Annotated in this window: 42 protein-coding genes and 2 tRNA genes (2 of these 44 only partly in view); 10 read left to right on the forward strand and 34 right to left on the reverse strand. The window is 36.8% G+C overall.

The annotated features are described in order from the left end of the window. The 5 genes in view from sucA to sdhC are tightly spaced (at most 43 nt apart) and all read right to left on the reverse strand, a layout consistent with a single transcriptional unit that may run on beyond the window. Window positions 1-2,669 carry the 5' portion of a 2-oxoglutarate dehydrogenase E1 component gene (sucA, locus tag E2R68_RS06245; protein WP_134276632.1) on the reverse strand. It extends 142 nt beyond the left edge of the window, so the window shows 2,669 of its 2,811 coding nt (coding positions 1-2,669); it begins with the start codon at window positions 2,667-2,669; its stop codon lies beyond the left edge, outside the window. A 43-nt stretch (window positions 2,670-2,712) separates the two neighbouring features. Beyond that, window positions 2,713-3,426 carry a succinate dehydrogenase iron-sulfur subunit gene (locus tag E2R68_RS06250; RefSeq protein WP_134276633.1) on the reverse strand — a complete coding sequence of 238 codons (714 nt, stop codon included), beginning with the start codon at window positions 3,424-3,426 and terminating at the stop codon, window positions 2,713-2,715. 14 nt (window positions 3,427-3,440) lie between these two features. Further along, on the reverse strand, window positions 3,441-5,207 hold the full coding sequence (gene sdhA, locus E2R68_RS06255; protein WP_134276634.1) for a succinate dehydrogenase flavoprotein subunit: 1,767 nt from the start codon (window positions 5,205-5,207) through the stop codon (window positions 3,441-3,443). 1 nt (window position 5,208) lies between these two features. After that, entirely contained in the window at window positions 5,209-5,553 is a 345-nt protein-coding gene (gene sdhD, locus E2R68_RS06260) for a succinate dehydrogenase, hydrophobic membrane anchor protein (RefSeq protein ID WP_134276635.1), read from the reverse strand. Next, complete coding sequence (gene sdhC, locus E2R68_RS06265) at window positions 5,547-5,921, reverse strand: succinate dehydrogenase, cytochrome b556 subunit (protein WP_134276636.1); 375 nt, start codon at window positions 5,919-5,921, stop codon at window positions 5,547-5,549. Before sdhC ends, sdhD begins: the two co-directional genes overlap by 7 nt. Before the next feature lie 349 nt (window positions 5,922-6,270). Between sdhC and E2R68_RS06270 the strand changes: the two genes are divergently transcribed. Next, a complete protein-coding gene (locus E2R68_RS06270; RefSeq protein WP_134276637.1) occupies window positions 6,271-7,566 on the forward strand; it encodes a citrate synthase in 1,296 nt (431 codons plus the stop codon). A 138-nt stretch (window positions 7,567-7,704) separates the two neighbouring features. Continuing rightward, the gene (gene aat / locus E2R68_RS06275; protein WP_243834618.1) at window positions 7,705-8,433 is read left to right on the forward strand and encodes a leucyl/phenylalanyl-tRNA--protein transferase; all 729 of its coding nucleotides are present in this window, start codon (window positions 7,705-7,707) and stop codon (window positions 8,431-8,433) included. An 87-nt stretch (window positions 8,434-8,520) separates the two neighbouring features. On the opposite strand, the gene E2R68_RS06280 is transcribed toward aat, so the two are convergent. Beyond that, window positions 8,521-8,925 carry a CBS domain-containing protein gene (locus E2R68_RS06280; protein WP_166738817.1) on the reverse strand — a complete coding sequence of 135 codons (405 nt, stop codon included), beginning with the start codon at window positions 8,923-8,925 and terminating at the stop codon, window positions 8,521-8,523. Window positions 8,926-9,056: 131 nt separating this feature from the next. Between E2R68_RS06280 and E2R68_RS06285 the strand changes: the two genes are divergently transcribed. Next, complete coding sequence (locus tag E2R68_RS06285; RefSeq protein WP_134276638.1) at window positions 9,057-9,602, forward strand: DUF2058 domain-containing protein; 546 nt, start codon at window positions 9,057-9,059, stop codon at window positions 9,600-9,602. A 54-nt stretch (window positions 9,603-9,656) separates the two neighbouring features. Here the strand turns inward: E2R68_RS06285 and serB are convergent, their stop codons facing one another. Continuing rightward, the gene (gene serB, locus E2R68_RS06290; protein WP_243834619.1) at window positions 9,657-10,685 is read right to left on the reverse strand and encodes a phosphoserine phosphatase SerB; all 1,029 of its coding nucleotides are present in this window, start codon (window positions 10,683-10,685) and stop codon (window positions 9,657-9,659) included. A gap of 119 nt (window positions 10,686-10,804) precedes the next feature. Here serB and E2R68_RS06295 point away from each other — a divergent pair, with 119 nt between their 5' ends. Continuing rightward, entirely contained in the window at window positions 10,805-11,452 is a 648-nt protein-coding gene (locus tag E2R68_RS06295) for an AhpA/YtjB family protein (protein WP_134276639.1), read from the forward strand. Between the two features lie 115 nt (window positions 11,453-11,567). Further along, window positions 11,568-11,643: transfer RNA gene (locus E2R68_RS06300), tRNA-Val, on the forward strand. Between the two features lie 281 nt (window positions 11,644-11,924). Here the strand turns inward: E2R68_RS06300 and E2R68_RS06305 are convergent. Both E2R68_RS06305 and E2R68_RS06310 read right to left on the reverse strand, forming a co-directional pair. Continuing rightward, complete coding sequence (locus E2R68_RS06305; protein WP_134276640.1) at window positions 11,925-14,117, reverse strand: hypothetical protein; 2,193 nt, start codon at window positions 14,115-14,117, stop codon at window positions 11,925-11,927. A gap of 563 nt (window positions 14,118-14,680) precedes the next feature. Beyond that, complete coding sequence (locus E2R68_RS06310) at window positions 14,681-15,025, reverse strand: hypothetical protein (protein WP_134276641.1); 345 nt, start codon at window positions 15,023-15,025, stop codon at window positions 14,681-14,683. Window positions 15,026-15,583: 558 nt separating this feature from the next. Between E2R68_RS06310 and E2R68_RS06315 the strand changes: the two genes are divergently transcribed. Continuing rightward, a complete protein-coding gene (locus E2R68_RS06315) occupies window positions 15,584-17,053 on the forward strand; it encodes a peptide MFS transporter (RefSeq protein WP_134276642.1) in 1,470 nt (489 codons plus the stop codon). Window positions 17,054-17,192: 139 nt separating this feature from the next. On the opposite strand, the gene E2R68_RS06320 is transcribed toward E2R68_RS06315, so the two are convergent. From E2R68_RS06320 to E2R68_RS06345, 6 genes are all read right to left on the reverse strand, one after another. Next, window positions 17,193-18,320, reverse strand: coding sequence for a zinc-binding dehydrogenase (locus E2R68_RS06320; protein ID WP_134276643.1), 1,128 nt, complete (start codon window positions 18,318-18,320; stop codon window positions 17,193-17,195). A 102-nt stretch (window positions 18,321-18,422) separates the two neighbouring features. Then, on the reverse strand, window positions 18,423-19,100 hold the full coding sequence (locus E2R68_RS06325) for a glutathione S-transferase family protein (protein ID WP_134276644.1): 678 nt from the start codon (window positions 19,098-19,100) through the stop codon (window positions 18,423-18,425). Between the two features lie 255 nt (window positions 19,101-19,355). Further along, window positions 19,356-20,708, reverse strand: a complete 1,353-nt coding sequence (gene gdhA, locus E2R68_RS06330) for an NADP-specific glutamate dehydrogenase (RefSeq protein WP_134276645.1) — start codon at window positions 20,706-20,708, stop codon at window positions 19,356-19,358. A gap of 247 nt (window positions 20,709-20,955) precedes the next feature. Next, window positions 20,956-23,379, reverse strand: coding sequence for a penicillin-binding protein 1C (pbpC, locus tag E2R68_RS06335; RefSeq protein WP_134276646.1), 2,424 nt, complete (start codon window positions 23,377-23,379; stop codon window positions 20,956-20,958). A gap of 79 nt (window positions 23,380-23,458) precedes the next feature. After that, window positions 23,459-28,432 carry an alpha-2-macroglobulin family protein gene (locus tag E2R68_RS06340; RefSeq protein WP_134276647.1) on the reverse strand — a complete coding sequence of 1,658 codons (4,974 nt, stop codon included), beginning with the start codon at window positions 28,430-28,432 and terminating at the stop codon, window positions 23,459-23,461. A 287-nt stretch (window positions 28,433-28,719) separates the two neighbouring features. Next, a tRNA-Ser gene (locus E2R68_RS06345) sits at window positions 28,720-28,810 on the reverse strand. 248 nt (window positions 28,811-29,058) lie between these two features. Between E2R68_RS06345 and E2R68_RS06350 the strand changes: the two genes are divergently transcribed. Both E2R68_RS06350 and E2R68_RS06355 read left to right on the forward strand, forming a co-directional pair. Continuing rightward, window positions 29,059-31,020, forward strand: a complete 1,962-nt coding sequence (locus tag E2R68_RS06350) for an exoribonuclease II (protein ID WP_134276648.1) — start codon at window positions 29,059-29,061, stop codon at window positions 31,018-31,020. A 139-nt stretch (window positions 31,021-31,159) separates the two neighbouring features. Then, a complete protein-coding gene (locus E2R68_RS06355; protein WP_134276649.1) occupies window positions 31,160-33,493 on the forward strand; it encodes a YgiQ family radical SAM protein in 2,334 nt (777 codons plus the stop codon). A 91-nt stretch (window positions 33,494-33,584) separates the two neighbouring features. On the opposite strand, the gene recR is transcribed toward E2R68_RS06355, so the two are convergent. From recR to apbC, 3 genes are read right to left on the reverse strand one after another with little or no spacing between them, the layout of a single operon-like run. After that, window positions 33,585-34,187 carry a recombination mediator RecR gene (gene recR, locus E2R68_RS06360; RefSeq protein WP_134276650.1) on the reverse strand — a complete coding sequence of 201 codons (603 nt, stop codon included), beginning with the start codon at window positions 34,185-34,187 and terminating at the stop codon, window positions 33,585-33,587. Window positions 34,188-34,235: 48 nt separating this feature from the next. Further along, complete coding sequence (locus E2R68_RS06365; protein WP_134276651.1) at window positions 34,236-34,487, reverse strand: DUF2164 domain-containing protein; 252 nt, start codon at window positions 34,485-34,487, stop codon at window positions 34,236-34,238. A 28-nt stretch (window positions 34,488-34,515) separates the two neighbouring features. After that, a complete protein-coding gene (gene apbC, locus E2R68_RS06370) occupies window positions 34,516-35,601 on the reverse strand; it encodes an iron-sulfur cluster carrier protein ApbC (protein WP_134276652.1) in 1,086 nt (361 codons plus the stop codon). Window positions 35,602-35,773: 172 nt separating this feature from the next. Between apbC and metG the strand changes: the two genes are divergently transcribed. Continuing rightward, window positions 35,774-37,834, forward strand: coding sequence for a methionine--tRNA ligase (metG, locus tag E2R68_RS06375; RefSeq protein WP_134276653.1), 2,061 nt, complete (start codon window positions 35,774-35,776; stop codon window positions 37,832-37,834). 678 nt (window positions 37,835-38,512) lie between these two features. Here the strand turns inward: metG and E2R68_RS06380 are convergent. The 10 genes from E2R68_RS06380 to nrdR form a co-directional block, all read right to left on the reverse strand. After that, window positions 38,513-40,384 (reverse strand): chondroitinase-B domain-containing protein, encoded by a 1,872-nt coding sequence (locus E2R68_RS06380; RefSeq protein WP_134276654.1) that lies wholly within the window; start codon window positions 40,382-40,384, stop codon window positions 38,513-38,515. Window positions 40,385-40,670: 286 nt separating this feature from the next. Continuing rightward, complete coding sequence (locus E2R68_RS06385) at window positions 40,671-43,331, reverse strand: polysaccharide lyase 6 family protein (RefSeq protein WP_134276655.1); 2,661 nt, start codon at window positions 43,329-43,331, stop codon at window positions 40,671-40,673. A 350-nt stretch (window positions 43,332-43,681) separates the two neighbouring features. Next, the gene (locus E2R68_RS06390; RefSeq protein WP_243834620.1) at window positions 43,682-44,581 is read right to left on the reverse strand and encodes a DMT family transporter; all 900 of its coding nucleotides are present in this window, start codon (window positions 44,579-44,581) and stop codon (window positions 43,682-43,684) included. A gap of 80 nt (window positions 44,582-44,661) precedes the next feature. Beyond that, the gene (locus tag E2R68_RS06395; RefSeq protein ID WP_134276657.1) at window positions 44,662-45,378 is read right to left on the reverse strand and encodes a DUF445 domain-containing protein; all 717 of its coding nucleotides are present in this window, start codon (window positions 45,376-45,378) and stop codon (window positions 44,662-44,664) included. Window positions 45,379-45,481: 103 nt separating this feature from the next. Beyond that, complete coding sequence (nusB, locus tag E2R68_RS06400; protein WP_134276689.1) at window positions 45,482-45,910, reverse strand: transcription antitermination factor NusB; 429 nt, start codon at window positions 45,908-45,910, stop codon at window positions 45,482-45,484. Between the two features lie 5 nt (window positions 45,911-45,915). Then, the gene (gene ribH, locus E2R68_RS06405; protein WP_134276658.1) at window positions 45,916-46,383 is read right to left on the reverse strand and encodes a 6,7-dimethyl-8-ribityllumazine synthase; all 468 of its coding nucleotides are present in this window, start codon (window positions 46,381-46,383) and stop codon (window positions 45,916-45,918) included. A 64-nt stretch (window positions 46,384-46,447) separates the two neighbouring features. After that, window positions 46,448-47,554, reverse strand: coding sequence for a bifunctional 3,4-dihydroxy-2-butanone-4-phosphate synthase/GTP cyclohydrolase II (gene ribBA / locus E2R68_RS06410; protein WP_134276659.1), 1,107 nt, complete (start codon window positions 47,552-47,554; stop codon window positions 46,448-46,450). A 20-nt stretch (window positions 47,555-47,574) separates the two neighbouring features. Continuing rightward, window positions 47,575-48,237, reverse strand: coding sequence for a riboflavin synthase (locus tag E2R68_RS06415; protein ID WP_134276660.1), 663 nt, complete (start codon window positions 48,235-48,237; stop codon window positions 47,575-47,577). A 1-nt stretch (window position 48,238) separates the two neighbouring features. Next, window positions 48,239-49,378 (reverse strand): bifunctional diaminohydroxyphosphoribosylaminopyrimidine deaminase/5-amino-6-(5-phosphoribosylamino)uracil reductase RibD, encoded by a 1,140-nt coding sequence (ribD, locus tag E2R68_RS06420; protein ID WP_134276661.1) that lies wholly within the window; start codon window positions 49,376-49,378, stop codon window positions 48,239-48,241. Window positions 49,379-49,413: 35 nt separating this feature from the next. Next, window positions 49,414-49,863: a transcriptional regulator NrdR gene (gene nrdR / locus E2R68_RS06425; RefSeq protein ID WP_134276662.1), complete on the reverse strand. Its 450-nt coding sequence runs from the start codon at window positions 49,861-49,863 to the stop codon at window positions 49,414-49,416. A gap of 190 nt (window positions 49,864-50,053) precedes the next feature. Between nrdR and msrA the strand changes: the two genes are divergently transcribed. Next, on the forward strand, window positions 50,054-50,587 hold the full coding sequence (gene msrA, locus E2R68_RS06430; protein ID WP_134276663.1) for a peptide-methionine (S)-S-oxide reductase MsrA: 534 nt from the start codon (window positions 50,054-50,056) through the stop codon (window positions 50,585-50,587). Window positions 50,588-50,601: 14 nt separating this feature from the next. Here msrA and E2R68_RS06435 read toward each other — a convergent pair whose 3' ends face one another. The 6 genes from E2R68_RS06435 to E2R68_RS06460 all read right to left on the reverse strand — a co-directional run. Continuing rightward, window positions 50,602-52,542 (reverse strand): bifunctional diguanylate cyclase/phosphodiesterase, encoded by a 1,941-nt coding sequence (locus E2R68_RS06435; protein ID WP_134276664.1) that lies wholly within the window; start codon window positions 52,540-52,542, stop codon window positions 50,602-50,604. A gap of 6 nt (window positions 52,543-52,548) precedes the next feature. Further along, on the reverse strand, window positions 52,549-53,190 hold the full coding sequence (locus E2R68_RS06440; protein WP_243834621.1) for a transglutaminase-like cysteine peptidase: 642 nt from the start codon (window positions 53,188-53,190) through the stop codon (window positions 52,549-52,551). 65 nt (window positions 53,191-53,255) lie between these two features. Next, window positions 53,256-53,861: an OmpA family protein gene (locus E2R68_RS06445; protein WP_134276665.1), complete on the reverse strand. Its 606-nt coding sequence runs from the start codon at window positions 53,859-53,861 to the stop codon at window positions 53,256-53,258. Beyond that, window positions 53,848-55,257 (reverse strand): TolC family outer membrane protein, encoded by a 1,410-nt coding sequence (locus tag E2R68_RS06450; RefSeq protein ID WP_134276666.1) that lies wholly within the window; start codon window positions 55,255-55,257, stop codon window positions 53,848-53,850. The genes E2R68_RS06445 and E2R68_RS06450 overlap by 14 nt, the downstream gene beginning before the upstream one ends. Window positions 55,258-55,309: 52 nt before the next feature. Continuing rightward, window positions 55,310-56,683: an HlyD family type I secretion periplasmic adaptor subunit gene (locus tag E2R68_RS06455; RefSeq protein ID WP_134276667.1), complete on the reverse strand. Its 1,374-nt coding sequence runs from the start codon at window positions 56,681-56,683 to the stop codon at window positions 55,310-55,312. Continuing rightward, window positions 56,680-57,671: the end of a type I secretion system permease/ATPase gene (locus tag E2R68_RS06460; protein WP_134276668.1), read on the reverse strand. It continues 1,180 nt past the right edge of the window; 992 of the gene's 2,172 nt are visible here — the last part of the coding sequence; its start codon lies off the right edge, out of view; its stop codon occupies window positions 56,680-56,682. Before E2R68_RS06460 ends, E2R68_RS06455 begins: the two co-directional genes overlap by 4 nt.

Genomic DNA, 57,671 nt, shown 5'->3' on the forward strand with positions numbered 1-57,671 from the left:
AAGTGATGTTGACTACAATACCAAGCGCCTTGATTCTGAGGCTCTTCTTGACACCATACAAATTCAGTCACATGGGCATATTGTTCAAGTAACGCATTCACTTCTTCAGTTGGGAATGGGTATAGTTGTTCAATACGAATAATGGCAACATTATTAAGTTCTTCAGCACGACGTTTTTCTAATAGTTCGTAATAAACCTTACCACTACATAAAACGATACGGTCTACCGCTTTAGGATCTAACTCATCAATTTCACCAATGGCATTTAAGAAAGTGCCAGAAGATAATTCATCTAAGCTTGATACTGCTAAAGGATGACGTAATAAAGACTTAGGTGACATTACGATTAATGGACGACGCATTGAGCGAACAACTTGACGGCGTAACATATGGTAAACCTGTGCTGGTGTTGAAGGTACACAGACTTGCATATTATGCTCAGCACATAATTGTAAATAACGCTCTAAACGAGCTGATGAATGCTCAGGACCTTGACCTTCATAACCATGCGGTAATAAAACAGTCAGACCACACATACGGCCCCACTTTTGCTCACCCGATGATAAAAATTGGTCAAATACAACTTGAGCACCATTTGCGAAGTCACCAAACTGTGCCTCCCAAATACATAAACCTTTTGGCGCAGCTGTGGAATAACCATATTCGAATGCTAAAACCGCTTCTTCTGATAACACAGAATCGTATACGTCAAAATGCCCTTGATCTTCCGAAACATTTTTTAATGGTACGTATGTTTTTGATTCAGTTTGCTCATGCAAAACAGCATGACGATGGAAGAAAGTACCACGTCCAGAATCTTGACCTACTAAACGAATATTGTATTTAGAATCAAGCAATGTTGCATAAGCGAGGTTTTCAGCAAAACCCCAATCACATAATTTTTCACCACGCGCCATTGCAAGACGGTCGTTATAAATTTTGTTGATACGAGAATGTTGTTTTTGCTCTTCTGGATATTGGCTAATTGATTCGGCTAACTCAACTAAACGTTCTTTTGGAAAAGCCGCTTCATAACCAGCGTCCCAATCATGTTTTAGGTAAGGAGACCAATCAATTGAATGACCTTGTGATGCCTGCCATTCTTTAACAACACACTCACCGTTATCTAATGCATCTCGGTAATCAGACACTAATTGTTTAGCAAAAGCAGCATCAATAACCCCTTCACTTTCTAATTGCTTAGAGTAGATGTCACGAGGTGTTGGATGTTTTTTGATTTTTTGGTACATCACAGGCTGTGTTGCACTTGGCTCATCAGCTTCATTATGACCATGACGGCGGTAACAAACTAAATCGATCACTACATCACGTTTGAATGTGTTGCGGAAATCAAGAGCGATTTGAGCCGCATGCATTACTGCTTCTGGATCATCTGCATTAACATGGAAAATAGGTGCTTGGACCATTTTTGCAATATCAGTACAGTAACGAGTAGAGCGAGTATCTTCAGGGTTAGAAGTTGTGAAACCAATTTGATTGTTAATAACAATACGAACCGTACCACTTACTTTGAAAGCACGTGCTTGTGACATATTAAATGTCTCTTGCACAACACCTTGACCTGCAATTGCAGAGTCACCATGAATGGTAATAGGTAATACACTTTCACCAATACCATCTAAACGTTCTTGACGTGCTCGTACTGATCCTAAAACAACAGGATTAACGATTTCTAAATGAGATGGGTTAAATGCTAATGATAAATGCACATTACCTTTAGGTGTTTGGAAATCACTACTGAAACCTTGGTGGTATTTCACATCACTAGAACCATCGATATTAGCGTGTTTACCAGCAAACTCATTGAATAAATCTGTTGGTTTTTTACCGAGCACGTTTACTAACACATTCAAACGACCACGGTGAGCCATACCAATAACAACTTCTTGTGCGCCTTGCTCACCTGAACGGCGAATAATTTCTTTCAGCATAGGGACAAAAGAGTCACCACCTTCTAAAGAGAAACGTTTTGCACCAGGAAATTTAGAACCGATGTAACGTTCTAGACCTTCTGCTGCTGTTAACTCTTCTAAGAAGCGGTGTTTTGCTTCATCACTGAATGATGGGCTACTTTCACTTGATTCAATACGATTTTGTATCCAACGTTTCTCTTCGGTATTCGTGATGTGCATATATTCCACACCTAACGAACCACAATAAGTACGCTTAAGTGATGCTAATAAGTCTTTTAAAATCATAGTTTCATTGCCAGCAGCAAATGAACCTACATTGAAATTAGCATCTAAATCAGCCCCGCCTAACTCATGATAAAATGGGTCTAATTCTTTAATCGTTTCATGTTTAACCAAACCAAGTGGATCTAAATTAGCAACTTCATGACCACGGTTACGATATGCCCCGATCAATTGTAATACTTTCACTTGTTTTGCATCATTGTGAACAGCACCTTCAGGCGGTGTAAAACATTTTGGCGCTTTTGCTGCATGTTTCATCTGTTCACGGATAACCGAGTGACGTTCTTCTGGAGAGTCACTCACACTTGGTAATGCATCAAAGACTTCACGCCAATTAGCGTCCACTGAAAGTGGATCGTCTAAATAAGACTCATAGATGTCTTCGATGTAAGTAGAATTTGCCCCGGAAAGATGCGATGAGGCTAACCAAGTTTCCATTACATTAGTTGGCATTAAAATTCCTTATTCCTATTTATTGTTTAATTATTAAACGTAATTAAACAGCGCGTTGTAATAACATAGATTTAATTTTACCAATCGCTTTGGTTGGGTTTAATCCCTTAGGACAAACACTAACGCAGTTCATGATACCGTGACAACGAAAAACACTAAAAGCATCATCTAAATTCGATAAGCGTTCTTCAGTTGCACTATCTCGACTATCGATAAGGAAACGGTATGCAGCTAATAAACCAGCTGGACCAATGAACTTATCTGGGTTCCACCAGAACGAAGGACAAGAAGTTGAACAACATGCACATAAAATACATTCGTACAAACCATCTAGTTTTTCGCGTTCTTCAGGAGATTGTTTAAACTCCCCTGCTGGCGGTGTGTTGCCATCAGTAATTAAAAATGGTTTCACCTTTTCATACTGCGTATAAAACTGTGTCATATCAATCACTAAATCACGTACTACTGGTAGACCTGGTAATGGTCGCAACACTATCTTACCTTTAGAAAGTAAATCAGACAGTGGAGTAATACAAGCTAGTGCATTTTTACCATTAATATTTAAACCATCACTACCACAAACTCCTTCACGACATGAACGACGGAAAGAAAGTGACTTATCTTGCTCTTTTAATGCAATCAATGCATCTAGTACCATCATGTCAGAACCTTCAGGTATTTCAAGGCTCATCTCTTTCATTGATGGCTTATCATCAATATCAGGGTTGTAACGATAAACAGAAAATATAACTTTCATAATTTAAAACCTTCTTAGTAAACACGTGCTTTAGGTGGGAAAGCTTCACGTAGTACAGGCGCCATATTAACGTCACGTTTACACATACTTTCTGTTTCAGGATTGAAGATACTGTGGTGTAACCAATTTGCATCATCACGATCAGGGAAGTCAAAGCGACTATGTGCACCACGACTTTCTGTACGGAAGTTTGCTGCTAATGCAGTTGAAAATGCTGTTTCCATTAAGTTATCTAATTCTAAACATTCGATACGGTTAGTATTAAATTCACTACTTTTATCATCTAATTTTGCATTCTTCAAACGTTCGCGTAAAACTCGTAACTCAGCAAGACCTTCTGCCATTGCTTCACCATCTCTAAATACTGAGAAGTTGTTTTGCATGCATTGCTGTAAATCTTTACGAATTTGGTTAGGACATTCAGTGCCATCGCCTTTCTCCCAACGATTAAAGCGTTCTAATGCGGCTTCAATATTCGCTTCAGTTGGTGCTTTAGCAGTATTTGTCTTAGTTAATACTTGGCCAAGATGTTTACCCGCTGCACGGCCAAATACAACTAAATCTAATAATGAGTTGCCACCTAAACGGTTTGCACCATGAACAGATACACTTGCAATTTCACCTACTGCAAATAAACCTTTCACTTCTACATCTTTACCATTTTCATCAAGTTTTAATACTTGACCATTCACCGTTGTTGGTACGCCACCCATCATGTAATGACACGTAGGAATAATTGGAATTGGCTCATGAACAGGATCAACGTGTGCGAAAGTACGAGATAATTCACAGATCCCAGGTAAACGAGACTCTAAAACATCCTTTCCTAAATGGTCTAATTTCAATTTGATGTGTGTGCCCCATGGACCTTCACAGCCACGACCTTCACGAATTTCAATCATGATAGAGCGAGCAACAACGTCACGGCCAGCTAAATCTTTTGCATTTGGCGCATAACGTTCCATGAAGCGTTCGCCGTCTTTATTAAGAAGATAACCACCTTCACCACGACAACCTTCAGTCACTAATACACCTGCACCAGCAATACCGGTTGGATGGAACTGCCACATTTCCATATCCTGTACAGGAACACCTGCACGTAATGCCATACCAACACCGTCACCAGTATTAATGTGAGCATTCGTAGTAGAAGCGTAAATACGACCTGCACCACCAGTAGCTAAAACTGTTGCTTGAGCTTTAAATACACACACTTCACCACTTTCAATATCAATTGCAGTACAACCAACCACATCACCATCATCATTTTTAATTAAATCAAGTGCATACCACTCAGAGAAAATGGTTGTTTTGTTTTTAACGTTTTGTTGGTAAAGCGTATGTAACAATGCATGACCTGTACGATCAGCAGCTGCCGCAGTACGCGCAGCTTGTTCACCACCAAATTCTTTCGATTGACCACCAAATGGACGTTGATAAACTGAACCATCTTCGAAACGAGAAAATGGCAAGCCCATATTTTCAAGTTCACGAACAGCATCAGGACCTTCTTTACACATAAACTCGATAGCGTCTTGGTCACCAATAAAATCAGAACCTTTAACGGTATCGTACATGTGCCATTCCCAGTTATCTGGATGAGAGTTACCTAATGCTACGGTAATACCACCTTGAGCAGATACTGTATGAGAACGTGTTGGAAATACTTTAGTAATCAACGCACAACTTTTGCCTTCTTGCGAAATAGATAATGCCGCGCGCATACCTGCACCACCAGCACCAATAACAATCGCATCAAATTCACGAATAGGTAAACTCACCTTAAACACCCCACAAAATTACAAAACCAAAAATAACGTATATAAATGCAACTGTTGTTAACACAAACTGTAATGTGCCACGTAATAACGTACATTTAACGTAATCTGTTAATACTTGCCAAACACCAATCCATGCATGAACTAACATTGCCACTAAAGCCATTAATGTAAATACTTTAGTAAACGTTAATGAGAAAAAGCCTGTCCATACTTGATAGCTCATATCTGCAGAAACAATAAAGCCTACAAAATATAATATGTAGGCTAATAGAATAACTGCACTGGCACGAATCAAGATGTAATCATGTACACCACTGCGCCCAAATGTTCCTGCAACCTTTACCATACTAAAATCCCCGCTAATACCGATAATACAACTGTGAGAGCAAAGCCCACTTTTGCACTTAATGAAGCACTTTCTAAATCTTCCCAATGACCTAAGTCTTGAATCATATGACGAACACCAAATACAGCGTGGTATGCTAGTCCTGTTAATGATCCCCAGAAAATGAATTCAACAATGAATAAGTCAAAATAACTTTGTACACGTTGGAAGTCTTCAGCGGAGGATAATGAACAATTAAGGAGGATTAGGAATATTGCTAAAGCAATAAAAACGATGATCCCAGAAACACGATGCAAAATTGATGCAATTGCTGTAACGGGAAATTTAACCGTAGATAGGTCTAAATTTTTTGGTCTCTCTTTGCGCACAATTTATCTCTTTTTTAATGGCCAATTACAAGGGGTTGTTTCACAATTGCTATTGTTAGCACATTGTTAATACAATGTGACGCGCATAAGCTTTTTTTTGTGATATAGGCACAATATAAAATGGATTTTCTGCCTTATAAGTCACAAATTAATATTATTGCTTCTGCTCAGTAATTTCGGGGACTTACAACATATTATCAAGTATTAATCTTTTTAAAAAAACATTGATCCATCACAATTTTTATGTCACTTCTCAAAGTTTAAATGTTAAATTTGACAAGGTCATTTTAAGCCTGTAAAAATATGCGCAACAAAAAACATCTAAAAATTTTAGACAAGGGAGAAAATAATGTCGGATAAAACTGCAATACTTCATTTACCAGGACAAGAACCTGTAGAATTACCAATCTTAACAGGCTCAGCAGGTAATGATGTAATTGATATCCGTAGCTTAGGAAAAACTGGCTACTTCACTTACGACCCAGGATTTCTTGCAACTGCTTCTTGTGAATCAGCAATCACATACATTGATGGTGATAAAGGTATTCTTTTACACAGAGGTTATGCGATAGATGAATTAGCCGAAAAGTCAGATTATTTAGAAGTATGTTATCTATTATTAAACGGCCAACTACCAACTATAGAAGAATTTGCTAAATTTAAACACATTGTTCTCCACCACACTATGTTACATGAGCAATTAGTTTCTTTTTACCGTGGTTTTCGTCGTGACTCTCATCCAATGGCTATCATGTGTGGTGTTGTTGGTGCTCTATCTGCTTTCTACCATGATTCTTTAGATATCACTAACGAATCTCACCGTGAAATTGCGGCATTCCGTTTAATTTCAAAAATGCCTACACTAGCAGCAATGAGCTACAAATACTCAATGGGACAACCATTTGTATCTCCAGATAATTCACTATCTTACGCTGGTAACTTCTTAAAAATGATGTTTGCTATTCCTTGTGAACCGTATGTTGTGAATCCTGTACTAGAAAGTGCAATGGATAAAATCCTAATTCTACATGCTGATCACGAGCAAAATGCTTCTACATCGACAGTACGTTTAGCGGGTTCTTCAGGTGCTAACCCATTTGCATGTATCGCGGCTGGTATTGCTTCTCTATGGGGTCCTGCTCACGGCGGTGCTAACGAAGCTTGTCTAGAAATGTTAGAAGAAATTGGTAGTGTTGATCGTATTCCAGAGTTTATTGCACGCGCTAAAGATAAAAATGACCCATTCCGCCTAATGGGTTTTGGTCATCGTGTTTATAAAAACCATGATCCTCGTGCAACGGTAATGCGTAAAACATGTCACGAAGTATTAGATGATCTAAACATTGATGATCCACTACTAGATGTGGCAATGGAATTAGAGCGTATTGCACTTGAAGACCCATACTTCATCGAGAAAAAACTTTATCCTAATGTAGATTTCTACTCGGGTATTGTTTTACGTGCAATGGGTATTCCACGTACTATGTTTACGGTAATCTTCGCTATTTCTCGTACTATTGGTTGGATTTCACACTGGAAAGAAATGCTAGATCAACCAGGCCAAAAAATTGGTCGTCCTCGCCAGTTGTACACAGGTGAAGTTGATTTAAATTATCCTAAACGTGTTGATACTTTCCTTTTATAGTCGCACCACTTAGTGTCACAGCTAAGTGCAATGATTAAGTAAATACCTCTAAAGCCAGTATTGATACTGGCTTTTTTTATTGCTAAAAATAATACCAATTGCATTTAGTATGTGATTTGATCTATTCAAAGTAACAAAATGATTGAAGAAATTATGTCTAAACAATTATTTGCATTATCTAATACTGACACCTATTTTCCTGATCCGAATAAAGCATTAAACGATCCTGAAGGTTTACTGGCGATTGGTGGAGATTTATCTAGCAAACGTTTAATCAATGCCTATCAACAAGCTATCTTCCCGTGGTTTTCCAAGGGAGAGCCTATTTTATGGTGGAGCCCCGCTGAACGTGCAGTGATCCAACCTGAACACGTTCATATCAGTAAAAGTATGAGTAAATTCATACGTCATACCGATCTTACAATCACTGTTAATCATGATTTTTCATCTGTGATTGAAGCATGCTCTCTGCCACGTCAAAAACAAGCTGAGACATGGATAAGCCCTGCTATTAAACAAGCTTATAAAGAGTTACATCAATTAGGTTATGCTCATTCAATTGAGGTATGGAATGGTGAATTATTAGTTGCTGGATTATATGGGGTAAACGTCGGAGGCATCTTCTGTGGCGAGTCTATGTTCCAACAGCAGACGAATGCATCAAAGCTTGCTTTTATTGCATTATGTCGTCATTTTTCGGCGCATCAAGGACAACTTATTGATTGCCAAATGATGACACCTCATTTAGCAAGTATGGGGGTCGAGGCAAATACAAGAGAACAATTTTTAACACAGTTATCACTATTTAAAGAAGCCTCATTAGATGAACATTGCTGGCAACAACAAATTCTATTACTGACCCCTTAATCAAGTTAAGAATAAAGTCATGGAATAACACGCACTTTATAAACCTCTTAACTAGAAGTTAAATAAAATGCGCCTTATTGAAGATTATTATTTATTGATTAACTGGCTGTTGATTGCACCTAGAACTGCTTTTCGTGTAATTAAACCAACATACTCAGCATCTTCATTTAATACTGGATACATTTTAGGTTTTTCATGGATCATCTTCTGTGCCAAGTCCACGATACTTAACGTACCTTGTACTGCCAAAGGAGCACAAGACATCACGTCTCCTACTAATGCAGCATGTTCACTGTAGTAATTAGCTTCAATAATTTTAGCTAAGCAATCTTGCTCAGATAACCAGCCTACAACATGCCCTTCTTGATTAACAACAGGACCACCGATTAGGCTTGAAGCTAGTAGTTTATCTACTGCTGCTTCTAAATTCATATCTTCAGTAAATGAAATGCTTTTACCTGTCATAAATTGTTTTACTTGTAAATTTTCCATATCTTATATTTCCTTTATTAGATAATTCAATCTAACCCTTTTTTAAAAGAAAGTCGATATTTCAAAGGAGATAAAAGAAGATAGTATGCTAAAATATTTTCTTTATATATCAATCAACAAAGGGTCTTAATATGGCTTCATTACAAGAGCAATTAATGAATTCAGGCTTAGTAAATAAGCAAAAAGCAAAACAAGCACAAACTGAAAAACGCCGTCAAGCAAAGCAAAAAAAGAAAAAAGGATCCGTGGTGGTTTCTGATGTGCAACTTGCAGTACAAGAAAAAGCTGAATTACAAAAACAAAAAGACCTACTGAATAATCAACAAACACAAGAACAGTTAGCAATTCGTGCCGCACATGGGAAATTAATCCAAATGATCGCGCAACATTGCGAAAAAGATTATCAGGGTGAATTAGATTATCACTTTACTTATGATAATAAAGTTAAACGCATTGCGGTTACTAAAACGATCCAACAAGGTTTAATTAAAGGTGCTTTTGCTATTTGTGTTTTGAATGAAGAATTTTATTTAATCAATAAAGAAGCAGCAGGAAAATTACGTGCCATTGACGAATCAGTATTAGTTGCTCTTCATGATCAAACTGAGAATAAATCATCTGAGGTTGAAGATGATCCTTATGCTGAGTTTGCAATACCAGATGATTTGATGTGGTAACAATAAGGTGCCAGTTAAGCCATTCTTTAGCTTAGCTGGCAATCATAACAGTAGTTACGCCTGTAATCGTAAAGACGCCGTTAATAAGCACAGAGCCCCTTCTAAATCGAGATTATTTAATGCAACAGAAGCTTGCTCTTGCACAATAGGTTTAGCATGAATAGCAATACCCAAAGCAGATGCAGCCATCATCACTAAATCATTTGCGCCATCACCAATAGCAACAGTCTGTGATGCTGCTATATCATATCTGCTAGCTAATTCATGTAAAGTTCTTGCTTTAACATCCGCATTTACAATTTCACCCGTCACTTCACCAGTTAATGTATTATCGATAATTTCTAATGTGTTGGCATAAGCCGCATCAAAACCATGATCATCTTTTAAACGATTTGCAAAATAAGTAAAACCACCAGATGCAATGGCCACTTTCCAATTCGCAGCTTTTAAACCAGCAATTAACGGTATTAATCCCGGCATCAGCGGCATATTATCAGCCACCTCTTTAATTAAACTTTCTGGTGCACCTGCTAATTTCCCAACACGCGTACGTAAACTGCCATTAAAATCTAATTCACCACGCATAGCGGCAGCAGTCACCGCCGAAACTTGTTCACCCACACCGTACAAACGAGCAATTTCATCAATACATTCAATTTGAATTGTAGTTGAGTCCATATCCATTAACACCAAACCAGGTTTAGTGAAATCAGGTAAACTAGCTACTAAAGCAAAGTCACAGCCGACTTCCAGTGCAAATGCTTTAATTGCTTGTTGTAATACTTGAGGCGCTTTATTTAATGAAAAACGAATAAAACTGACTTGTTCTACACTGCCTAAGTTAGCTAACAGGACTTTTGTTACAGCTTGTTCTAGCAAGCAAGTTTTCAAAGCATTTAATACACTAGTCGATAATTCTTTGCCCATCAGAACTAATTCAGATTGGACAGAAAAGGTGCTATCAACATTTTCGTTTATCAAAAATAACGATTGCTTTGCCGCTAAATCACTGAGTAAATCAGATTTCCATTCCATAATTGAAAGAGAATTGGCAGGGACTTGAAGTGTTTTGCTTATTTCCACTGTAATATACCTATGTAGTTAATTGCTTTATAAATAAAGACTTAAAAATAATTGCAAACAAGATAACGATTGCTCATTTATAATGCAAGCGCAGATGGAATAACTAAGGAATTAAACAAATGGATAACAAACTTTTTTGGGTAGTACGTATATTACAACTACTTACCCTATGCATTTTATTCACTGTGATCAGTTATCAATTTGTTAGTTTAAAAAGCGAATCAAATGCCGTACGTTACCAACAAACAGAAGCTTTCTCATATTCCCTAACTAATTTAGCAGCCGCTCAGGCAACCCGTTACCTATCAGAGAAAAAGCATAAAGACCTACAACTACTCATGGATGAACTCAGTGAAGATCCTAATGTGAGAGATGCCACTATTTATGATCAATTAGGGCAAATTATCTATCAATCTAAAACAGCATTGCCTTTACCTGTACTATTACGATTAGGTGACAACAGCATAGAACCCGAAGGTGTGATCCCTTATATTGCAGAGCTTTATTCAGAATCAACCAAAATAGGTTATATACGTGTTACATTAGAGCAAAAACGTATTTTAAGTTTAATTTATGATTATCAAGAACGCGGTTTTTCTATTCTAATGTTATTAATCATTCTTGCTTTTACTGCGGGTATAATTCTTATGGCCGTCTTTTTTAGAAAATCAGAAACGGCTTATAAACAATTAATTACAGAAATTCCAAAAGGTATAGAACGAGCAAAAAATGATGTCGCTAAACTAACTTCCCGTAGTAATAAATAAGTAAATGCCCAAGAGTGCACAAAAAAACATCAAACAAACCATAGTTGATAAAGTTTCATTGACAGTCACCTTGAGATGCAGCAAAATCACTTCGCTTTCAACAGCTTCTATATAAGCTCGCTTAACTCAGTTGGTAGAGTGCCGCCATGACATGGCGTAGGTCACTGGTTCAAGTCCAGTAGCGAGCACCATATTTTATTTTCATATCATACATTAACCCTATAAACTCTATTACTCCCTCTATATAAAACTTACTCTATTTCTAATAATTTCAGTGATTATCTCAAGCACTGGAAAGTTGTAATAAATTGATAAAGTGAGCATATATATAAATTCACTGTATTATCCAGCTCTCCATTTTTGTTTACTTATCAAATTAATTATTAGCTCCGTATATGCCTGCTTACATCAAAATGTAAAAAGCCAGTCAAATAAATTAACTGGCTTTATCTTCCGTGTTTAAATTGTACGACTACGAATTTAAGTTAAAGACGGTAATGTTTAATTGATGTGTATGCTTATTTGCAGTGACACTGTAAATTTTATCACCAATACGCTTTAGCGAATCATGTCGATTTAACCGAACATCCTTTAATTTTTGGGCTGGTTGAACTGTATTACCATTGCTATCAATTACTTGCATAATCGTTGATTCAAAACCATTTGCATTCCATTTTTCCCACAAGACTAAAAATTGATCATTGCCGATACTGCTCATGTGAATTCGAGTGGCGCCTTCTACTTTGCTAGGCTTTACTCCTGACGCAGTATGATATTGAGTAAGCCACTTGATACCCCTTACTTGTTGATCATGTTTCCCGCCATCGAAATCATAATAAGCACCCTCTTCTGGCTGACTGCCATTCTCAGTGATCACCAAGTCATTCTCAATCACAGTATTCTTATTGGTTGTCTGATCTAGATTTTCATTAATTAACATGAAACCAACATTCATTGGATCGTGGCTACCTGTTCGAGTATTATCTAAAACCTTACCTGTAGGGCTTGGCTCTCCTGCAAACACCATGACTAACCCATTATCTGATTCTCTAACCATACCAATTTCAGAGTAAGTTGAATTATCATTTGATGAACCATAAATAGGTGTTCCATCAGGTTTTACCCCTATTTGTGGAAAAGGACCACGTCCATGGTGAGATGGCGTCGTATAATGATTTGTTTTGAATGTATAGACGACACGAGAATCACGTCCTTGATCAGTTATTCTGTGTACCAAAATTCCACGAGGGTAATTATCACCAATCTCTGTAGCAATAAAACTTTGTCCATCTTCTGCAACCGTCATCTTATTACCAAATGAGTGACCTGCTGTTTGTCCCATTGATTTGATAATAGAAAGTGTTGATGCATCAATCAAATACGCATCTGCCCCTTCGTGGTTAAGTCCATCACCAGTGACTGTATGTTTACGGGCCATAATCAATGCCAACTTATTATTTGCATACTCTAAGCTTACTTTAAAGTGAATGCCAAGATTATGCTTAGCATCAGACGGCGTATCAATACTTCCAAATTCAGTGGCGTTTAATGGGTTTTTATTGGATGCTGATGGTTGATTTAATTCTTTTTCTTGAATGATATTTCCTTGCTGATCAGACTGAACCAACACGACAGACAATACATCGTTTTTCAAAAATACAGATTTGGTTTCTATCATTAAATAAAATAGGTTCCCATTTTCATCGGAAGCCGCAGCCGCCAACATGCGCTTTGTATTGTCTTGTGGTTGTGAGAGTTCAATGGTTGAAGTTAATTGATTATCATCAAACTTAGTGAGATACACTTTATGCTGTTGACGGTCTTGCCAGATAATGCCCAACCCTCCATCATCCAGCGCTATTGGCGTTAAAAGGCTATTTACTCCCATACTTTCTGGCCCGCCATTAAAATCACTAATCCCCATCGGGGTGCGATTTGAGCCTACATCTACAATGTATTTATTAACATTAAAAGCGCCGGCGCTTGCTATTTGTGCACCTTGTAAACCTTCATCAATCTTAGAATAACTGCTCAACCGAGTGCCTTCGGGTACAACAAGCAAAGTCATCTCGTTTTTGAACCTGTTTAAGTTTATATTTGGTAGCTCAGTAAGGCCTGTCGCGGTGACTTTAATATCACTGATTGCAGTAAACTTAATTCCATCAAAAAGATAAACGCTATATTCCCCTGTTTGTTGAAAATCAAAGGCCAAGCTCACATTAGATGCGGCAAAGTGCTTAGCAGGATCCTGGCTTGGTGAAATTTTATAAGCAGTGTAGCTATCCTCTTTGCTAGTGCTTAATACACCATATTCAACGTGATAATTTCGATTATTATAATCCCCCCCTACCCAGCAACCGCGTCCATCACTTGACTGAACAATGAGTAGATTTTCTAATCTATCTTCCGACCTAGCGTGACTATAATTTTGGTCACAATCAGCTGATTTTGAATCCCCAATTAACATTTTTGTTGCTTTAGCAGTAAACTTATACTGCTTTAATAAAGGTAAATCGCTAAACGAGTTGCCTGTATTAGCAGCATTCGGCGTATTGGTTGAAACGCTCATACCCGTTGAATTAGTTGAATTATTCCCACCTGAATTACAAGCGGTTAATGCGAATAATGAGACGACAGCGATGACCAAAAAATTTCTTTTTTTCATTTTCTAACCTAAATAAAATAGTGATTTTATGTAAATGATAATGGGGATGTTTTAAAAATAGATTGAATGTAAATGTAATAACGATGAAATAGTCTTAAAAATAGTTAGATTAGATTAACGGTAAAATACTTCATAAACTGTGTCAGTTCAGGTTTGCTATTTACAATGAAAGCCTAATTATTTTTTTATTTCTAACATTCCAATTTAAATGTGGAGTTTATTGGTTATTAGGAAAATATTATTGATCCGCATCACTATAGTGACTCAAATCACATTTTTAAGGGGGGGGGAATGTAACTGTCTTATATTAGCAACTTCATCTGAAAAGATTTGAGAAGAGATTTAGGACACTGTCGTGTTATTGAGTGCGAGCCAATTAATTTATTAAAATATAAGCTAACTTAAATTATGCTCCCAATAATTGAATTCCTACCGGATAAGGTCGTTATATTCTGCTTGTATTAAATATCAATGAGTAAAATAAATGACTCAATTTAAACCATAATTTCAACGACAATATTTTTAACTACAAAACTTAATTTGATTAATTCCACAATACAATATTATTTGCTTGATATTGGACACAAATCGGTATTATTAACGGTTAAAACAGTTCCATCAGAATAATAGCAATAACGATTAAAGCCATTAATTTTTTGGTTAGTTAACGAACCAAAGCCTGCATTTCTATTTTGAATAGTGATTGTAGGTGAACCGTTGTTTTTTGATTGTGCTGAGTTATTGATTGGGCATAAATCGCTACTATTTACGGTTAATACTCCACCATCTGAATAACTACAATAACGGCTAAAGCCATTAACTTCTTGTGATTTAAGTGTCCCCCACGCAAAAACATCTAACGAGAAAACGACAAAGAAAAATAAGATAATTGTTTTACATTTAGACATATTTATTTACCTACACTCTTAATATTTTGCGTAATGCATTTAGTACTACATGAGACAATATCTACCACTTCTCCCTTTTACTAAAGAAAAAGAGTAAAAATAGTTTTAATGCTGTTTAGATTTTAAGTACTAAAAATCAATTTCAACCTCTGATGAACAGCTTACTAACAATTATTTTGTTTAAAATTCAAACAAATAATGTCAGCACCATGAAATGATGCTTAACATGTCAACTTGTTACGGGCTTGTTGTAATAGCGATTCTTATGTTGCACCTAGGTTAGCAATTTAAAAACCAATGATTTTCATTATGTAAAATTATCAGTTATTTCATACTGCATGTTGGATTTTAAAAGATGATGAAGGTATACAAGAGTAAAGGTTTAACGCAAAAAGACTAAATGATAAACATTTCAACATCATTATTCTGATCTAAACAACACTTCGTTCTTAATTTAAAGGGTATTTGTTAACTACGAAGCGATTCTGTTAATCCATTACACAAAAACTCGTAATACAAGATGTATTACAGTTAATTCAAGCTTAAGGTAAATACTTTATGAGTCAAACAAAAATACCCAATACAATATTTGGTCATCCTAAAGGATTGTTTTTATTATTTTCAACTGAGTTGTGGGAACGATTCAGTTACTATGCAATGCGTGCAATTTTAGTGCTTTACTTAGTTGATCAAGTTAGTACTAAAGGCGGACATGGTTTAGGTTGGAGTCAAGAAAATGCACTATCTTTATACGGTACTTTTACCGGTCTAATATACTTAACGCCACTCATTGGTGGTTGGTTAGCTGATAACTATTTAGGACAACGTAAAGCGATCTACATTGGTGGCGCACTAATGGCCGCTGGACAATTCATGTTAGGTACACCACATGCTTGGATTCCAGGCATGGAAACTCAAATGTTCTACCTTGGTCTAGGTGCTTTAATTCTAGGTAATGGTCTATTCAAACCCAATGTTTCAACTATGGTTGGCGACTTATACGAAAATGGTGACAATAGACGTGATGGTGCTTTTACTATCTTCTATATGGGTATCAATTTAGGCGCATTTCTATCTGGCATTGTCGTTGGTTTTGTTGTCGCTAAATTTGATGGTAGTTATCAAGCAGGCTTTATTTGTGCGGGTATTGGTATGCTCCTATCGCTACTAATTCAGTTCACCTTTGCACAGAGATTTTTAGGTGATATTGGTAAATACCCTGCAGCCAAGTTACAACAGGCTGCAAACAAAAAAAGTGGCTTAACAAGCAAAGAGCCATTAACCAAAATTGAACGTGACCGTATTAAAGTAATTATGGTGATGGGGTTATTTACGATTATTTTCTGGGCTGGTTTTGAACAGGCCGGTGGATTAATGAATTTATTCACTAATAACTTTACAGATCGCATGATTGGAACGTGGGAAGTACCTACTACTTGGTTCCAATCATTGAACGCTATGTTCATCGTTATATTCGCTCCCGTCATTGCTTCTATCTGGATAAGATTAGGTAAAAATGAGCCAAACTCTCCTCTTAAATTTGCGATTGGCTTAATTCTACTTGGGATCGGTTTCTTATTTATGATGGGTGCGGTACTGCAAATGGATGGTGATCATACTGCTAAATCAAGCATGTTATGGTTAGTTGGAGCTTATTTCTTCCATACTATGGGCGAACTATGTTTATCACCTATCGGCTTATCAATGGTGACTAAATTAGCACCGCTACGTATAGCTTCATTGATGATGGGAGCATGGTTCCTATTTGTTGCCATTGCGAATAAAGTGGCTGGTGTTATTGGCTCATTAATTGGTCATAGTACGTCAGTGGAAGATCAGCTTGCGAATGCAATGTCTATCTTCTCAGGCATCGCACTTACCGCTGCTGTTTCAGGTATTATTCTGTACTTTATGTCTGACAAACTAGTTGATTGGATGCATGGTGCTGAAAACAAACAAGAGCCAAATGAAACAGTAATAGTTGAAGATGTCTCTGTTATTAGTGAGCTTGAACCAATTAAAGCTTAAAACAAGGACATTTTATATCTTGTTATATTTGCCACATTTATCAGTACGATAGATTGGCGAATATAAATAGAGAGGGGATGTAATAGGTAAGCAAAACTAACCTTTACATCCCCTTTTCATTTTATTTATTAGCAACAAATTACTTTTGAGGAATAATTAAGTATTTCTCTCCGGTTGCTTGTTTAGAATAAGCAGCGATTGATTTTAATTGTAACGCTTCTGCTAATGACACTTCATGAGTATATTTACTGGCAAAGGTGGTTGTGATCTCATCAGCTACACGTTGACGCATTTTAATGACAGTTTCTGTTCCTAGTTTCCCTAAAGCATTAAACAATAAGAAACCACTCACCGCCCAAGCAAAACCAAAGTTACGATGTAAGGTAATTGGCCCACGGTTTAATGCACCATAAATATAAACTTGTTTAAAAGTATCAGTCCCGTAAACACTGTGCTCTTGTATATCTCGAGCAGCTGCGGCTTCCATACAATTCAAAATATCACTTGTTAATTGGCCGCCACCAATTGGATCAAATGCAATCGTGGCACCTGTTTCAATAATTGCAGCAGTTAAATCAGCAATAAACGTATCATTGCTTGAGTTGACTACATATTTTGCCCCCATGTTACGTAATAATTTTTCTTGCTCTTGTTTACGTACAATATTGATTAAGTCGATACCATCGGCAATACAAATGCGGTTTAACATTTGACCAAGGCTAGACGCTGCAGCTGCATGAATAATAGCTTTATGCCCTTCTGCTTTCATGGTTTCTACCATCGCTAATGCCGTTAATGGATTAACAAAAGACGATGCCCCTTCTTTGGCAGTTGTTCCTTCTTTTAACAGCAAACAGCTTTGTACATTTGCACATAAATATTGGCGGTAAGTTCCTCCCCCAATCACAGCCACAGTTTTACCCATTAATGCTTGTGCTGCTGGTGATGAGCCTGCTGCTACCACCGTTCCCGCACCTTCATTACCCACTTGTGTTGCTTTATTAACACGTGTTTTAAGTGATGGCATGTACTCAACTGGTACATCTGCTGTAATGATTGGCTTTTTCTCTGTGCCTGATTGAACGGCTTTAGACATATCTCCAGCACTAAACAGAACAGCTAAATCTGATGGATTTAAAGGTGCAGCTTCAATGCGAATAACAACTTCGTTTTCACTTGGTTGTGGCATATCTATTTTTTGTAATGCTAATGTGAGTTTGTTGTCTTCACTGATTGTTGATATAAGTTGAGTATTTGAATTTGTCATCTATTTTGCTCCTAAAAATAATTATCTTTTAAGCCAACCACATGAATATATTGGCAAAAGTTTGTTAGTTATCTAGTTTGTTTTATTTACTGTTAATTAATATTATTTGGCATTTTTAGTTTGAAACTGGGCGCTAATTTTTTGCATAAATTCAGACATATTAGCGAGGCGATCTAATTCCACGCGCTGAGCTATTTCAGATTGACTCATTGAATCTTGCCACTCTTGCATTCCCGGTATTTCAGACAATACATTCCAATTGAGTTGAGTAGAAGCAATTGATTTTACAATCACGTTGACGTAATACACATAGATGTCAGCCATGGTAAATTGCTCGCCCACAATCCAAGGTGAAAATTGACATAAGGCATTTAAAGCTGTCACTCCACGCTTTAATACTTGACGTACTTCTATCGCAACAGCTTCAGGAATTTCAGTGCCTGTAAATGCATAAGAAATTAATCGTCTGCTTGGTAATTCCAAATACAGCTCTGCTATTTTCATGATTTGACGTACGACAGCACGCTCTCCTAAATTTTCAGGGTATAGCGGTATCGCAGGATAGGTATCTTCAATAAAATCACAAATAACACTCGACTCTGAGATGTTAAGACCTTCAGACGTGGTAATAGCAGGCACTTTACCAACAGGACTCACTGCTAATAACTCGTCACTTCCACCGTAGATAAGGTTTTCTTGGAATGTTAATTCTTTATATAAAAGTACATGTTTCACTAGGTTGTAATAATTACTAGCGGCAAAACCGTGTAAAGTGATCATCAATTTGACTTCCATTATTAGTGTGGAGGTAAATGTTTAAGTGGGATCTATTATTACTTGTTTTAATTAGCTTATATATAAGGGATAACGTGAATCACTATTGTCTTTAAGACAACAATAAAGCATAGAAGAAATTAAACAGATCAATGGACAATACTTATTAACGCATCATTAAAGTGAATTTAAAACCTCATAATTCAATATTCAATTAGATTGTGAGGTTTATATATTGAGGGCCTTAATAAACACTGCTTACTAAACAACTCCTTGCTCAATCATTGCATCAGCGACACGCCTAAAGCCTGCGATATTTGCGCCAAGTAATAAATTTTCAGGCTCTCCAAACTCTTCAGCTGTTTCACTTGCAGTAATAAAAATTCTTTTCATGATTTGTTTTAATTTTTCATCAACTTGATCAAATGTCCAATTTTGCATGCTGGCATTTTGGGCCATCTCTAGTTGACTCGTTGCGACTCCACCAGCATTAGCTGCTTTACCAGGGCCGTAAGTAATTTTAGCTTCAACAAAACAATCGATAGCTTCTTTGGTAGAAGGCATATTCGCGCCCTCAGCAACCAATTTACACCCATTTTTTAATAATGATTTAGCATCAGCTTCAGTTAATTCATTTTGAGTCGCACAAGGGAAAGCGGCATCAGCCGGGAAGCGCCATACTGCGTGTCCGTCTTCAGGGTAATCACTCACAGGTATATATTTAGCATCAGGATGCACATCGATATAAGCGCTCAAACTATGCTTAGATTGTTCTTTTAACTGTTTTATTAATACAAGGTCGATGCCTGATTTATGATATATCGCACCACGAGAATCACTACAACTAACGGGTATTGCACCTAATTGGTATAGTTTTTCCATCGCATAAATAGCAACATTACCCGCCCCAGAAACTAAACAGTAGGAACCTTCTAAACTATCATTTTTTGCTTGTAGCATGTAATTAGCAAAGTACGCGACACCATAACCCGTTGCTTCTTTTCGAACTAATGAACCACCCCACAATAGACTCTTACCTGTTAACACTCCTTCATAACGACCCGTTAATCTTTTATATTGACCAAATAAATAGCCAATTTCTCTCGCTCCAACACCAATATCCCCTGCTGGCACGTCCGTTGTTGCTCCTATGTGTCGATAAAGTTCTGTCATAAATGATTGGCAGAATCGCATGATCTCAGCATCAGAACGTCCCTTAGGATCAAAATTGGCTCCACCTTTACCGCCGCCAATGGGTAGTCCTGTTAATGCATTTTTGAAAATTTGTTCAAAACCTAAAAATTTAATAACGCTGGCATTAACACTAGGATGAAAACGTAATCCACCTTTATAAGGACCAAGGGCAGAATTAAATTCAATACGGTAACCTTTGTTAACCTGTATTACGCCTTGATCATCAACCCAAGGGATCCTAAAAATAATTTGACGCTCAGGTTCAACTAAACGCTGAATAATGGCTTGTTGCTGATATTTTAGAGAGTTTTCAAGAATGGGTTCAAGAGATTCAAGCACTTCTTCAACTGCTTGATAAAATTCAAATTGTGCGGGACTAGATTGTTTTAGTTGTGCAATAGTGGTGGTTAAGTAGTTCATATATTTTCCTATCAGAATCATTAAAATTTAGGCTCAAATGTTGAAATAAACATGGCCAATTTGATACTGCATTTTGAGCTCTCCTTTGAGTAAGTGTTTTTCATCACTTTATCACGATATAAATATATTCAAATACATCACAGCAAGAGAATTACCAAATAGTGATCAGCAATATAAATACAATCATTAGCTTTTATATTCGTTATTTTATAACTAGGATCTCGACACGTTTTGATAGATAACAGGCTTAATTAAGGGTAAGTAAATCATCATTTATTGAGAATGTAATACGCCCGCTCACACCTTGTTCATCAACAGCAACGAGTTCTACCTCGCCATTTAATTGTGTGGGAATAAGCAATTGTAAAATACTCTTTTGTGTTGTTAACCATTGCCCATTCAAATACCAACTAACAGCCCCAACTGCTCCAGAGACATGTACAGTTTGTTGAATAGGAATTAATTTTTGACGATATATTTGCTGTTTATCTTGAATACCTTCAATGGTTAACATTTGATTTTGTTTTGGGATCACCAAACAACTCGGTGAATATGGCGGAATTCTTGATGTTCGTTTTTCCTCATTAGGTAACCATGGCTCTAACTGCTGTGGCCATAAACTAACCTTTTTATTGATTGCTGTTAATGATCCACATTCACCAGATAAACGTAAGTGTGTCTGAGCATCTAACATGATGCTCTTAGTCGCTTGATGAAAAGCGAGACCTGATTCTATTTTTAATGTTCTAGGTGTTACACCTTGTTTTGTTAAGGCAAATAAATGACGCTCACAGAATTCCGACTCAACAAGTGTGACCGAGCGGCCATCAGGCCAACAAATTTCTTTATCTTGTACCGTAAAAGGTCGCTCTGGCTGTTCACTTTCTTTTGTTTTATCACCTTGCAACATATCTAAAACAGAGAATAAAACAGGTGCAGCAGTTGTTACTCCTAATGCCCCTTTTAGTGGTTCTCCACTTGGTTTACCTACCCATACACCAATTGTATATTGCTTAGTACTACCAATTGCCCAAGTATCACGACTGCCCCAGCTTGTCCCCGTTTTCCATGCTAATTGAGGACGTACAGCTTTCGAATATCCCCAGTTAAATTGTTCAGGAGGCATAACACCGGTTAATGTTTTCCATGTGATCCAAGCAGCCGCTTCACTCATTAATTGACGGCCTTGAGGTTGATATTGCAGTTGATTTTTTTGGTTATTAATATGCTTATTACTACTGTCACTATCATCTTCAAAAATAAGCGGTTTAACCCTACCTTGATCCGCAAAACTACTGTGTAATGCAACTAAGCTTTGCAAGGAGATCCCCGCTCCTCCTAAAATGATGGATGCATTGGCTTTGTTCCCTGGAATGTCTAATGGATGTAAAACATGTGCAAGTTTATTCACAAATTTTTGCTCTCCATAAGCTTCTATTAATTGTACAAAAGGAATATTTAAGGAGCGTTGTAATGCATCACTTGCCGTGACTGGACCATCAAAACCTTTTGCAAAATTACCCGGTCTATAACGTGAATTTGCTCTTGGTACATCAGCAAGTAATGATTGAGAATGAATGAGGTTATCATCAATTGCTAAAGCAAATAATAAAGGTTTTAAAGTTGAACCTGGTGAACGAATGGCTTGAACCATATCAACATGCCCCGATCGACTATTGTCCAACATAGAAGCTGAACCAACATAGCTGATCACATGCTGATTTTTATTATCCACAACTAAAACCGCCATTGAGACCCCTTCGCCTTTTAAAGCTGCATAATCTTTAACATAGCTACTAATTTGTTCTTGTAAGGTTCTATTTATAAAGGTTTTTATTACTGCTTTATGAGGATTACCATGTTTTAACCTTCTTGCTAATAAAGGAGCAATTAAGGGTTGTTCCGGTGTCCATACCACAACCGGTTCTTGTTTTACTTTATTTGCTTTTTGTTGTGTCCAAACACCTTGTGTTACCAAACGATCAATCACTTTATTGCGCGCTTGAGTAGCCCGTTTAGGATGACGATCTGGACGGTAATGTGATGGTGCTTGTGGCAATACTGCTAATAAAGCAGCCTCAGCAGGTCGTAATTGTGATGCTGGTTTACGTAAGTATTGGTAACTTGCTGCTTGCACTCCTTCTAGTGTCCCACCAAACGGAGCATAGTTAAGATAAAGTGTAAGTATTTGTTTTTTACTAAGATGCCATTCCAGTTGCAGCGCGCGTAATATTTGCTCTGCTTTGCCTAATAATGTTCGATTGTGTGGATATAAGATCCGCGCAACTTGCATAGTGATAGTAGAACCACCAGAAATAATTCTCTGGTTATAAACATATTGCCAAATTACTCGTAAAAAACTCAGCGGGTTAATACCCGGATGTTGATAAAAATAACGATCTTCATAGGCAATTAATGCTTCGATATAAGCAGGTGAAACATCTTCTAAACTAACTTGATAACGCCATACGCCATTTTTATCTGCAAACGCACGTAATGGAGCACCTTGATCATCCAATACAACCGTTGCAAAATCTTGGTCATTATTTGGCATTGCTAATGGATAGATAACATTAGCAATCCACAAACCGCCTAACAACAAACAACTAAAAAGTAGAGTGTAAGCACATCTTCGTAACCATTTATACCGAGCTAAAATACAATCCGACATTAAGATGACACCTTTGCTCTAAAATACAAAAACATTACTGATACACTTACACATCATGACTTACCTAACAATTGACCATCTACTTACTACTAACATTGATTGTCTGAACGCTACCACCAATACCGTATAAAGCGGGTTTATACATAGACTCAGCCAATACAGCAGGGAAAACATATTCACCAGGATTTACAGCTCGAGATAATACATATAACGTTTGTATTCTTTTAGCCGGTAAATCAACAGCTGCAACATAACGATCGTCTCTAAATTCTTGGTGCTCGATATCTGCAGAGGTAGCCACATTTTTACCATCAATCATGATGTCAGATATTTTTAAACTATTGTTTAAATTCTGATTTTCTAATTCAAGTCCTGCCGGCATTAAGTTAACAATTAACGCATCAGGTATTCTTTCTTCACTTCTTACCCTAATACGCGTTAATAACAGTTCTCCAGAATTTAAATGACGGTTGTGGACTAATGGTGTCGCTGTTTTACCTTGAATTAAAAAATACTCTGCAGAAACGCGTATACCATTATTAACATCATAATCAGGTTCTTTTTTAACACCAGACCAATCAAAGGATGCATATAAAGGATGATCACCAGTATTGGTAAATTGTGCTTTCAAGCCTTTTTTGATTGCAATATTTTGATGGTATTCACCAGTAATTTTTAATTCTTGAGGCGCTTGGTTTACTAGTAAACTTCCTTGCCATGGATTATCTGAATATTGCTGTTTCATGGTCAGTGCTAATATCAAAATGGCACTTCTTTCTTGGATGCTTAACCATCTCTCTTGATGAATATCAGAAGCCAGCTCTGGCAACATAGCTAATGCTTTTTGTTTTATTTCATTGCTCACTGAAGATGAAGTTAACAAGGCATTAATTACCATAGCTTGGTCACGTATTTCACTCCCGTAATCCCCTAAATAACGATCACCACGTTTTTGTTTCAACGCTTGTAAAATCATGGCTGTACCTTCTTGCTCACTGCCCGACATTAACATTGCTAATCCTAAATGTACGCCAGGTAACTTACCAACAGCAGCAGGCATATCTTTTTCCGCTATATCGCGTAATGGACCTAGTGTGACTTTATTCTGTTTTGCAAGTACGTAAGCGGCATAAGCACGATAAGCTGCATCGTAATGTTTTGGATCACTAGACCAAGTTCTTACATGATGACGTGAGCGAGAACTTAAATAACTCTGTAAACGTTCAGTAGCGTTATTAAGCATTTGATCGGGCACATTGATGCCCTTTGCTTTTAGATCATATAAAAAATCGGTCGCGTAAGCGGTTAGCCAATGTTGCTCTCTAGACTGATTACTCCATAGACCAAAGCTTCCATCTGCACGTTGTAATTCACTGTAACGCTCAATGGCACTTTGTGCTCTATGCAGCACATCTTCAGCATTAACATCTTCAGTCTCAGTTGCTTCGCCTTGTTTACTCAACAAAGCCACAAATGGACGAGATTTACTGGTTGTTTGCTCTAGGCAAGTATATGGATATTGCTTTATATATTGCCAATTAGCATGCTCATCAAGATTAGGTGTCAGCGCAACTGAAAGTTGTAATTTGGTATTTAATTCCTTAAAAGGAGCTAATGCATTTTCAGGTAATGTAATACTTTCGCCCGGCATTAATAATGCTTTTTTAGAATGATATTCTGATGCTTGTGTTGCTCTGATAGGTAATGACCATTCACGAACAATGACTTCCTGTTTCCCCACTTTGGCACTTTTAAATGAGATACTCGCTTTGATATGTCCAATACCAATATCTTGTAGCGCTTTTAATGTAAAAGATAATGTTTGTTTTTTATGAGGTTCAAGCGTTAATACCTGCTTATTATTTTCAGCAATTAGCTTGCCATCGATAGTTAATGATAATTCGCCCTGAATAGTAGAATTAGTGACATTATTTAAATCTAATGAAACTTCACTGCTATCACCACTTGCCATAAATTTAGGCATAGCAACTTGCATTACAATAGGTGAAGCAACTTTGATCGTTTTATCAGCTTTAGCAAACGAGGCTTTATCAAAAGCAACGGCTGTTAATTGTAATTCACCATCAAAAGCAGGTAGTTGTAATGGTACTTCGGCGACACCATTATTCACTGAGACTAAACCACTAAATAAACTAACAATTTGTACTTCACTTTCAGCCTTTTCCCCTCCACGAGTTAAAGCAGCATCTCCACCCCAACGAATACTTGCATTATCAGCTAATAGAGATGTCATAATTTGATCGTATATGTCCGTGATCGCACCTTGATATGCACGTCGTCCGTAAAAGAAACTATGTGGGTCTTCTACTTTATATCCACTTACGCTTAATACTCCGGCATCAACGGCTGACAATGTTACTTTTGCATTACCCGTTAAAGGTTGACCATTTGCATCATTAACAAGGACTTTAGCTAGCACTTGTTGATTAGGCGTCCAACGTTCAGGAATATCAATACTGACTTCAAGTTGCTGTTGTTCCCGATTCAATGGAAGGTGAATAATACCAAAGCTACGTTTCGTCACCGACTCTGCATGAGAGTTAGCAGGAGCAAAAACAAAAGCTGAGATATAAGCATCATGTCTTGATAACTCTTTAGGCACGGTTAACGAGAGCGTAGACTCACCTTTGTTGACTGCTACTTGTTGTTGAAATAATACGTGATCGGTTTCAATCGTGATCAGTGCACTACCCGCTGTTGGAGAGCCAATTCGTAATGCGAGTTTTTCTCCAGGTAAGTATGATGCTTTATCTAATGCTAAGTTCACGCGGTCAGGACGAATGGTTGACTCATTACTTTCCCAATTATAATACCAATCTTCACCCGCTCTAAAGCGATAGGTAGTTTTACCTTGTGTTGATAGATCCGTCAGCTCTAATCGGTAATCTCCCCATTCTACCGTTTCACTTAACTTTAATGGCTCTTGGTTGATAAAGCTCAGTGTTCGATTATTAACAACATATTCTTTTTTAACCACATCATAATGCCAGCCTTTATCTGAATCATAAGTCCAAAAATAAAGCTTTTCTTCGCGCACTAATACTGCTTTTACATCACCTTTTGATAAACTTTTTCCATCTTTATCTAGTTTCAAAAGATTAAAATGAATTTCTGCATCACTTGCTGACTGATCATTTTTAAAACCGGGTTTCACTGCTACAAAACTTTTTTTAGGCCATAACAAACTATTATGATAACGGTTAAGCGCACGACCACCGCTTTCAAACAAGCTATAACTCAGTTGTACTTTTACTGGCACATTCCAGTCAGACCAAGTTTGCTCAACTTTAGTTGTATATTCACCAGACTCATTTAATGTTGCATCTTCTAATGAAAATTGAGTGTTACGAACCCCATTAGCATCACCGACATAATAATTTGGCCATTGTTTAAAGGGGTGTGTCCAAGCAGAAATCTTACCTTGTGCTTCAAGTGCATTACCCGCAGCAGGTGCACCATATAAATATTCACCAAGCACCTTAACTTTGAGGCCTTGTGATGGTGTAAAACTATCTAACTTACCCGCATCACCTAAGGTTAGGCGTAAACGTTCAGGTAAGAATTCCTCAACTTGGAAGTGAAAACGCGCACTGTATTTTGAGTTACCTTTAATATTCACTTTTGCTTGCCAATTACCAACAGGACCCGATGCAGGTAAATTTATTGTGTATTGATAATATCCATTTTCTTTATCATTGGCATTCAACCAAACAGACTTAAAAGTACTACCATCAGGTTTAAATATATCAACATTCAATGACTGATTTTTAACTCGCCCGTCTCCATCACGGTTTAACAAACTCAAAGTGACTGATTCACCTGGACGATAAATATCACGCTCAGAATAAACAAATACTTGGCTATCACTAAATTGCAGGCCGCCAACTTTGAAGTCTGACAGGTCAAATCGAGGATGGTTGTAAGGTAAAAGAGTCACTTGATCATCATGGTGCGCAACAATTAATGCTAAACGCTGGCTTTTATTAAATGCAACATGACCCTTTGCATCCGTTGTTAATGACGCAAAGCGTTTTGATTTACGATCTAACAAATCAATTTTTACACCCGGCAATAATTTGCCTGTTTTAATATCCTGTGTGAGGATTTCAACTTGTGTAGGAAATTGGCGTACTTGTAAGCCAATCGCTGATACTGAAAACCAAGTTGCAGCTTCAAACTCAAATCCACCGGGTTTACCTAAAGTTGCAAAATAAACCCCTGTCTCATTAGCCCAATTTTTATCTGCAATAGGAAACTTGGTTATATGACGCTGATTAGCTTTTCCACCTGTTTTAATACGAGCAGTATAAAGGTGCTCAACTACTTCTTGGCGACGAGAATTTTCATAATAATAAGAGCCACTATGAGCAATTTTATCAAAGTTACTAATGAAATCTGATAAATGATCTACTTTTACACGGTAAATATTAAGATCCGCTTCTTCGACATTCACAGAATAAATACCTAAATCATCAGAGTGTCCCGGTACTAAAATAGCACCCTCTTTTGTTTTGAAACTTACAACGGGAGGCATTGCACGTGTCTGTATCGTTTTCGTTATTTCTTGCTGTAAGGCATTACCATTAATTGCAGTTACCCCAGCAATAAGATTAAAGCTATAACTTGTTTCTGGCTGAATCCCGAAAAATTGCAGTTTTTTACCATCAGTACTTAATACTGGCGTCGCAAGATGTGGTGTTGTTTCGATAAAGCGATCAAAGTTTTGATTGGGATCGAGTGGGATATTAAATAAAAACTCGATGGCGTTACTCTCACCTACTTCTCGTTCAGAAATATCAACAACATTCAGTTTAATGCTTTTATCATTAGTTATTGATATGTCCGATGTAGTACTGGTTACTAAGGATGAGTTGTTAAAAACTAATTTCTCTTTTTCAGGAGTTATTGCTTTACTTTGAGTGGTAGTTTGCTCAACAACCTGAGGATCACTATTGTCCTGACAAGCCACCAATAACAAACAAAGCATAATTGCTGTGCCCACTTTTATACTTCGAAATTTATGTTTTAACATGTCAGTCTCCACCACTTTTAATCTTCGTAAACCACAGGGGTACGGCTCTAATTCGCTATATTACATTGTTTTTGTAATAACAAAGTGTCAATTCAATGGTCAATTGTGTCAAAAAAAAGGCAGTTGAATAGATGTATTTTTTTAACTAAAAACACATTTAAAATGAAAAGACAAACGTAGACAAGAAATAGGTCTAAATAGGAAGATGACGAAGGAGAGATTTGCACTATTGACAATCTAATAGCAAAAAGGCACTTACAGTAAACTGTAAGTGCCTTTTCTTAATGTGGCGGAGGAGGAGAGATTTGAACTCTCGGAGAGCTATTAACCCTCGCTGGTTTTCAAGACCAGTGCATTCAGCCGCTCTGCCACCCCTCCGCAGAACGAGGCGAATAATACAGAGTGAGATAAAAAAAGCCAAGCCTTTTTTGTATTTTTTTTTAATTAATTTTAATTTGTAACATTTGCGTAGTTCAACCTTTAATTCCCCTGCAATCACCTTTACTATTCGCTTATTAAATTGAGAAAACTTAACTGGTTGTGTATTCATTATTATTTAAACCACTCTTTTCTTTAAGTAACTCAATACCATACATTAATATCGCTATCCATTTAAGGTTTCAAGTATGTTTCAAGACAATCCATTATTAAACCAACTTAAACAAACTATGCAGGAAAATACTCCCAAACGTACCGGCATTGTTAAAGCATCTGAACGTGGATTTGGATTTTTAGAAACCGATAAAGGCAAACGTTTTTTTATTGCCCCCAATGATATGAAAAAAGTACTACACGGCGATCGTATTAGTGCTGCGATACAAGAGAATGGTGATAAATCAACAGCTCAACCTGTGCAATTAAAAAACACAGAAACCTCAGAATTTGTAGCTCAACTTTCAATTAGCGATAAACGTGTTTCAATTAAAGCGAATAATCCTTTGTTACATGCTTTCTTTAAAATAAAAGGCGCAATGAAGCTTGCAAATAAAGGTTACCATGATGGTGATTGGGTCAAAGTTAAATTACTTGAACATGCCTTAGAAGGTAACGGTTTTCTGACAGAAATTATTGAAAAAATAGCAGATTATAATGACCCTTTTGCTTATCGTTTAATCGCAGTTGCAACACACAACTTACCTAATAAAGCGCCTGAGTTTGATCATCCTTGGCAAGTGATTGATCCTGAGTTAGAACGTCAAGATTTAACAAAAACGCCGTTTTTCACTATTGATGGCGTGAACACGCAAGATATGGATGATGCATTATATATAGAAGAAAATGAACAAGGCTGGGCGCTAGCAGTTGCCATTTCAGATCCTTCTGCTTATGTGCCAGAAGCGACAGAAATGGATGCAGAAGCTAAAAGACGTTCATTTACTTTATATCTTCCTAATTTTAACGTACCTATGTTACCGCGTGATTTAAGTGACAGTTTATGTTCACTTAAAGAAGGTGAAAAACGCGCAACTATATGTTGCACAATGCAAATAGGAAAAGATGGTGCAATTCTTCATGAACCAACCTTTTTTGCAGCTTGGATAAAATCTCATTACCGACTTAATTATCATGATGTTTCAAATTATTTAGAAAATGATGAATTAACAGATGGACAATGGAAACCAAATAAAATATTAAGTCAATTATTGAAAGTATTAGATCAAGCAACTGAAGCTCGTCATCAATGGCGTTGTGAAAATACAGTGGTGATCAAAAGCCAGCCTGATTACACCTTAAAACTGAATAACAAAGGTGAAGTATATGAAATTCTTTGTGAACCTCGCCGTACTGCTAACCGATTAGTTGAAGAATCAATGATCGCCGCCAATGTCTGTGCCGGTGACTTTTTAGCTAAACACTGTCAAGTTGGTGTATTTAACGTACATTCAGGATTTGCCACCGATAGATTAGAAAAAGCCGCTAAGTTACTTGCTGAATATGGCATTACAGTGCAAGCGACTTCATTAGCAACCCTCGATGGTTACATCAAAATGCGTCAAGATGTTGCATTATTACACAACGCTTATTTAGATCATCGTTTACGTCGTTTATTGTCTTACGCAGATACAGCAACAACACCTGCACCTCATTTCACAATGGGCGTCAATCACTATGCAACCTGGACTTCTCCGATCCGTAAATATGGCGATTTAATTAATCATCGCTTAATTAAATCGGTATTAATAGAACAAACAAGCAATGTCATCGACACTGATATCGGTGCACATTTAAATGAAGCGCGTAAATCACAACGTATGGCTGAGCGGGATGTAAACAATCTATTATATTGTCGCTACTTAAAAGACCAAGAAAATTCAGATTGGCGCTATAAAGCAGAAATATTCGATATCGTAAAAGCAGGTTGTCGTGTACGAGTGCAAGAAAATGGCGCTACTTTCTTTGTGCCAAGTAGTTTACTCAGCAAATCTGCTACTGACGCTAAAAAAGTTGAATGTGTTCGAGAGCAAGGCGTTGTTAAAGTTGCGGAACAAATTGAGTTACAACTTGGTGATGTCATTGATGTCATGCTTACATCGGTTAAGCCTGAATCGCGTCAACTCATTGCAAAGCTTGCAGAACCACTCGGGTAAATTAACGCATTAATCAGTTGATCTTTATAGGTCAACTGACCTTTTCTTATTCCCCTATCTATTTAATGGTTAAGAATTCATCGCTTAGCTTGCCAAGGCAAGTTATAATCGCGCCTAAATTTTTAACTAGGCAGTTCCAATGAGCGTTGATTTATTACAAGCAGACCGTCCCCTTTTCTCATACGACAACTTTAAAGCACGAGCTGAAAAGCCCGCGCCATTTCTCCCTATGTCGCGTAAAGAGATGAAAAAACTAGGCTGGGACTCTTGTGACATTATCTTAGTCGTAGGTGATGCTTATGTTGATCATCCAAGTTTTGGTATGGCAGTGATCGGCCGAACATTGGAAGCACAAGGTTATCGAGTGGGCATTATTGCACAACCAGATTGGAGTAATAAAAATGACTTCATGAAACTCGGTAAACCTAATCTATTTTTTGGCGTCTCTGCAGGCAATATGGATTCTATGATCAACCGTTATACTGCCGAACGTCGTATGCGTCATGATGATGCTTATACGCCAAATAATGAAGGCGGAAAACGTCCCGATCGAGCAGTCTTGGTTTATACACAGCGCTGTAAAGAAGCCTTTAAAGGTGTACCTGTTGTGATTGGAGGCATTGAAGCAAGTTTGCGCCGTATTGCACATTATGATTATTGGTCAGATAAAGTACGCCACTCAGTTCTATTAGATTCAAAAGCAGATATTTTATTATTTGGTAATGCCGAACGTCCTTTGCTTGAAGTTGCTTATCGATTAGCACAAGGTGAAGATGTAAAAAACATGACGGAAATACGCGGTAGCGCCTTGCTAACAAAAGAGCCTTTAGTAGGTTGGGATGGTTTAGATTCAACACAAGTTGACCATATCGGTAAAATAGATCCCATTATTAATCCTTATGCCGATATTAATGTCGCCTGTGCTACACAAAAATTAGCAGATCAAGAAGCAGAAGAGGTGCAAGACGCGACTAAGCCAATCACTATCCAACCTGCTTTTGCGCGTCCTAAAAAAAGTAAACCTTGGGAAAAAACTTATATTCAATTACCAAGCTATGAAAAAGTCAGTAGTGAAAAAATGCTTTATGCGCATACTTCTCGTGTATTACACCAAGAAACAAACCCGGGTTGTGCTCGTGCATTAGCACAATATCATGGAAAACGTTTACTTTGGGTTAATCCACCAGCTTATCCGTTAACAACCGAAGAGATTGATTCAGTATTTGATTTACCTTATCAGCGTGTTCCACACCCTGCTTATGGTGATGCAAAAATTCCAGCTTATGACATGATCCGCTTTTCAATTAACATCATGCGGGGTTGTTTTGGTGGGTGTACTTTCTGCTCAATCACAGAGCATGAAGGCCGCGTTATTCAAAGTCGCTCTGAAGATTCTATTATTAGAGAAATCGAAACAATACGCGATAAAGTACCTGGTTTTACAGGTGTAATTTCAGATCTAGGTGGCCCCACGGCCAACATGTATCGCTTGAAATGTAAGAGCCCTAAGGCAGAGCAAACTTGTCGTCGTTTATCATGTGTATTCCCCGATATATGCCATCACATGGAAACCAACCATGAGCATACTATTAGCTTATATCGACGCGCACGTAAATTAACAGGTATTAAAAAGATTTTAATCGCATCAGGTGTTCGTTACGATATTGCAGTTGAAGATCCTCGTTATGTAAAAGAATTAGTTGAACATCATGTTGGCGGTTATTTAAAAATAGCACCAGAACATACTGAAAAAGGTCCGCTCGACAAAATGATGAAACCCACCATGAGTAGCTATGAAATTTTCAAAGAAATGTTTGAAAAGTATTCTAAAGCAGCGGGTAAAAAACAATACTTAATTCCTTACTTTATCTCTGCGCACCCAGGTACCACTGATAAAGACATGATCAACTTAGCATTATGGTTGAAATCTAATAAATTTAAATTAGATCAAGTACAAAACTTTTATCCATCACCGATGGCTAATGCGACGACTATGTATCACACAGAGAAAAACCCACTGCATAAAGTGAATAAAGAATCTGAAGAAGTACTCACAGCAAAAGGTGCACGCCAGCGTAAATTACATAAAGCGATTTTACGTTACCACGTACCTGAAAACTGGCCATTAATTCGAGAAGCGTTAAAGAGTTTAGGTTTAGCGCGTACTTTAATTGGCAAAGGTCCGCATCATTTAGTGCCGCCAGAAAGCCGTAATGAAAAGACTGCTATTAAAAAAGGAAATAAATGGAGCCAATCTGGTGATGTTAAAGCAGGACAAATTGCTTTAAGTAAACATACTGGCCTAGGGCAATTTAAAGCCACAAAAGATGCAGCAAAAGACGGCTTTAAAGCAGGAAAAGCTAAAACAAAAGCGAAACTAGGATCGAAAGCCAAAGTATCCATCAAGCCTAATAAAAGCAAAAACTCAGCCCCTAAAAAGTTCGTTACGAATACCAGAGTTAAAACTAAATAATTAGATTCGTTAAAACCAGCGACCTAAAAAAACGGGACTCATCAAATGAGTCCCGTTTTTTATAGGGTATTAAAAGCCTAAAAGCATTGTATTAATTGACTATCGAACGGCCAGTAAATGAATGTGAAAGTGTCGTACTATCTACAAATTCTAACTCTCCCCCTACCGGCACACCATGAGCAATACGACTAACTTGAATGCCACATTTTTTAGCCATCTCTGCAATATAATAAGCGGTTGCTTCACCTTCAACAGTAGGATTTGTTGCTAAAATTATTTCACTGGTTTTACCCGCTTGCATCTGTTTTTCTAGTAAATGTAAACCAAGTTGTTCTGGACCAATGCCATCAAGGGGTGACAAGTGCCCCATCAAAACAAAATAAGTTCCTGAAAATAAAGCGGTTTGCTCAATGGCCACCACATCAACAGGCATTTCTACAATACAAATAATCCCCGTTTCATTACGTTTGGCGTTATTACAAATAGGGCATAAATCTTCTTCAGTAAAGGTGCGACATTGTTGACAATGCCCAATTTCAGCTACTGCTCTTGCTAAGGTATCACTCAGTTTTAACGCACCATTGCGATTTTTATCTAACAAATGATATACCATTCGTTGTGCTGATTTAGGACCGACACTAGGTAAACATTGTAACGCTTGCATCAATTCATCGATTAAAGGTCTAGGTGACATTATTTCTCTTCTATTTTATTAACATGATTGTCATTAATGATTTCATCATTAACCAAATTCAGTGACTTTTTCTAATTCGTAAAATGATTCAGTAATGGTTTCTAGTTTATCATCTAATATTGCTCTCGCATCATTAAGACCTTGGTTATAATAATAACCTCCCACTTTTTCACTGAAAAAATCTAATAAAAACTCAGCATCAAACTCACCAATTTCTTGATCTAACTCTTTCTCAAAATACTTTTGGATTTGATCAACCAAGGTTATTTTTTGGTCTTTTGAAAACTCTATCGCAGCCATATTATTTCCTACTTATTATTTCGTTTTTTTATTTTATTTCAGTAATTTTTATTTGCTCAATAGTTGGCTGACAATCTTTGTATAGATTAATGGCAATATCTTCAGCTAACTGCAAATAAGGAGCAACTAAGGTTGTTTTTTCATTTTTAGCAACCGTTGGGCAACCAGAGTCAGTATCTTCTCGATATTGAATATGCAGTGGTAAAGCACCTAAAAATGATAAATTAAATTGCTCTGCTAATTTTTTACCACCACCCGTACCAAAAATAGCTTCTTCATGGCCACATTTCACACAGGAATAGACACTCATATTTTCGATAATACCTGCCACATTTACATCTACTTTATCGAACATGATCACCCCTTTCTGGGCATCAATTAACGCAATATCTTGAGGGGTGGTAACAACAACTGCACTTGTAAGAGGGACATTCTGTGACATTGTAAGCTGGATATCACCCGTACCTGGTGGCATATCTACAATTAAATAATCAAGTTCGGGCCAGTCAGTTTCGTTTAACACTTGTTGTAATGCTTTACTCGCCATTGGGCCACGCCATACCATGGCATCTTTATCTTCAATTAAAAAACCAATACTGTTACAAACAACACCATGAGCTTCAATCGGTAATAATAATTTGCCATCGGCAGAAGTTGATTTAGTGTTTTTTTCACCCAGCATAGTTGGAATAGATGGACCATAAATATCTGCATCCAATAAACCCACTTTGGCACCATTTTGTAGCAGTGCTAAAGCAAGGTTAACACTAACAGTCGATTTCCCAACGCCACCTTTGCCAGATGAAACAGCAATAATATTTTTAATATTTGGGTTTGTTTTTGCGACTTTTTTATGTTCGAAACAAGGTATTTTATGCGTAACATTCCAACTAAACTGCTGCTTGAATATTGAGGTTAATGGATCATTTGTTTGTTGCTTTAATCTAGATAACCAATTATCTGCGTAAAAAGGTAAAGAAAGATTAATTTCCGCAGTATCTGCTTTAATCACCAATAAACCTTGATCAATAAATTTTTTAAAAATTTCTGGCTCAATTGCTTGCTCAATACAGCGTAAAACTTGTTGCTCAATTGTTTTCTTTTTAAACAGCATATAACCTCCCTTAAACTCAAATTAATCGCTGAGTTTATCAAAATAATTAGATAATTCATCCTTATTAAAAATAGGCGTTAATTCCGACCTAGATAAGAGTGGGATTTGTGATGTTTTTTGGGTAGAATTACGCCCTTAAAACCTCGCTTAGACTTAAGGAATATCAAATAAAATGGCTAATCAAGATCGTAATATCCTTGTTACCTGCGCCCTTCCCTACGCAAATGGTCCAATCCATTTAGGCCATATGCTTGAACATATACAAGCTGACATTTGGGTTCGATTCCAACGCTTACGTGGTAATAATATTCACTTCGTATGTGCTGACGATGCACACGGTACGGCGATCATGTTGAAAGCTCAAGAAATGGGAATTACACCAGAGCAACTCATTGCTGACGTACAAGCGGATCACGAAAAAGACTTTGATGGCTTTAATATCAGTTTTGATAATTACCATTCAACACATTCTGAAGAGAATAAAGCATTATCTTCACAGGTTTATCTTGCTTTACGTGATAGCGGTTACATCACTAAAAAAGTCGTTTCTCAGTTATACGATCCTGAAAAAGAAATGTTTTTACCCGACCGTTTTGTAAAAGGTACTTGCCCTAAATGTAAAGCAGAAGAGCAATACGGTGATAACTGTGACGTTTGCGGTGCAACCTATAGCCCAGCTGAAATGATCAATCCAAAATCAGTGGTCTCTAATGCAACACCCGTCATGAAAGATACTGAAAATTTATTCTTTGATGCACCACAATTTCAAGAAATGTTAGTCGAGTGGACTCAATCAGGTGCACTACAAAGTGGTATCGCAAATAAATTAAGTGAATGGTTTGAAAGTGGTTTGAAAGCTTGGGATATCACACGTGATGCTCCTTACTTTGGTTTTGAAATACCAGATGCACCGGGTAAATTTTTCTATGTATGGTTAGACGCCCCAATCGGTTACATGGGAAGTTTTAAAAACTTATGCGACCGTACTGACAGTTTAAATTTTGATGATTACTGGAGTAAAGACAGCACAGCTGAGCTTTATCACTTCATCGGTAAGGACATCATTAACTTCCACGGTTTATTCTGGCCAGCAATGTTAGAAGGAGCAGGATTCCGTAAACCAACTGGCGTTAACGTACATGGTTACGTGACAGTAAATGGTGAGAAGATGTCTAAATCTAAAGGCACATTCATCAAAGCTAGCACTTATATGGAACACTTAGATCCTGAATGTTTACGTTATTATTACGCAGCTAAATTAACATCACGCGTTGATGATTTAGACTTTAACTTAGAAGATTTCTCACAACGTGTAAATTCTGATGTAGTGAATAAGTTAGTAAACCTAGCATCTCGTACTGCAGGCTTTATTGCTAAAAAATATGATGGTCAATTATCAGCTGAAGTATCAGAGCCGGAGTTATACCAACAGTTTATTGATGCCGGTGAGTCAATTGCAGAGCAATTTGAAAAACGTGAATTTGCACGTGCTATTCGTGAAATTATGACATTAGCTGATATCGCTAATAAATATATTGATGATAAAGCACCGTGGGCATTAGCAAAGGTTGAAGGTAAGGAACTGGAAGTACAAGATATCTGTTCAATGGGAATTAACTTATTCCGCGTTTTAATGACTTATTTAAAACCAATCATGCCAAAATTGACTGAGCGTAGTGAAGCATTTTTAGATGAAACCTTAACCTGGGATAGCATCAGAACACCATTAGCAGGACATAAAATCAATAAATTTAAAGCGTTATTCCAACGTATTGATCCTAAACATGTTGATGCAATGGTTGAATCATCAAAAGCAAGTGCTGCAGCAGATGCAGAAGCGAAAGCAAAATCTGCTGAAGCAACACAAGCAGCAAGCCAAAGTGAGCTTGATAAAGAGCCAATCGCCGCGGAAATCGATTTTGATACGTTTGCTAAAACAGACCTACGCGTTGCGTTAATTGCAAAAGCAGAGCATGTGCCTAAAGCAAATAAACTATTAAAATTGACGTTAGATTTAGGTGGCGAAACACGTACTGTATTTGCTGGCATTAAATCAGCTTACAACCCTGAAGATTTAGAAGGTAAATTGACAGTCATGGTGGCAAACCTTGCACCACGTCAAATGAAGTTTGGTTTATCTGAAGGCATGGTACTAGCAGCAGGCCCTGGCGGTGAAGATATTCATATCCTAAATCCAGATTCAGGTGCGAAGCCTGGTCAACGTATTATGTAAGCATTAATAGCAAATTGTTATTGATAGGAAAGTTTAGACACTTAAATCTCTCCTAAGAAAGTAAAAAAGCCGATTATATTTCTTATAATCGGCTTTTTTTTCAGAGGTTTTTCACATAATTAAAACCACACCGTGCTTGTATTGTTCGTTGATTAGGTAGCTTAAAAGCCACGCCCCAAGTTAATACATATTAGATATTGATCTCGGGGCGCAGGATTCATCCTGCCTGCTTATTAGGTGGCTTAAAAGCCACGCCCCAAGTTAATACATATTAGATATTGATCTCGGGGCACAGGATTCATCCTGCCTGCTTATTAGGTGGCTTGAAAGCCACGCCCCAAGGTTACTAAATCTGAATAAAATTCATTAATAATGTAGATAAGTCATGACACTTATTCGGGGCACAGGATTCATCCTGCCTGCTTATTAGGTGGCTTGAAAGCCACGCCCCAAGGTTACTAAATCTGAATAAAATTCATTAATAATGTAGATAAGTCATGACACTTATTCGGGGCGCAGGATTTATCCTGCCTGCTTATTAGGTGGCTTAAAAGCCACGCCCATGTTTGTTATTCAATAAGCTAGCTTTACAAATCACAATTGAAAAACTGACAAAAAAATACCGACTATATTTTTATATAATCGGTATTTTATTAGCGATAAATTAATAAGTTATTATTAATTTAAATCTGCAATAGGACCAACATCTGCGGTTGTTAAAGGTGTTGGTTTTACAAAACTAGGTTCGCTTGTTTCTTTTAATAGTTGGTCATCCGTTAATGTAATTTCTGCTCCCGCATCAGCCCCCTCTAATTCCATTGCGGAGCCAGTCGCATAAGCAACATTACCATTCCATGTATTAGATGAACCTTGCGCATAAGAGAAATATAAATCCCCTGCGTCGCCAATTACAATATTATCCGTTAAATTATTACCCGATGGCATGATGCTATATTTGCTACCGCCCACCTGAATACCGCCATTAAGATTATTCACAAGAATATTATCTTTAATAGTCGCATTAGTTGTTGTTTCATGATTATTCGCACCAGAGCTATCTGACACATCACCAGAATCCACTAGAATAGGTAATCTCCAAGTATCACCTGATAGGTTCTCCATGTAGTTTCCTGTAACGAGATGGTTTGCACCATAAATTCGCACACCACCCGTTTGATAGTTAGGATCACTTACTGTTGCACTCTCACCCGTACCATAAAAATAGTTATTAATTGCTTTATTATCATGACCTAAACGGAACGACAATGAGCCCATTGAATTTAAAAATGTATTATTTGAAAATTCATTGTTTGACGTTTTTACCGTCATAATTTCATTTTCACCATCAGTATCTTCAAATAAGTTATATTCAACTAAATGATATGTTTCAACATCTTGAGATCCGTTATCACCAAATACGATTGCTTCACGGTCTGAATCACCGGCAACTGAACCATCGGATTGAACATAGGCAATAATATTTTTGAAGTAATTATGGTGGATATGAGCACCTTTTGTCATTGTGCCAGTATCATCGTCATACTGGAACTTAATGTAACTTCCTGAATTTATTTGTCCATCGTCTTCTACAATGACATCTTTATCTATAAATTCGTTATAAGCGATCGATATATTTTCACTTGATTCAGTTAGCACTAAAGATGTTTGTCCATCGATAACACCTGCATGATCAAATTTATTACGTAATACTTTAATGTTTTTGGAATTTACAATTTTAAATAATGTGCTTGAATCATTAGGTCCAAATACAAAACCTTGTATTGCTATATTTTGAGAATTAGAAATAGCAGCTGTTTCTAAAGTAACACTTCCGACATTTTCAGCACGGATAAGTACTTGAGAATCAAAACAAGTGTCTTTAATTGATATTTGACCATCGCCAGTAACAACTATCTCATCTCCACCTTTAACAATACCGCTTTTAAGTAAAGTACTTAAATCATCAACTTCTGAAACATGAGTTGCTCCTGACACACTAGGAGTTGCATCAGATCCCGTAATTTCTAATGCCTCTGAACAAGCATAAGTATTCGCTTCCTCTTCATCATCTTCTTCTTTGTCGCCATCGTCAGGTTTTGCATCTGCAGATTTTATTGTAAAATTAATGGTCTGTTCTGTGCCATCAATTGATTCCACAGTAATACTGTCACTACGTGTTTCGTCTTTTTCTAAGTCACCAAGCTCTTCAGCTTCAGGCACTTCCAGTGTCCATAAGCCTTTTTCAGTAACAGAAAATAAACCATACATAGTAGATGAACTCGTTTGGGGAATAAAAGCAGCTTCGCCTTCATCAGGATCAACAATTGATAGTTTCCCTTCTGCAGCATCTTTATAATAGAAACTTAACGATGTATCTCCACCGATAACAGCAGCAGTGCCCCCCTCTAGATCGGGTGTTAACCCAGTTTCTGGACTTGTATCAATCTCAGGATCAGTATCTATATTTGGTGTAGTAGAGGAACTACTTGAAGAGCCACAACCTGTTAATAGAGTTGCGATTGCCGAAGCAATAATTAATTTCTTAAACATGAGCCATTCCTTGGTTATTTATGTATATTTCACAAAATACAGTGATAATGTTGTAAAATATTCAGGAAGCTCACACTTTCATTAAAGTCTAATCTTTTACTTTCCAATCTCGTGATCTATATCTAAATAGGTAATATCTTCAAGACACAACAAAGTAACTATCAAATATTTAACCCTACAATAAAAAAACCTGATTCCAATAAATATTGAAATCAGGTTTTGTTTTAAAGTTAGTGATTTAAGAATCTACTGCCATCCCTTAAATTTTCAGTAATGGCAAGATTGATTAATCAACACGCTTAACTAAACGTACTTCATCAAAATGAGCTTCCGCATCACTTGCTGGCGCACCTGTATAAGTTAATGAGAACTCATCTACACGAACCTCAAGCTCTTTATTACTTTCAACCTGCGCAAGCAGTTCTTCATTTGAATAGTTAGCGGTATCAACTGTGATATAAGCAAATATCTCCATAGTTTCATGTGAATTATTTGGAATATCAAGCGTTACTTGCTTGAAACAATCTTTCACTGAACCTTCTGGTGCATCATCTAAATCTTTAACATGTGCAGTACTTTCTGCAATAACAAGACCTTCAGTATCCTTCACTCCGTAATGAAGCGTTGTTACAGAATCTTCTTTTTTATTATCACAGTAATATAACGAGTATGTTAAATCAGTTGCTGTAGGAATATTATGTACAGTCTGTCTTAAACCAGGTGTTGCTGTAAAGTCATGATTAGTTTGCCCTTTTTTGAATCTGATTCGAACAGAACCATTTGAGTCAACATCATTGAATGCACTATCACCTGAACTACCTACATCACCTAACCCTGCATCTGAATCTTCATCAGTTTCCCAGTTACCAGTATCACCACCTCTAAAGCCACTTAAATCACCATCTACAAGCTCTGCGTTTAAAACAACTTCTTTAGCTAATGCAAGTTTGATTTCACCTGATGTTTCAGCAGATCCTGTGGTGAATTCATGAATAACATATGTGTAATCAGAAGTACTTTCCTCACCTTCAAATACATGGTCATTAACAGAAATTGAGTACACACCTTTAACAAATGCTGATACGGCATATCTAGTACTTGGTGTTAATTCAACATTTGATTGAGTTACATCGTTAGTTCCTTGAATAACTAAGCTATGTCCTGCAAAAGCACCATCAGTTGTTACCGATGCACCTGACCAACCTGTTGCATCATCTTCAAAATCAGCATTGCTAATTTCAGCTTCAACCATGATAGCTTCTGGTTTTGGATAGTCGTATGACGGACCAACATCTGCATAAGTTAATGGTTTGCTAGTAGCAACATTTGAATTATCATCATCAGCGCCAACTTGAGTCACTTCACCTCGTTCAGTACCATCCATATCCATTGTTACAGAATCAAAATCACCTTTGTCATATGAGCCTGCAATAAGCGATGAAGGACTAATTGGACGATAGATACCATTTGTAGCTGCCAACATTGGAGAAGTTTCTAACGTAGCCCCTAAATCAGAATCAGTAATAGATGATGTATCTGCTAACTCTGAACCGTATACGTGGTTACCAGTATAAACAGAGTCATTACTTACACTACGATCGGTTTGTACAAAAATAGGGCCAACAGCTTGATCTACAATATTGTTTGCAAAATAAACTTGTTTTGGTTGATCCGACTTACCACCACCATCAATGTTTACACTATTTACACTATTTACCACAGTGTTATGAGCAACATGGATATTTTCAACTTGCTGATAACCATTATTACCATCACCTGCACCATCAGATCCTAAAATAACAATACCACCATGATGCGTTGTTGCTTTATAACGTGCGCCTTCAATATAGTTATTAGTCACAATGTGGCCATCATCAACGATACGTAAACCACCTGCGAATGGATAACCATCACCAAATACAAAGTTGCCATCAATCACATTAGTATTACCATGACGGTTAGTAATTGAACCATAACTATTACGAACAGTATTATGAGAAATTACATTATTTGATGCTTTATTAGAAACAACTTCAGCTTCACCTTGAATATTTTCAAATAAATTACCTACAACGAATGAATTACCAGGGTAATGATGAGTATCACTTAAGCCTGTTCGAATTGCTTCATAATCATTATCACTGCTACCTGCGTACATTTTCCCATCAGCTGGCGGACGATTAGCAAAATAGTTATTGTAGACAACAACACCTTGCGTAAGCATTGGAAGTTTTTCTTCATCAGTCACTAAATCTCCACTCAACCAACGATCTAAAGAAACCATTGGATTCGCAGCTGTTTTTCCACTAAAGATATTATGGTCAACCCAAATATCTTTACCAAAAATTTTAGCTAAAATACCGCCGCTTCCTGTTGCTTCGGCAGTATCAACCGTGACTTCGGTAATACGACAGTTATGACAAAGATCTTCAAGATTACTGCCCAATCGTGTTTCAATTAAAGCACTGCTAAAGGTAATATCTTTAAATACTAAACCTTGTAACTGAGTATAGGTTCCGCCCATTTTAATTGAAATTTTACCGCCCTCAAAAATAGCTTTACCCGGATTTTCTGCAGCCACTTTAATGGGTTGAGCTTCCGTTCCTGCTCCACCCATTTTCAGCTGTAAATCGTCAGAATAAGTACCATCAGCAAGACAAAGCGTGGTACCTGCTTCCATCTCTTCCGATACTGCATCTTCTAATACAGAAACTGATGTAAATACTTCTGTACAGTTAACTTCAGGAACAGTTTTAACGCCTGCGGGTAAATTAGGAATATCCAGTTCAATATCTGGAACCTCTGTATCTGGAGCCCCTGTATCTGGAACTTCTGTATCTGGAACTTCTGTATCTGGAACTCCTGGAGTTGGTACACTCGAATCATTCGATCCCCCACATCCCATTAATCCGGCAATCATTGAAGCTAATATTAATTTCTTGTACATATACAATACCTTCCTTGGTTATTTAAAAACCCCGCTAATATAATCAGAAAATAAAGTAAAACAATTACAAAGCTCACACTTATTGAACGATTGCCAAAAGACTGATAAATGACGTGATCCATCTTCAATAACCACAAAAATAAAATGCCTATTTAGGGGTAGTTTATTTTCCTGGTCAATGTCGATATTCAAAAATTGAAAGCACAATAGAAATAATCACTAAGAAGATTTCATCTGTTAAATAGATAAATTAGCGCTCTCAAGGGCTAAAAATCTATAAATAAAGTTTCATCAATAATTAGGTAAGCTATTTTAGGTAGGTAAAATAATAATATTTAAGTAGAATAACTTTATGGCTTATTGTGTTTATTTAGAAACTTAATAGTTGGATTTTTAATCACTAATAAGATGCCGCTCAATATCATTAAGCTTGATATTAAAAAAGTAATCGAAACTCTTTCATCTAATAAAATAAAGCCTGCAATGGCTGCAAATACTGGCACTAATAGTTGCACCACTGCAGCCACATTATGACGTAGACCTTTTAATGCTTGATACCATAATAAATAACCGAGTGCAGAAGCAAATACCCCTGATAAAACAGCATTAATGACTCCGACAAGGCTTAGATGACTGCTTTCAATATTGATTAGCATAAGAATAAATACGAAAGGTAGCGTGCGAAGAAAGTTATAAATTGTATCAGCACTAGGATCAGTACTTTGTTTTCCTGCAAGTGTATAAAAAGCCCAGCTGATACCAGATACACACATTAAGATAAATGCAATTAACGAAGGGCTTGAGATCTGCGGGGCTAACAAGTATACAAAGCCAACAATCGCGAGCAACAATCCACTCCATTCAGCAATGCTTAAAGAGCGTCCTTTGCATAAACCGATGATTAACATGGTAACTTGTACAGTAGCAAATAAAACTAACGCACCTGTTGCCGTATCTAATTGGATATAAGCATAGGAAAAAGTCAGTGCATAAATAAACAACCAAAGCGCATTTAACCAACTCCCGTTGCGACTTGTCGCTTCTCTCTTTTTATTTTCATTTTTAGGAGTTAAATAATAATGTTTAAAAAACAATAGGCTTGCTAAAAATAGGCTACCAGAAAATAATCTGATCACAGTAAAACTGCCGGCATCAATTTGATCTCCCCCTAATGCTAAACGGCAAAAAACAGAGTTAGCGGCAAAAGCAAATAAAGCAAAAATAGTGAGAGCAAAGGTTTTATTAAACATAATAAGCCAATTCGATTCCATGAAATAACAAAGCCTGTTAATAAACAGGCTTTGTTGAATACTAGTAATAAATAATGCTACTAAATAAAGAAAGTACTAATTAAACCAATAATACCACCAAATACACCACCCCAAACAACTAACCAGCCTAGGTGTTTTTTGATCATGGCTTGAATAATTTCTTTTACTAATTGTGGTGTTAGTTCATCTAACCGTTGTTCAATTATTTTTTCTATTTTAGCTAAAATATCCTGCATCATATCAGGTTGTTCGATCTCAGCTTTTAATAATTCAATAAATTCATCATCCTGAGTTAAATCAATAATTGATGTTTTCATGTGTTTGATAAAAGGTTCTCTTAATGGAGTTAATGCTTCTTCCCCACCAAACATACCAAGCATGCCACCAAAAGATGATTCCATAATCACCTTTACCAAGCCATCATAAGTTGGATTTAAGTCCACTTTTTCAATCACTGGTTGCAGATTTAATTGAGCAGGAGAAAAGCTACCATTTGATAAAAAACGATCAACATTTTCAGTAGTAAAAAATTGTTGCATCATTAAATTTCTAATGCCTGATTTAAACTCTTCAAAGTGTGCAGGTACAACACCAGAACCATATAAGAAAGGCACTTTCTCAAACAACATAAATACAGCTAGCCAGTTAGTTAATGCACCAGACAAAGCAAATAAACCAATCATAGTTAGCATTGCTGCCAATTCTGTTTTGCCTAGCATAAGGCCAATAATTAAAATTAATCCAGAAAGTAGATTAGTGACTAAACTTTTATTCATGTTTTTCCCTTTAACTTTTGTATTTTTAGCCGAAAAAAAATCCAGTTAAAAAATAACTGGATTCTTATTATTAATGAAAACTAATCATAGATAGGCATTGTACTTATTTTGAAACTTCTTCACGTAACTTTAAGCTACGTAATGCTTTATCAAGTACGCCATTAACAAATTTATATGACTCATCTGTTGCAAAGTCTTTTGCTAATTCAATTGCTTCATTTAATACCACTTTATGTGGCACATCAGTACGGTATGTTAATTCAAACATTGCTAAACGTAATACTGCAATATCAACCATATCAACATCATCAATTTTACGAGATAAGTATGGTGAAAGTTTTTCGTCTAAAGACTCTACATTTTGCACAACACCCATTAATAATTCTTTGAAATAAGGTACATCTGCTTTAGACATATCTTGATCAACAGAAAACTGTTCAATAATTTGTGTTACACCGGTTTGAGTGATTTGCCACTGATAAATTGCTTGAACAGCAAATTGGCGAGCACGACGGCGTTCAGCAGGTTTCATTTTCATTATCCTAATTCCGCCATTACATTAATCATCTCTAACGCACCTAAAGCAGCTTCACTACCTTTGTTACCCATTTTAGTGCCAGCACGTTCAATCGCTTGATCAATTGAATCTGTTGTTAATACACCAAATGCAACTGGGATATCAAAGTCTAAAGATACTTGTGCTAAACCTTTATTACATTCATTTGCCACTAAATCAAAATGAGGAGTACCACCACGAATAACACAACCTAATGCAACAATCGCATCAAACTGTTGTGAAGCAGCAACACGTTTAGTTGCTAATGGTAATTCAACTGCACCTGGCACTCGAACTACAGTGATATTTTCATCTGCAACTTGACCAGTACGTTTAAGGGTATCAATTGCACCCGCTAATAACTGCTCATTGATAAAGCTATTGAAGCGAGAAATTACGATTGCGATTTTAGCTTGTGGTGCAACTAAGCCACCTTCAATTATTTTCATTTTCTACCCTTAATTACAAAATTTTTGTGCATTCTAACACAATTTTTTTCCATATCGATATTGTTTATTCAGTGATGTATTCAACTACTTCAAGTCCAAAACCTGATAATGCGTGATACTTTTTCTGGGAGCTAAATAAAGCCATTTTTTGCACGCCTAAATCTTGTAAAATTTGTGAACCAATACCCACACGACGGCTTGCACCTTGCGCTTTTACTGCAACACGTTCGCCGCTATCTTCTTTATTAATATATTTGATTTGCTCAATTAAAGATTCAGCGGTTTCTTGGTGGCCTAACATCACTAAAACACCACCCTCTTTTGCTAAACGCTCAAGCGCATTATTTAATGGCCAAGTACGAGCACCTAAACGATCAGAGAAAAAGTTATCAGTAAATGTATTTTGTAAATGAACACGAACGTTAGTGACTTCACCTTGTTTCACTTCACCATTCACTAATGCAAAATGCACTTGTTTATCAATCGTATCTTGATACGCCACTAAATCAAATTCACCAAATGCTGTTGGTAATTTACACTGGCTAACACGTTCAATGGTTGTTTCATTATTGTTACGGTATTCAATTAGATCAGCAACCGTTCCTAATTTTATGTCATGCTTTTTAGCAAAGACTTCAAGGTCGCTACGACGCGCCATGCTGCCATCTTCATTTAAGATTTCAACAATCACCCCTGCAGGTTCACGCCCTGCTAGACGTGCTAAATCACAACCGGCTTCAGTATGACCTGCGCGAGTTAATACACCACCTGCTTGTGCTTTTAAAGGGAAAATATGTCCGGGCATAACAATGTCAGCGGCTTTAGCGTTTCCAGCAACTGCAGCTTGTACTGTTACCGCACGGTCGGCTGCCGAAATACCTGTTGTAACCCCTTCTGCAGCTTCAATTGATACAGTAAAGTTAGTTGAAAATGCAGCAGTATTATCTTCTACCATTAATGGTAATTTTAATTGTTCACAACGTTCTGCCGTTAACGTTAAACAAACTAAACCACGGCCGTAGGTTGCCATGAAGTTAATTGCTTCAGGAGTCACTAAGTCTGCAGCCATAATTAGATCGCCTTCATTCTCACGATCTTCATCATCCATTAAGATAACCATTTTACCTAAACGGATATCTTCAATAATTTCAGCGGTTGTATTTAACTTCATTTTTATTCCTTAATCTTGTATTAACCCATGAAACCGCTTTTTGCGAGCAGCTCCATTGTTGTTTTTTGTTTTTTGTTTGGCTCAGCAGCTTGTTCACCTAAAACTAAACGTTCTAAGTAACGTGCAATAACATCAACTTCTAAGTTAACGCGTGTACCAATCGTATACTGTTGCATAATGGTTTGACTGATCGTATGTGGAATGATGGTTAATTTAAAATTAGCACCTTCAACTTCATTAGTGGTTAAGCTAATTCCATCAACAGTAATAGAGCCTTTTTTAGCAATATATTTTGCTAAATCATCTGGAGCTTTAACCCAAAATTCAACTGCATTACCTAATTCAGTAATAGAGATTATTTCGCCGACACCATCAACGTGGCCACTGACAATATGCCCACCAAATCGATCATTCATTTGCATTGCTTTTTCAAGGTTGATCATGAAACCCGGTTTGATATTTGAAAAGCCACTTAATTTAATTGTTTCATGTGATACGTCTGCATTAAAGCTATTACCATTTAACTGTGTCACTGTTAAACAAACACCGTTATTAGCAATACTATCACCCAATTTGACATCACTCATATCCAACTCACCGGAGTGAACTGTGATTGTCATATCTTTTTCATTATTTTGAATTGCAGTGATTTTGCCCACTGCTGCAATAATGCCTGTAAACATATTATTTCCGATGGTTAATAAGACGAATATCATCACCAATCTGTATTACAGAATGTAATTTAAGCTTGATAATATCGTTCATCGTTGAAAAGTTGGGTAAGTTTACTAAGTTTCTGCTTTGATCGCCCATTAATTTTGTCGCTTGATAGAGAATAAATTCATCAACAAGGTGTTTTCTGAATAATTCGCCGGCTAATGTAGCCCCTGCTTCAACCCATAAATCATTTATTTCATAGTGATTAAGTTGTTGCATTAAATCATTGAGGTCAATTCGTTGTTGCTTATCAGCTTTACAAATTATTTGCTCAACGTCTGCTTCACAGTGTGTAAATAGTGCATTATCTCTAGCAGATAAAGACACCAACAACACCTTTCCAGGTAAATAGAATAACTTTTCTTGTAACGATAATTTATTATGAGAATCTACAATAATACGTATTGGCTGGCGTAATGCTTGCTCACTTACTAAATTTTGATCAAATTCAGGACTATTGATTAACTCTTGATAACGTACGTTTAGACTAGGGTCGTCTGCAAAAACAGTCGCATTCCCTGTTAAAATAGCACTTTGTTGTGCACGATAATATTGAACATCAGCTCTCGCTTCAGCACCAGTTATCCACTGACTTAGTCCATTTTTAAGTGCTGTTTTCCCATCTAAACTAGACGCCATTTTCACTGTGACGCGTGGGCGATTAGATTTCATACGCATGATAAACCCTGGGTTTAAAGCTTCAGCTTGCTCTGTTAATAAACCAACTTCAACTTTAATGCCTGCGTCTTCTAAAATAGCAATGCCACGCCCTGCTACTTTAGGGTTTGGATCAACCATAGCAATAATAACTCGTTGAACACCCGCTTTAACTAAAGCAAGAGCACAAGGCGGTGTGCGACCAAAATGAGAACAAGGTTCTAGGGTTACATAGCAAGTTGCATTGCTTGTTTTTCCGCTCGCCATTGCAAGTGCATGAACTTCTGCGTGCCCTTCACCTGCTTTTAAATGAGCCCCTTCACCAACAACTGCTCCATCATTAACAATCACACAACCAACATTAGGATTCGGAGATGTAGTGAAGCGACCACGTTTAGCCAATTCAATGGCTCGCTGCATTTGTTTTTTATCAAACTCAGTAAATGACATATAAAATAATACTTTTGAATAATATGATGGATTAACTATTTATTTAATTTAGCAATTTCTTCACCAAATTCTTTTACATCTTCAAATGCTCTATATACAGATGCAAAACGAATATATGCAACTTTATCTAGCCCTTTTAGTAAGTCCATGACTAGCTCTCCAACCATTTTTGAAGGAACTTCTCGCTCGCCTGTCGCCCGTAAAGTAGACTTTAGTTTATTAACTGCACTTTCAACGGCTTCAATACTGACAGGTCGTTTTTCTAATGCGGTATTGATCCCAACTAACAATTTCTCATCGTTGAAGGGTTCTCGACTTCCATCAGATTTAATTAAACGAGGCATAATTAATTCAGCAAGCTCAAAGGTAGTAAAACGTTCATTACATTCATTACACAAACGGCGACGACGAACTTGCGATCCTTCTGAAACGAGTCGGGAATCAATTACTTTGGTATCTTGAGCATGGCAAAAAGGACAAAACATAGTACAGTTCTCTGATTAATAAGCATCTAAATAGTATTAATTTAGTTATTGCGCCTCTTTTCTCCACACTTGGATTAAGTACTAGTAACAGTTCTGATTAAGAGGCTAAAATGTGGTTCTAAGTTAACATAAATTTAGTTTTAAATGGCACTTTATAAAAAAAATTTAAACAAACAATTAAGGAAGTTTTATGGCACAACAAAATATGATTGTCGGAGGTGGGTGTTTCTGGTGTGTTGAAGCAGCATTTAATCAAGTTAAAGGCGTAATAAGTGCCGTATCAGGTTATTGTGGTGGACAAGCCGAAGATGCAAATTATGAAAAAATATGCACAGGGAACACTGGACATGTTGAAGTTGTTAATATTACTTTTGATGATCAACAAATAAACTTTGCTCAGCTATTACATCTTTTTTTTAGTGTGCATGATGCAACACAAGTTAACCGTCAAGGTAATGATATCGGAACACAATACCGATCGGTTATTTTTTACCAAAATGCAGATCAGCAAAAAATAGCATTGTCATTAATTGAAGAATTTAATCAAAAGCAATTATTTGATAAAAATGTTGCAACAAGTGTAGAGCCTGCTGGTCTTTTTTATTCAGCAGAAGATTACCATCAAGGTTATTATTTAAAAAATCCAGAGCAAGGTTATTGTATGGCTGTTGTTGCCCCTAAATTTCAAAAATTTAAAGCACAACATCAGCAATTACTGAAATAAGCAGCAGAATAAAGTTAAGCAATATCACTTGGTGCCGTAATAAAACCTTGGTACCCCGTTGCTTGTAATGAACGAAGTCTATTTAGTTGTTCATTATCTTCAACTGCTGTAATTATTACATCAATATCTAATCCCCGAGCAGTATTAATAATAGCTCGGGTCAATTTACTACGTTCTTCTAAGTCACCCATTTCTATTTTATTCGTCAGTTTACAAGACAATGATTGATCTAGTTTAACGTAATCTGGTTTGATTTCTTGCAAATAAGCTAATGACCCAATTCCACGCCCACAATTATCAATTCCTATCTTTGCACCACTTTCTTTTATTACATGAGCGAAATGAACACTTTCTTTTGGATAAGTTAATATTGTATTTTCTCTTAGTTCAAAATGAAAACGGCTTACATCATCGAGTTTACTAAGAAATAAACTTAACCAAGAGTGAAAAGAGCTATCAACTACACTATCACTTGTTATATTGATGGCAATTGTCTCATGGCTGTCAATGATCGAAGGAGATTCAGCGATGGTTTCAAGTAATAATTGGTCAAACTGACGCCCTAAAGTAAGTTGCTCAATATAAGGCATAAACTCTGCGGCCCTGATCGTTTTATTTTTAATATTTAAACGAGTATAAATTTCATGGTGTAATATATAACCATCAGTAAATGTCATTGCAGGATGCCACTGAAGTAAAAAGCGCTTCATTGTGATTGCTTCTTTTAATTGTTCTTCCCAATTTACTAACGTATTTTCTTGTTTGATGTCGCATCTATAAAAACAACTCACTTTTTGCTCTTTTAAAGCCTGTTGTAATGCATTGTCCGCATTCGCTAATAGCTGTGAACCAGTCATATCTGTAATACGTAAAGCACTACCAATAGTAAAGCCTTGCTCAACATAACAATTTGTACTTTGCTGTGCTTGATTAATTAAACGGATCATTTTTTGTAGATAAACTTTTATTTGTTCCTCTGAGGCTTTTGTCACTAAAAAAGCAAACTCTTTTTTGGAAATCCTAGCAATAGTACAAGGTGCAATTAACGGTAAGGATTGTTGCATTTCTTTTGCTAAAATTCTGATGGTGTTATCTCTAATTTGAAAACCAAAATCAGCATAAAGATTATCTAACCAGTCTAAACGGGCAATTAATAATCCACCATAGCCAGGCTCTCCCAACCAACTTTCAATTTGTGAGTTTAAGAATAAGCGATTAGGTAATTGAGATACTTTGTCCGTTAACTTTTCATTTTTTAAAGTAATCACTTCTTTATCAAGTTCTGCAAATACATTCTGCAGTTGTCCGGACATACTGTTCATTGCTAATACTACCTTTTTTAACTCAGTAGTTTTTGGGATCGCTAAATCAGATTGAAATTCTCGGTTTGCTATTAAGTTAGCTTGTGTAGCAATATGATTTAAAGGTTTTAGAATTTTTGTGAGACGTACATAGAGAATAGTTAAAGATAAAAGAAATAAAACAGCCAGTACCATCAACGTATCGCTCATCACTTTCCATAGTTGACTATATCCAATAGCAGGATTTGCTTCTATTTTTAACGTTGCTAATTGCATCCAACCATTAGTAATAATGGTTTCCGTACTTTGTGGTTGAAATAGATTTAAATCTAAAAACCATTGCGGCACATCTTCAACTTGGATTGGGTTCTCCCAACTTTTTTCGTGTTGATCAACTAACCAAGTTAAACTTACTTTTTTATAGAATCCACCTTCAAAGATAACATTAATCACTGTTTCAGCGGCAATAACATCACCCGTTTCTAAATGCGGTTGTAACATCAAAGTTAATGCATTAGTTGTATTATTTAAATCAGATTCAATTTGATTATCCATGAATACTTTGGTTTCTGTAAATTGGAAATACACTAAACTCGATATTACTAACAAAAATATACCTAATAATAATGAGTTAATTTGATTAAACAGGGTCATAAAAACTTACTCCATATTTGTAACAGGTTGTCTTAAATTTTTCAGACCCATACGACGATTTAAATCATCCCATCGTTTAAGTCTGCTTGACTTCCCAGCCACGACACCTTGTATTCTTTTTTTATTTAGCCATAACTGTTTACCGTTAAAGCTATAAATTGGGATTAAATCTTTACGCTCACTAGCTACTTTAATTTCCCCTATAAGATTATCTAAAATCAGAGGCTCAACTGTGGGTGATGGATAATAGGCTAACACCATATGATATTGATTTATCATCATCGCTTTAACCATAACAATACGTAATCTCTCATCTTTAATGCCCAACTCTAATAAACTAAAGTACTTCGCTAATGCAAAATCTTCACAATCACCTGCATTAGCACCAATAAACTCTAAAGGCGTTGCCCAATAGTTATTCTCTCCCCAAATTTTTTGATCAGTTGAGAACTCCAATTGATTAAAAAACTGATTAATACTTTGTAATTTTTGTTGATCATTTACATACTCTTTACCAAGGACTTCCACCCAAGCTTCCCCACGCTTAGCAGCCTGCTCACCGTAAGCATTTCCTAGAACGTCAACAATTCGTCTACTATCCAGTCTTGTGGGTATTGCAGCATGTAAAAAAGAAATACTCTCGCACAAAAAAAGACCCAACAAGAGTATTTTTTGCAGAGGGTAAATTCCGAGAGTAAACAGTTTAGAGACCACTATTGTGTACGATCATCAACGCTGTAAATAGTCCACTTCATATCTACAATTTTTCTTTCACTCACTATTTCAGCAACAATTCGTCTATTTTTTGCATGAATATATTCATCATTTCCTTCTAATAAGGGTTGTTCTGAGCCATATCCTTTCGCCTTTACTCGATTTTCTTCAATGGCATATTTACCGACTAATAGTTTTTTAATGGCTTCAGCTCGTCGCAGAGAAAGTTTTTTGTTATAAGCAGCCTGGCCTCTAATACTTGTATGCCCCTCTATCGTGACATCAACAGAAGGATACTCTTTCATGAAGTCAGCTAACCCTTTAATTTCATTATAATATTTAGGGTTTATGTAAGATGAATCAGTTGCGAAGTTTACCAATAACTTTCGTCGAATTTTCTCTACAACTTCAGAGCTACAACCTTGGCTATCAACGGCAGCACCAGCAAAACTATTTGGACAATTATCTCTTGCTGTAATAACACCGTCCCCTTCTTCATCACTTAAATCAAAGGCTTGTTTGGTTGGTTCTGGTGCCATATCAATAGCATTAGTTGAACAACCACTTAAAAATATAAGTCCGATTAATGCACTAACCTTCTTCATCGTAAACACCCCCATCAAAATTTTCTTCGCCTTTCCATGTTTCAGGACGAGTAACTCGCATAGAATCTAATAACAGCCCCATTGAATGTAATATGCGATATTGTGCAGTAATTTCTGAAAATTCCGCATCCAAAAAATCTCGACGAGCTTGATATAGTTCATTTTCCGTATCTAATAAATCCAATAAACTACGGCGTCCTACTTTAAATTGCTCTTGATAATCTGCTTGTGTATCTTTAGAAGCAACAACGTGCATTTTTATATACTTCTTTTGAAGGTTAAGTTGTTCGAAAGCATTCCACGACAAAATAAAGCCTTCTTTAACTTCACGATGAACATTGGCATTTAAAGCTTTTGCTTCATTAATCTTATAGGCACTTTCTGTTGCGTATGCATTATCCTTACCTCCTGAAAAAAGGTTATATCGGAAACGCAACATTGCGACTACATCATCATTTTCACCACCGACATCACCGCTGATACCATAGTCACCATCAGCACCGTCAACGTTATCGTTATAGTTAGCATCAATTTCAAAGGTCACTTCAGGATAATAAGTTGACTTTGAACTTTTGTACTGTGCATGAGCAGATTGAATATCGTTATTAGCAGCCCAAATGGCTGGGTGTGATTTAAAAGCGAGCTCTAAACCTTTATCTTCAGTTTCAGGTAATAGGCGACTATCAGGATACGGAATAACTAGATTTTCAGGTTTTTGATCAATTACTTTATAAAATTTTGTTTTACTATCTAAATAGTTGTTTTTAGAGGCAATTAAATTCGAGTGAGCCTTTGCTAAGCGACCATTAATTTGCGACAAATCAGCTTTACTACTAAACCCTGACTCAGTGCGTTCTTTGATTTGTTCATAAATATCGAGATGTGATTGTAGATTTTTTTCTGAGAGTCCTACTAATTTTTCAGTACGAATAAGATCAACATAGACTTTTGTTATTTCTAAAGCGATATCTTCTGCAAGAGAATGTAATCGCCACTGTTCGGCACTCGTTGCATAACTCGTACGATCAACTTCACTACTAGTATGGAATCCACTAAATAGGCTTTGTCTTAAACTCAATCCCAATTCACGTCTTGCTAAATTCTGACTATCACCATTATTTACTGTACTACTACGTGTGCTTGGACTGTCTGTATATTCATACCCAATACCACCCGTTAAGTCTAATGTTGGCCAATACCCAGCCTCCGCTTGATCCACTTGTTTTTCACTCACTTTAAAGCGTGTGAATGCAGCTTGTAACTGAGGATGTGTATCTAACGTATGAGCTACCGCTTGCTCTAATGACTGACTATTTACCTCTAAAGGTAAGAATCCCAAAGAACAGATAACAGCAAGTGCTGTTTTATTACTTATTTTTGTTTTTAAAGGTTTCATATATCCATACCCATACCCAAATTTATTTTAATATCCATAACCATTACTAATTTTAATATTCCCGTAGAGCCATCTCTTTTGCTCGTAATATAGGATTTAACATATATTGAAGGACCGTCCTCTTACTTATCATGATATCTACACTTGTCATCATACCGGGAATAATAGGCATATCGTTTTTACCTTTACTATTCATACTTGATTCATTTGTTCTTACTCGAACAATATAATAACTATTACCTTCTTCATCTTGCGTTGTATCAGCACTGATATGTTCCACAACGCCTTCAAGACCGCCATAACGAGTAAAATCATATGCAGTTATTTTTACTCTGGCTGGTAACCCGACATGAATAAAAGCAATATCTTTAGGGATTATTTTAGCTTCAACTAATAATTTGTCTTCCGTTGGAACAATTTCTAATAGTACTTGTCCCGGTTTAACAACTCCCCCTAACGTATTAATATGTAATGTTTTAACCGTGCCAACGACTGGTGAAGTGATCAACGCTTTACTTACTTTATCCTTCACTCCGACCTGTGCTTCTGTGATACGAGAGAGTAGACCTTGTTTTTCATTTAGTTGAGCTCGCGCATCCGTTCGGAATTTAAAAACCAGCTCCCTACGCTTTAAAATAGACTCTTCTAATGCAGATTCTAGCTTGGGTGTTAACAAACGTAATGCGCTTAGTTCACCATTTAAAGTATTAACAGTACGTTGTAGTTTTAATAACTCTATTTCTGGAACAATATTCTTTTCGGCTAATGGGCGTGTTAGCCTCAGTTCTCTATTTGCTAAATTTAAACTACTTATCAAGGTTTTAATTTTTGAATTTAATTCTTTTATTTCTTGGTCTCGTTGCTTAATTTGTTGTGCTTGGATAGCAACCTGATTAGCTAAATTATTCAGCCTTCCCACGTATTCTTCTTGTTGGCGCTTAACTAAAGTTGATGCAGTCGTTTGTAAGTCTTTAGGAAATTGTAAATCTTTTTCCTGTATTTTTATTTGCAGCTGCCAATCCTTTACATTTGCAATTAAAATACTACTTAACTCTGCACGTAAACGAATAATATCAGCTCTAAGTGCATCAACTTCTTGAGTTTGTTGCGCCATATCAGAACGAAAGCGTGTATCGTCAATTCTTGCTAAAGGCTGCCCTTTCGTCACCAACATACCTTCTTTAATATATAAATCTTGTAGGATCCCGCCATCTAGACTCTGAATTATTTGTACTTGTGATGACGGAATAACTTTACCTTCACCACGCGTTACGCGATCCAATTCTGCATAATATGCCCAAACAAAAAAACATATAAACAAAGCAGCTAGGGTCCAAACTATTAAACGTTGCGCTGTAGGTGTTTGTCTCAACATTGCACCATAAACATCATCAGCCATTTCTAAATCATCTTTAGATATTTTCATGATTTAGCTCCTTCAGCTGCAAACTTACCCGATTTAAGTTGTGCTAAAATAATATCCTTTGAACCATTCGCAACAACCTTACCTTGTTCAAGAACGATAATTCGGTCAACTAATTGCAATAAATTCATTTTATGTGTGATTAATAACAAACTACGATCTTTAACCGTTTGTTTCATCGAATGAATAAACTGCTTTTCAGCACGAGCATCTAAACTTGCCGTTGGCTCATCCAGTAATAAAACTTGCGGATCATTTAAAATAGCACGAGCTAATGCGACCGCTTGACGCTGACCTCGAGAAAGGGTTATACCGCCTTCACCAACCTGTAAATCCAAACCTTCAGAAGCCAGATCAGTAAATAAAGTAACACCTGAAAGTTGTGCTGCACGTAATAGTTGATACTCTGTAACTTGTCTCGTTCCAAACAGTATGTTGTCTTTAATCGAGCCATGAAATAAAGTGATATCTTGTGGTAAATAACCAATATTAGTTCGTAAATCACTCGGATGAATTTGCCCTTGATGCAGGCCATCATAACGAATACTACCCAGTACAGGTTTATACAAACCTAGAATTAATTTAGCGAGCGTTGTTTTTCCTGAACCATTACGCCCAATGATCGCGATTTTTTCTCCAGGTTTAATGTGTAAAGAAAATGGATATAATGCCATTTTTTCAGTATTAGGATAATGAAAAGAGACTTGTTCACACTCTATGTTGCCATGAAGTTTATGACGACTTACTAGGTGTCCTTTATTTTCAAATTCACCTTCTTGTTCCATGACACTATTTATTTGGCGTAACGAGCTCATGGTTTGATTATAGCGTGTCATTAATGAAGCTATTTTAGCCATTGGCCCAATTGCTCGACTTGATAACATAACGGCAGCAATAATAGCCCCCATTGAAATCAAACCTTCAGAAACACGATATACTCCCAATACAATAACAGCGATAATGGTCATTTGAATAATAAAGCTAGAAGCAT

It is taken from the genome of Psychromonas algarum, from assembly GCF_004376845.1.
Classification (GTDB): domain Bacteria; phylum Pseudomonadota; class Gammaproteobacteria; order Enterobacterales; family Psychromonadaceae; genus Psychromonas.

Excerpts from the sequence above, each read along its gene's own strand:
- E2R68_RS06250 (WP_134276633.1), bottom strand. The coding sequence starts at position 3,426 with ATGAAAGTTATATTTTCTGTTTATCGTTACAACCCTGATATTGATGAT.
- sdhD (WP_134276635.1), bottom strand. The coding sequence starts at position 5,553 with ATGGTAAAGGTTGCAGGAACATTTGGGCGCAGTGGTGTACATGATTAC.
- E2R68_RS06270 (WP_134276637.1), top strand. The coding sequence starts at position 6,271 with ATGTCGGATAAAACTGCAATACTTCATTTACCAGGACAAGAACCTGTA.
- aat (WP_243834618.1), top strand. The coding sequence starts at position 7,705 with ATGATTGAAGAAATTATGTCTAAACAATTATTTGCATTATCTAATACT.
- E2R68_RS06280 (WP_166738817.1), bottom strand. The coding sequence starts at position 8,925 with ATGGAAAATTTACAAGTAAAACAATTTATGACAGGTAAAAGCATTTCA.
- E2R68_RS06285 (WP_134276638.1), top strand. The coding sequence starts at position 9,057 with ATGGCTTCATTACAAGAGCAATTAATGAATTCAGGCTTAGTAAATAAG.
- E2R68_RS06295 (WP_134276639.1), top strand. The coding sequence starts at position 10,805 with ATGGATAACAAACTTTTTTGGGTAGTACGTATATTACAACTACTTACC.
- E2R68_RS06305 (WP_134276640.1), bottom strand. The coding sequence starts at position 14,117 with ATGAAAAAAAGAAATTTTTTGGTCATCGCTGTCGTCTCATTATTCGCA.
- E2R68_RS06310 (WP_134276641.1), bottom strand. The coding sequence starts at position 15,025 with ATGTCTAAATGTAAAACAATTATCTTATTTTTCTTTGTCGTTTTCTCG.
- E2R68_RS06315 (WP_134276642.1), top strand. The coding sequence starts at position 15,584 with ATGAGTCAAACAAAAATACCCAATACAATATTTGGTCATCCTAAAGGA.
- E2R68_RS06320 (WP_134276643.1), bottom strand. The coding sequence starts at position 18,320 with ATGACAAATTCAAATACTCAACTTATATCAACAATCAGTGAAGACAAC.
- E2R68_RS06325 (WP_134276644.1), bottom strand. The coding sequence starts at position 19,100 with ATGATCACTTTACACGGTTTTGCCGCTAGTAATTATTACAACCTAGTG.
- gdhA (WP_134276645.1), bottom strand. The coding sequence starts at position 20,708 with ATGAACTACTTAACCACCACTATTGCACAACTAAAACAATCTAGTCCC.
- pbpC (WP_134276646.1), bottom strand. The coding sequence starts at position 23,379 with ATGTCGGATTGTATTTTAGCTCGGTATAAATGGTTACGAAGATGTGCT.
- E2R68_RS06340 (WP_134276647.1), bottom strand. The coding sequence starts at position 28,432 with ATGTTAAAACATAAATTTCGAAGTATAAAAGTGGGCACAGCAATTATG.
- E2R68_RS06350 (WP_134276648.1), top strand. The coding sequence starts at position 29,059 with ATGTTTCAAGACAATCCATTATTAAACCAACTTAAACAAACTATGCAG.
- E2R68_RS06355 (WP_134276649.1), top strand. The coding sequence starts at position 31,160 with ATGAGCGTTGATTTATTACAAGCAGACCGTCCCCTTTTCTCATACGAC.
- recR (WP_134276650.1), bottom strand. The coding sequence starts at position 34,187 with ATGTCACCTAGACCTTTAATCGATGAATTGATGCAAGCGTTACAATGT.
- E2R68_RS06365 (WP_134276651.1), bottom strand. The coding sequence starts at position 34,487 with ATGGCTGCGATAGAGTTTTCAAAAGACCAAAAAATAACCTTGGTTGAT.
- apbC (WP_134276652.1), bottom strand. The coding sequence starts at position 35,601 with ATGCTGTTTAAAAAGAAAACAATTGAGCAACAAGTTTTACGCTGTATT.
- metG (WP_134276653.1), top strand. The coding sequence starts at position 35,774 with ATGGCTAATCAAGATCGTAATATCCTTGTTACCTGCGCCCTTCCCTAC.
- E2R68_RS06380 (WP_134276654.1), bottom strand. The coding sequence starts at position 40,384 with ATGTTTAAGAAATTAATTATTGCTTCGGCAATCGCAACTCTATTAACA.
- E2R68_RS06385 (WP_134276655.1), bottom strand. The coding sequence starts at position 43,331 with ATGTACAAGAAATTAATATTAGCTTCAATGATTGCCGGATTAATGGGA.
- E2R68_RS06390 (WP_243834620.1), bottom strand. The coding sequence starts at position 44,581 with ATGTTTAATAAAACCTTTGCTCTCACTATTTTTGCTTTATTTGCTTTT.
- E2R68_RS06395 (WP_134276657.1), bottom strand. The coding sequence starts at position 45,378 with ATGAATAAAAGTTTAGTCACTAATCTACTTTCTGGATTAATTTTAATT.
- nusB (WP_134276689.1), bottom strand. The coding sequence starts at position 45,910 with ATGAAACCTGCTGAACGCCGTCGTGCTCGCCAATTTGCTGTTCAAGCA.
- ribH (WP_134276658.1), bottom strand. The coding sequence starts at position 46,383 with ATGAAAATAATTGAAGGTGGCTTAGTTGCACCACAAGCTAAAATCGCA.
- ribBA (WP_134276659.1), bottom strand. The coding sequence starts at position 47,554 with ATGAAGTTAAATACAACCGCTGAAATTATTGAAGATATCCGTTTAGGT.
- E2R68_RS06415 (WP_134276660.1), bottom strand. The coding sequence starts at position 48,237 with ATGTTTACAGGCATTATTGCAGCAGTGGGCAAAATCACTGCAATTCAA.
- ribD (WP_134276661.1), bottom strand. The coding sequence starts at position 49,378 with ATGTCATTTACTGAGTTTGATAAAAAACAAATGCAGCGAGCCATTGAA.
- nrdR (WP_134276662.1), bottom strand. The coding sequence starts at position 49,863 with ATGTTTTGTCCTTTTTGCCATGCTCAAGATACCAAAGTAATTGATTCC.
- msrA (WP_134276663.1), top strand. The coding sequence starts at position 50,054 with ATGGCACAACAAAATATGATTGTCGGAGGTGGGTGTTTCTGGTGTGTT.
- E2R68_RS06435 (WP_134276664.1), bottom strand. The coding sequence starts at position 52,542 with ATGACCCTGTTTAATCAAATTAACTCATTATTATTAGGTATATTTTTG.
- E2R68_RS06445 (WP_134276665.1), bottom strand. The coding sequence starts at position 53,861 with ATGAAGAAGGTTAGTGCATTAATCGGACTTATATTTTTAAGTGGTTGT.
- E2R68_RS06450 (WP_134276666.1), bottom strand. The coding sequence starts at position 55,257 with ATGAAACCTTTAAAAACAAAAATAAGTAATAAAACAGCACTTGCTGTT.
- E2R68_RS06455 (WP_134276667.1), bottom strand. The coding sequence starts at position 56,683 with ATGAAAATATCTAAAGATGATTTAGAAATGGCTGATGATGTTTATGGT.